The 56,883-nt window shown below is 73.5% G+C and carries 47 protein-coding genes, 3 tRNA genes and 1 pseudogene (1 of these 51 cut by a window edge); 23 read left to right on the forward strand and 28 right to left on the reverse strand.

Features of this window, described 5'->3' with window-relative positions:
• The 3 genes from ACIA8Q_RS10255 to ACIA8Q_RS10265 all read left to right on the forward strand — a co-directional run.
• Window positions 1-745, forward strand: partial view of a benzoate/H(+) symporter BenE family transporter gene (locus tag ACIA8Q_RS10255; protein WP_360205924.1) — the 3' portion only. Its footprint begins 479 nt before the window's first position; the window shows 745 of its 1,224 coding nt (coding positions 480-1,224); its start codon lies beyond the left edge, outside the window; the stop codon is at window positions 743-745.
• Between the two features lie 225 nt (window positions 746-970).
• Complete coding sequence (locus ACIA8Q_RS10260; RefSeq protein WP_360205921.1) at window positions 971-2,203, forward strand: M64 family metallopeptidase; 1,233 nt, start codon at window positions 971-973, stop codon at window positions 2,201-2,203.
• A gap of 97 nt (window positions 2,204-2,300) precedes the next feature.
• Window positions 2,301-3,671 carry a nitrate/nitrite transporter gene (locus tag ACIA8Q_RS10265; RefSeq protein WP_396316982.1) on the forward strand — a complete coding sequence of 457 codons (1,371 nt, stop codon included), beginning with the start codon at window positions 2,301-2,303 and terminating at the stop codon, window positions 3,669-3,671.
• A gap of 38 nt (window positions 3,672-3,709) precedes the next feature.
• Here ACIA8Q_RS10265 and ACIA8Q_RS10270 read toward each other — a convergent pair whose 3' ends face one another.
• Window positions 3,710-4,564 (reverse strand): Bro-N domain-containing protein, encoded by an 855-nt coding sequence (locus tag ACIA8Q_RS10270; RefSeq protein ID WP_396316983.1) that lies wholly within the window; start codon window positions 4,562-4,564, stop codon window positions 3,710-3,712.
• Between the two features lie 155 nt (window positions 4,565-4,719).
• Window positions 4,720-5,541, reverse strand: coding sequence for a maleylpyruvate isomerase family mycothiol-dependent enzyme (locus ACIA8Q_RS10275; protein WP_360205912.1), 822 nt, complete (start codon window positions 5,539-5,541; stop codon window positions 4,720-4,722).
• A gap of 173 nt (window positions 5,542-5,714) precedes the next feature.
• On the opposite strand from ACIA8Q_RS10275, the gene ACIA8Q_RS10280 reads away from it, so the two are divergent.
• From ACIA8Q_RS10280 to ACIA8Q_RS10290, 3 genes are all read left to right on the forward strand, one after another.
• Window positions 5,715-6,512 carry a carbon-nitrogen family hydrolase gene (locus tag ACIA8Q_RS10280; protein WP_360205909.1) on the forward strand — a complete coding sequence of 266 codons (798 nt, stop codon included), beginning with the start codon at window positions 5,715-5,717 and terminating at the stop codon, window positions 6,510-6,512.
• A 238-nt stretch (window positions 6,513-6,750) separates the two neighbouring features.
• Window positions 6,751-7,749, forward strand: coding sequence for a GntR family transcriptional regulator (locus ACIA8Q_RS10285; RefSeq protein WP_360205906.1), 999 nt, complete (start codon window positions 6,751-6,753; stop codon window positions 7,747-7,749).
• A 115-nt stretch (window positions 7,750-7,864) separates the two neighbouring features.
• Complete coding sequence (locus tag ACIA8Q_RS10290; RefSeq protein ID WP_360205903.1) at window positions 7,865-8,512, forward strand: hypothetical protein; 648 nt, start codon at window positions 7,865-7,867, stop codon at window positions 8,510-8,512.
• A 110-nt stretch (window positions 8,513-8,622) separates the two neighbouring features.
• On the opposite strand, the gene ACIA8Q_RS10295 is transcribed toward ACIA8Q_RS10290, so the two are convergent.
• Window positions 8,623-9,408 (reverse strand): SLATT domain-containing protein, encoded by a 786-nt coding sequence (locus ACIA8Q_RS10295; RefSeq protein WP_360205900.1) that lies wholly within the window; start codon window positions 9,406-9,408, stop codon window positions 8,623-8,625.
• A gap of 367 nt (window positions 9,409-9,775) precedes the next feature.
• On the opposite strand from ACIA8Q_RS10295, the gene purD reads away from it, so the two are divergent.
• The 4 genes from purD to ACIA8Q_RS10315 all read left to right on the forward strand — a co-directional run bounded on the left by purD (window position 9,776) and on the right by ACIA8Q_RS10315 (window position 15,953).
• Window positions 9,776-11,053 (forward strand): phosphoribosylamine--glycine ligase, encoded by a 1,278-nt coding sequence (gene purD, locus ACIA8Q_RS10300; protein WP_360205897.1) that lies wholly within the window; start codon window positions 9,776-9,778, stop codon window positions 11,051-11,053.
• 554 nt (window positions 11,054-11,607) lie between these two features.
• Entirely contained in the window at window positions 11,608-13,191 is a 1,584-nt protein-coding gene (locus tag ACIA8Q_RS10305; RefSeq protein WP_360205894.1) for a hypothetical protein, read from the forward strand.
• Window positions 13,192-13,424: 233 nt separating this feature from the next.
• Window positions 13,425-15,047 (forward strand): N,N-dimethylformamidase beta subunit family domain-containing protein, encoded by a 1,623-nt coding sequence (locus ACIA8Q_RS10310; RefSeq protein ID WP_360205892.1) that lies wholly within the window; start codon window positions 13,425-13,427, stop codon window positions 15,045-15,047.
• A 6-nt stretch (window positions 15,048-15,053) separates the two neighbouring features.
• Window positions 15,054-15,953 (forward strand): phosphoribosylaminoimidazolesuccinocarboxamide synthase, encoded by a 900-nt coding sequence (locus ACIA8Q_RS10315; protein ID WP_360205889.1) that lies wholly within the window; start codon window positions 15,054-15,056, stop codon window positions 15,951-15,953.
• A 29-nt stretch (window positions 15,954-15,982) separates the two neighbouring features.
• Here ACIA8Q_RS10315 and ACIA8Q_RS10320 read toward each other — a convergent pair whose 3' ends face one another.
• The 7 genes from ACIA8Q_RS10320 to ACIA8Q_RS10350 form a co-directional block, all read right to left on the reverse strand.
• Window positions 15,983-16,603: a response regulator transcription factor gene (locus ACIA8Q_RS10320; protein WP_360205886.1), complete on the reverse strand. Its 621-nt coding sequence runs from the start codon at window positions 16,601-16,603 to the stop codon at window positions 15,983-15,985.
• Between the two features lie 25 nt (window positions 16,604-16,628).
• On the reverse strand, window positions 16,629-17,882 hold the full coding sequence (locus tag ACIA8Q_RS10325) for a sensor histidine kinase (RefSeq protein ID WP_396316984.1): 1,254 nt from the start codon (window positions 17,880-17,882) through the stop codon (window positions 16,629-16,631).
• Between the two features lie 78 nt (window positions 17,883-17,960).
• Entirely contained in the window at window positions 17,961-18,800 is an 840-nt protein-coding gene (locus ACIA8Q_RS10330; protein WP_360205881.1) for an ABC transporter permease, read from the reverse strand.
• Window positions 18,797-19,801 (reverse strand): ABC transporter ATP-binding protein, encoded by a 1,005-nt coding sequence (locus ACIA8Q_RS10335; protein ID WP_396316985.1) that lies wholly within the window; start codon window positions 19,799-19,801, stop codon window positions 18,797-18,799. The genes ACIA8Q_RS10330 and ACIA8Q_RS10335 overlap by 4 nt, the downstream gene beginning before the upstream one ends.
• A gap of 157 nt (window positions 19,802-19,958) precedes the next feature.
• Window positions 19,959-20,031, reverse strand: a tRNA-Gly gene (locus tag ACIA8Q_RS10340).
• A 39-nt stretch (window positions 20,032-20,070) separates the two neighbouring features.
• Window positions 20,071-20,143 (reverse strand) — tRNA-Gly (locus ACIA8Q_RS10345).
• 141 nt (window positions 20,144-20,284) lie between these two features.
• The gene (locus ACIA8Q_RS10350; protein WP_030056585.1) at window positions 20,285-20,602 is read right to left on the reverse strand and encodes an Lsr2 family protein; all 318 of its coding nucleotides are present in this window, start codon (window positions 20,600-20,602) and stop codon (window positions 20,285-20,287) included.
• 466 nt (window positions 20,603-21,068) lie between these two features.
• On the opposite strand from ACIA8Q_RS10350, the gene purS reads away from it, so the two are divergent.
• The 4 genes from purS (at window position 21,069) to ACIA8Q_RS10370 (ending at window position 25,149) form a co-directional block, all read left to right on the forward strand.
• Window positions 21,069-21,323 carry a phosphoribosylformylglycinamidine synthase subunit PurS gene (gene purS / locus ACIA8Q_RS10355; RefSeq protein ID WP_350606827.1) on the forward strand — a complete coding sequence of 85 codons (255 nt, stop codon included), beginning with the start codon at window positions 21,069-21,071 and terminating at the stop codon, window positions 21,321-21,323.
• Window positions 21,320-21,997 (forward strand): phosphoribosylformylglycinamidine synthase subunit PurQ, encoded by a 678-nt coding sequence (gene purQ / locus ACIA8Q_RS10360; RefSeq protein WP_360205874.1) that lies wholly within the window; start codon window positions 21,320-21,322, stop codon window positions 21,995-21,997. Before purS ends, purQ begins: the two co-directional genes overlap by 4 nt.
• Window positions 21,997-24,252, forward strand: coding sequence for a phosphoribosylformylglycinamidine synthase subunit PurL (gene purL / locus ACIA8Q_RS10365; protein WP_360205871.1), 2,256 nt, complete (start codon window positions 21,997-21,999; stop codon window positions 24,250-24,252). Before purQ ends, purL begins: the two co-directional genes overlap by 1 nt.
• Window positions 24,253-24,324: 72 nt before the next feature.
• Window positions 24,325-25,149, forward strand: coding sequence for a sterol carrier family protein (locus tag ACIA8Q_RS10370; RefSeq protein ID WP_360205868.1), 825 nt, complete (start codon window positions 24,325-24,327; stop codon window positions 25,147-25,149).
• A gap of 69 nt (window positions 25,150-25,218) precedes the next feature.
• Here the strand turns inward: ACIA8Q_RS10370 and ACIA8Q_RS10375 are convergent, their stop codons facing one another.
• Window positions 25,219-26,106, reverse strand: a complete 888-nt coding sequence (locus ACIA8Q_RS10375; RefSeq protein ID WP_387900572.1) for a DUF3152 domain-containing protein — start codon at window positions 26,104-26,106, stop codon at window positions 25,219-25,221.
• 122 nt (window positions 26,107-26,228) lie between these two features.
• Here ACIA8Q_RS10375 and ACIA8Q_RS10380 point away from each other — a divergent pair, with 122 nt between their 5' ends.
• A complete protein-coding gene (locus tag ACIA8Q_RS10380; protein ID WP_360205862.1) occupies window positions 26,229-26,648 on the forward strand; it encodes a DUF3151 domain-containing protein in 420 nt (139 codons plus the stop codon).
• 96 nt (window positions 26,649-26,744) lie between these two features.
• Here the strand turns inward: ACIA8Q_RS10380 and fbaA are convergent, their stop codons facing one another.
• Window positions 26,745-27,767, reverse strand: a complete 1,023-nt coding sequence (gene fbaA / locus ACIA8Q_RS10385) for a class II fructose-bisphosphate aldolase (RefSeq protein ID WP_360205859.1) — start codon at window positions 27,765-27,767, stop codon at window positions 26,745-26,747.
• 353 nt (window positions 27,768-28,120) lie between these two features.
• On the opposite strand from fbaA, the gene ACIA8Q_RS10390 reads away from it, so the two are divergent.
• Window positions 28,121-28,840: a VTT domain-containing protein gene (locus tag ACIA8Q_RS10390; protein ID WP_360205856.1), complete on the forward strand. Its 720-nt coding sequence runs from the start codon at window positions 28,121-28,123 to the stop codon at window positions 28,838-28,840.
• A gap of 126 nt (window positions 28,841-28,966) precedes the next feature.
• Here ACIA8Q_RS10390 and pyrE read toward each other — a convergent pair whose 3' ends face one another.
• The 8 genes from pyrE to ACIA8Q_RS10430 form a co-directional block, all read right to left on the reverse strand.
• Window positions 28,967-29,503: an orotate phosphoribosyltransferase gene (gene pyrE / locus ACIA8Q_RS10395; protein ID WP_360205853.1), complete on the reverse strand. Its 537-nt coding sequence runs from the start codon at window positions 29,501-29,503 to the stop codon at window positions 28,967-28,969.
• Between the two features lie 44 nt (window positions 29,504-29,547).
• Window positions 29,548-30,609, reverse strand: a complete 1,062-nt coding sequence (locus tag ACIA8Q_RS10400) for an SRPBCC family protein (protein WP_360205850.1) — start codon at window positions 30,607-30,609, stop codon at window positions 29,548-29,550.
• A gap of 159 nt (window positions 30,610-30,768) precedes the next feature.
• Entirely contained in the window at window positions 30,769-32,412 is a 1,644-nt protein-coding gene (locus tag ACIA8Q_RS10405) for a polyamine aminopropyltransferase (protein ID WP_387900576.1), read from the reverse strand.
• A 139-nt stretch (window positions 32,413-32,551) separates the two neighbouring features.
• Entirely contained in the window at window positions 32,552-33,082 is a 531-nt protein-coding gene (locus tag ACIA8Q_RS10410; protein WP_387900577.1) for a DUF2617 family protein, read from the reverse strand.
• A gap of 590 nt (window positions 33,083-33,672) precedes the next feature.
• Window positions 33,673-34,833, reverse strand: a complete 1,161-nt coding sequence (locus ACIA8Q_RS10415) for a pyridoxal phosphate-dependent aminotransferase (RefSeq protein ID WP_360205841.1) — start codon at window positions 34,831-34,833, stop codon at window positions 33,673-33,675.
• A 123-nt stretch (window positions 34,834-34,956) separates the two neighbouring features.
• On the reverse strand, window positions 34,957-35,517 hold the full coding sequence (locus ACIA8Q_RS10420) for a YbjN domain-containing protein (protein ID WP_396316986.1): 561 nt from the start codon (window positions 35,515-35,517) through the stop codon (window positions 34,957-34,959).
• Between the two features lie 297 nt (window positions 35,518-35,814).
• Window positions 35,815-38,436 carry an ATP-dependent chaperone ClpB gene (clpB, locus tag ACIA8Q_RS10425; RefSeq protein ID WP_360205836.1) on the reverse strand — a complete coding sequence of 874 codons (2,622 nt, stop codon included), beginning with the start codon at window positions 38,434-38,436 and terminating at the stop codon, window positions 35,815-35,817.
• A 72-nt stretch (window positions 38,437-38,508) separates the two neighbouring features.
• Window positions 38,509-39,549, reverse strand: coding sequence for a LysR family transcriptional regulator (locus tag ACIA8Q_RS10430; RefSeq protein ID WP_396316987.1), 1,041 nt, complete (start codon window positions 39,547-39,549; stop codon window positions 38,509-38,511).
• Window positions 39,550-39,619: 70 nt separating this feature from the next.
• Between ACIA8Q_RS10430 and ACIA8Q_RS10435 the strand changes: the two genes are divergently transcribed.
• On the forward strand, window positions 39,620-40,765 hold the full coding sequence (locus tag ACIA8Q_RS10435; RefSeq protein ID WP_360205830.1) for a TDT family transporter: 1,146 nt from the start codon (window positions 39,620-39,622) through the stop codon (window positions 40,763-40,765).
• A gap of 657 nt (window positions 40,766-41,422) precedes the next feature.
• Window positions 41,423-42,412 (forward strand): LuxR C-terminal-related transcriptional regulator, encoded by a 990-nt coding sequence (locus ACIA8Q_RS10440; protein ID WP_360205827.1) that lies wholly within the window; start codon window positions 41,423-41,425, stop codon window positions 42,410-42,412.
• A 105-nt stretch (window positions 42,413-42,517) separates the two neighbouring features.
• Here the strand turns inward: ACIA8Q_RS10440 and ACIA8Q_RS10445 are convergent, their stop codons facing one another.
• The 6 genes from ACIA8Q_RS10445 to dnaK all read right to left on the reverse strand — a co-directional run bounded on the left by ACIA8Q_RS10445 (window position 42,518) and on the right by dnaK (window position 49,330).
• Entirely contained in the window at window positions 42,518-43,135 is a 618-nt protein-coding gene (locus ACIA8Q_RS10445; protein WP_360205824.1) for a hypothetical protein, read from the reverse strand.
• 586 nt (window positions 43,136-43,721) lie between these two features.
• Window positions 43,722-44,750, reverse strand: a complete 1,029-nt coding sequence (locus ACIA8Q_RS10450; RefSeq protein ID WP_360205821.1) for a helix-turn-helix domain-containing protein — start codon at window positions 44,748-44,750, stop codon at window positions 43,722-43,724.
• A 204-nt stretch (window positions 44,751-44,954) separates the two neighbouring features.
• On the reverse strand, window positions 44,955-45,470 hold the full coding sequence (locus ACIA8Q_RS10455; RefSeq protein WP_360205818.1) for a heat shock protein transcriptional repressor HspR: 516 nt from the start codon (window positions 45,468-45,470) through the stop codon (window positions 44,955-44,957).
• A 7-nt stretch (window positions 45,471-45,477) separates the two neighbouring features.
• Window positions 45,478-46,632: a molecular chaperone DnaJ gene (gene dnaJ, locus ACIA8Q_RS10460; protein ID WP_360205815.1), complete on the reverse strand. Its 1,155-nt coding sequence runs from the start codon at window positions 46,630-46,632 to the stop codon at window positions 45,478-45,480.
• A gap of 230 nt (window positions 46,633-46,862) precedes the next feature.
• Complete coding sequence (gene grpE, locus ACIA8Q_RS10465; RefSeq protein ID WP_360205812.1) at window positions 46,863-47,489, reverse strand: nucleotide exchange factor GrpE; 627 nt, start codon at window positions 47,487-47,489, stop codon at window positions 46,863-46,865.
• The gene (gene dnaK / locus ACIA8Q_RS10470) at window positions 47,486-49,330 is read right to left on the reverse strand and encodes a molecular chaperone DnaK (RefSeq protein WP_360205809.1); all 1,845 of its coding nucleotides are present in this window, start codon (window positions 49,328-49,330) and stop codon (window positions 47,486-47,488) included. Before dnaK ends, grpE begins: the two co-directional genes overlap by 4 nt.
• A gap of 301 nt (window positions 49,331-49,631) precedes the next feature.
• Here dnaK and ACIA8Q_RS10475 point away from each other — a divergent pair, with 301 nt between their 5' ends.
• The 4 genes and pseudogenes from ACIA8Q_RS10475 (at window position 49,632) to ACIA8Q_RS10490 (ending at window position 55,552) form a co-directional block, all read left to right on the forward strand.
• Entirely contained in the window at window positions 49,632-51,854 is a 2,223-nt protein-coding gene (locus ACIA8Q_RS10475; protein ID WP_360205806.1) for a heterodisulfide reductase-related iron-sulfur binding cluster, read from the forward strand.
• 308 nt (window positions 51,855-52,162) lie between these two features.
• Window positions 52,163-53,236: pseudogene (locus ACIA8Q_RS10480) on the forward strand (sugar phosphate nucleotidyltransferase); the annotation flags it as partial.
• Between the two features lie 225 nt (window positions 53,237-53,461).
• Window positions 53,462-54,493 (forward strand): Yip1 family protein, encoded by a 1,032-nt coding sequence (locus ACIA8Q_RS10485; RefSeq protein ID WP_360205804.1) that lies wholly within the window; start codon window positions 53,462-53,464, stop codon window positions 54,491-54,493.
• Window positions 54,494-54,661: 168 nt separating this feature from the next.
• A complete protein-coding gene (locus tag ACIA8Q_RS10490; protein WP_360205801.1) occupies window positions 54,662-55,552 on the forward strand; it encodes a metal-dependent hydrolase in 891 nt (296 codons plus the stop codon).
• Between the two features lie 98 nt (window positions 55,553-55,650).
• Here the strand turns inward: ACIA8Q_RS10490 and dcd are convergent, their stop codons facing one another.
• Together dcd and ACIA8Q_RS10500 are read right to left on the reverse strand one after the other, a co-directional pair.
• Entirely contained in the window at window positions 55,651-56,226 is a 576-nt protein-coding gene (gene dcd / locus ACIA8Q_RS10495) for a dCTP deaminase (protein ID WP_360205798.1), read from the reverse strand.
• Between the two features lie 72 nt (window positions 56,227-56,298).
• Complete coding sequence (locus ACIA8Q_RS10500; protein ID WP_360205795.1) at window positions 56,299-56,520, reverse strand: hypothetical protein; 222 nt, start codon at window positions 56,518-56,520, stop codon at window positions 56,299-56,301.
• A gap of 278 nt (window positions 56,521-56,798) precedes the next feature.
• On the opposite strand from ACIA8Q_RS10500, the gene ACIA8Q_RS10505 reads away from it, so the two are divergent.
• A tRNA-Gly gene (locus tag ACIA8Q_RS10505) sits at window positions 56,799-56,872 on the forward strand.
• Window positions 56,873-56,883: the final 11 nt, after the last annotated feature.

Raw genomic sequence — 56,883 nt, forward strand, 5'->3', positions numbered from 1 at the left:
CTTCGGCGCCGTGCACGGCGCCCCGGTGCTGGTGGTGGGCAGCTTCGCGGCCTTCCTGCTGGCCAAGCGGCTGGCCCCGCGGTACGCCGTCCCGGTGGCGCTGGTGGTGGGCGGGGTGCTGGCGGCGCTGACCGTCGGACTGCCGCTGCACCCGGGCTCGGGCGGGCCGACCCGGCCGGTGCTCACCGTGCCGGAGTTCTCCTGGTCGGCCGTGGTGGGGGTGGCGCTGCCGCTCACGATCGTGGCGCTGGCCTCGCAGAACGCGCCCGGCCTCGGCGTGCTGCGGGCCTTCGGCTACCGTCCGGACGACCGGCTGCTGATCGGGTCGACCGGAGCGGTCTCGCTGCTGCTGGCGCCGTTCGGCTCGCCGGGGGTCAACCTGGCGGCGATCACGGCGGCGATCTGCGCCGGCCCGGAGAGCCACCCGGATCCGCGCCGCCGTTACGTCGCGGGGATGTCCGCGGGCGTGCTGTACGTCCTGGTGGGCAGCTTCGGCGGGGTGCTGGTGAGCCTGTTCACCGGTCTGCCGAAGGAGCTGGTCGCGGTGGTCGCCGGGGTCGCCCTGCTGGCCTCGCTGCAGGGCAGTCTGGCGGCGGCGGTGGCGGACGAGCGGGGGCGGGACGCCGCGGTGGTGACCTTCCTGGCGAGCGCCTCGGGGATGAGCCTGTTCGGGATCGGCTCGGCCTTCTGGGGGCTGCTGTTCGGGCTCGGCACCCACGTGGTGCTGGACCTCCGCAGGGACTGACCGCAGGGACTGACCGGGAGGCGGTTCGGGAGGGGTGCTGAGGGGGCGCGGTAGGACCGTGGCGTGAAGGGATCCGATTCATTGGAATGACTGGCCTGGTGTGGGTCATTCGGCCAGGTCGGTGACTTTTTCGTCACCCGGTAGGGGCGACACGCCGGTGCGGGTACGTCTCCGCTCCACCACCCGGGCGACGCCGGGTGACCGGAGCCCTGAGGACGCACCCGTATGCCGCCTGGCAACCCTGGCCGTCTCGTCCGGAGTCTGGCCGCGCTCGTGCTGGTGTCCACCGCCGTACTCCCGGCCGCCCTGGAGCTGGTCGGCCCCTCGCCGTTCGGCGTGATCGGACCGGGTGCCCCCGCCGACCGGGCGGTGCCGCCGCACACCGCCCAGCACGCCGACCACCGGACCGTCACGGCCGCACCCACCGTCGACGTGCGCCGCACCGGGGAGCCGGCCAACCGGATCACCCTGGTGCTGCTCGGCGACGGCTACACCGCCACCGAACAGGAGCTGTTCCGCCAGCAGGCCGACCGGGCCTGGCACGCGCTGATGGACATCGAACCGTTCCGCACCTACCAGGGGTTCTTCAACATACGGCGGGTCGAGGTGGTCTCCCCGGTCTCCGGGATAGCCGAGAGCGAGAGCCGCGGCCGCAACCCCGCCACCCCGCTCGGCATGCACTTCTGGTGCGAGGGCACCGCCCGGCTGCTCTGCGCCGACGAGGCCGCCACCGCCCGGTACGCGGGGGACGACGCCGGGCCGCAGTACCTGATCGCGCTCGCCAACTCCACCGAGTACGGCGGCGCCGGCGGCACCGGAGTGACCACGCTGGCCGGCGGCAGCCCGGACGCCGGCCGGATCATCCAGCACGAGATCGGCCACACCGTGGGGGACCTCGGCGACGAGTACGACAGCGCCCCCGACGACGCCGAGTACCCGAACCTCTCCACCCTCAACGCCGACGACATGCGGCGCAGGCAGACCAAGTGGTGGCGCTGGCTGGGCGCGGAGTCCCCCGACGGCGCCGGGACGGTCGGCGCGTACCGCAGCGCCAACGGCCTCTACCGGCCCACCCCCGACTCGGTGATGCGCACCCTGGGCAGCGCCTACAACCTGCCGTCGCGCGAGGCGATCATCGAGGAGCTCTACCGCCGGGTCCGGCCCACCGACAACCCGGTGCCGCCGCCCGGCGAGGTGGCCGGGCGCCCCCGGCTGGACGTCCGGGCGCTGCCGCTGAACGGCCCGCGCCAGCTCCGGGTGGAGTGGCGGGTGGACGGCGTCCCGGTGACCCCGCAGCCCGCGGACGGCGGCGCGCTGGACACCGCGCGGCTCGACCTGGCGCCGGGCCGGACGGCCACCGTCACCGCGACCGTCCGGGACACCACCGACTGGGTGCGCGACGAGGCGTTCCGGGACCGCTACATGACCCGCTCGGTGTCCTGGACGGTCACCGGCTGAGGCCGGGCGCACGCACCCGCCGTCGTGCGCGTTCGTGGGCGACCGACCGCCCCCCGCACTGGGCCTCCCATCATGGGATGACTACGCTGTTCGCACTATGACCGTGGAGCCCGCCAGTTCAGCCGCGCCCAGATCCGTCCCCGCTCCCCGAACCACCGCCGAGCCCCCGGCCGCCCCCGCGCCGTCCCCGCCCGGCGGGCGCGCGGCCTGGCTCGCCTGGTCCGTCGGCGTCAGCGTCTACGTGCTCGCGGTGATCCACCGCACCAGCCTCGGCGTGGCCGGACTGGACGCCGCCGACCGCTTCGGCATCGGCGCCTCCGCGCTCTCCACCTTCTCGATCCTCCAGGTACTGGTCTACGCGGCCATGCAGATACCCGTCGGCCTGCTGGTCGACCGGTTCGGGCCGCGGCGGGTGCTGCTGCTCGGGGTCGTCCTGCTCAGCGCCGGGCAGCTGGCCTTCGCGTTCAGCTCCGCCTTCGCCCCCGCACTGGCCTCCCGGGCGGTGCTCGGCTGCGGCGACGCGATGACCTTCATCAGCGTGCTGCGGATCGCCGCCAGGTGGTTCCCGGCCGCCCGCAACCCGTTCGTGGCCCAGCTGACCGGCCTCGCCGGCATGGGCGGCAACCTGATCACCACCGTGGTGCTCGCGCAGGCCCTGCACCGCGAGGGCTGGACGCCGACCTTCACCGCGATCTCGCTGCTCGGCGTCGCGGTGTTCGCGCTCGTCGCGCTGCTGTTGAGGGAAGCGCCCGACTCCGGGGCCGGACGGCCCGCCGACCGGCCCGCCGGAGACCGGGACCGGGACCGGGACCGGGACCGGCCGAAGGTCGGCCGCCAGGTCCTCGCCTGCTGGCGCGAGCCCGGCACCCGCCTCGGCCTCTGGGTGCACTTCACCACCCAGTTCCCCGGCAACGCCTTCGGCCTGCTCTGGGGCCTGCCCTACCTGGTGGAGGCACAGGGCCTGACCCGGGCCGAGGCCGGCGGGCTGCTGACCCTGCTGGTGCTCAGCAACATGACCTTCGGCTTCCTGTTCGGCCGCCTGCTCTCCGCCACGGCCCGGGCCCGGATGCCGATCGTCCTCACCGTCGTCGCGACCACCGGACTCGGCTGGGCCCTGGTGCTGGCCTGGCCCGGCGGCCACCCGCCGCTCTGGCTGCTGGCCGGGATCATCGTGGTGATGGGCAGCAACGGCCCGGCCTCCCTGGTCGGCCTGGACTACGCCCGCGCCCGCAACCCGGTGGAGCGCCTCGGCACCGCCTCCGGGATCGTCAACATGGGCGGCTTCATCGGCACGATGATCACCCTGTTCGGCATCGGCGTCCTGCTCGACGCCCTCTCCCCGGACGGCGCCGGCGGCTACTCCGCCGACGCCTTCCGCTGGGCCTTCTGCTGGCAGTACGTCCCGCTGGCGGTGGGCCTGGTGATGATCCTCCGGCTCCGGCGCAAGGTCGGCGCGGCCGAGGCGTAGGCAATCCGGCCGCTGGCCGGCGGTCTCTCCCCCCGCCGTTACAGCCCGATGCCCCGGAGGACCTCCGTGACCTCCGACGGCCGTCCGTAGATCCTGGCCCGGTCGATCAGGCAGAGCACGGTGCCCTCCGGCGGCATGACCGGTGCGGGTGCGGGATGCGCGGCCGCGGCCCGCGCAGGCTGCCCCACCGCACCGTCCCGCAGGCGGATCAGGTCCACCAGCTTCAGCTTCGGACAGCCCGGGACGACCCGGCTGCCCCGGATGCCGACCCGCTCCCCGCCCGGGCACGCGAAGTACGCCCCGTACGGCGGCCCGCCGTCCTCCTCCCGGCCCGGGAGATGGAGGGTCATCTCCCCGTGCCGGCAGTGCACCGTCCCGTCGGAGCGGACGGTCAGGCCGGGCCAGTCCTCGTGCTCGATCTCCGCGACGATCTGCACCTGCTGCCCGATCGCCTCGGTCAGGGTCTCCGCCATCCGCCGCTGCTGGGCGGGGGCGTCGGTGTCGCCGCGGCGGACGGAGGGGAGGAGGTCGCGGGTGACCCACTCCTGGAAGGGCCGGGCCGTGGGTTTCCTCGACCTCATGACGAGGCGGTAGAGCCCCGCCTCACTGACGAGGCTCAGCAACGGGTTTCCCCGGACGGATCCATTCCCACCTGCGGAAACGTCGTTCGGGTGAGTTGAAGTTACCCATACCGAGCGCATGTCGACGGTCCGCTTGTCGTCGGGGCCGACGATCCTGGCGGCCTGGCCCGGACTGCCCCGGTCCAGTACGGCGCACACGTCCTTGAGCGCGAACCACGGCTCCCCGTCGATCATCACGACGCGGATCGGCTGCCCCGTGCCGGGGAAGCTCGACCGCACCAGTTCCATCCGTTCCTGCTGTTCGTCGTCCATGGGGACGCCCCTCCTTCTTCCGGGTGATGGCTGGAGTGCCCGGAACAACGAGGCCGAACAGGTGAGGTGCTGGCGTCAGGTTGACGGATGGACGCACGAGTGGTGCCCACCCGGCGCGCGCTCGTTCGTGCACGCCGGGTGGTGTGCGCAGGTGGTCAGGGGGTCACGGCGAAGGTGGCCAGGACCCGGTCGGCCAGCTCCTTGTCCCCCTCGACGCCCACCGGGCCGGGGCGACCGCGGCCGCAGGCGAGCCGGACGAACGTCTCCCAGCCCATGGTGAGCTGGACGTCCGGAGCCAGGCTGATCGACTCGTCCACGGTGCCGCGGCCGGCCGCGTCGACCCGGACGGTGCGCAGGAACTCCACCGGGCCGGTGACGTCCACCACCACGGTCGTCCCGGCCGGGGCGCCGGCCTGGTGGGCGACGGCCTTGGGCAGCAGGCCGAGCAGGACGTCCCGGGTGATCAGGGCGGCCGGGGAGTCCAGGTTGCCGGGGGTGCCCAGCGCCCGGCGCAGGTCCTGCTCGTGCACCCAGACGTCGAAGGCCCGCAGCCGCAGCAGCTCGTGGTACGGCACGTCGTGGCTGAGCGGTCCGGCCGGCCGGCGGACCGGTTCCTCGGGCGTCTGCTTGGCGTTGCGCAGTGCCCGGGAGCGGCGGATGACCGTGTACTCCAGCTCGCTGGTCATCTCCAGCGCGGTGTGGCAGCGGCGCTTGTCCACCGGCAGCTCGACGTAGCGGGCGAACTCGGTGGTCACGTGGCGGAGGTCACGCGGCAGCGAGTGGATCGGGCGGGGGTCGCCGAGGAGCTCGGACTCGACCGCGATGATGTGCGAGACGACGTCCCGGACCGACCAGCCGGGGCACTCGGTGGCCCGGTTCCAGGAGCCCTCGGGGAGGGGGGCGACCAGCTCCGATATGGACTCGATGCTCTGCGTCCAGGCGTCCGTGTAAGCCTGCACGGTCTGGTTGTCCGTCACGGGAATCTCCGGCCCTCCGTCAGCTTCCTTGCCGCCCGCGCCCGCCCTCCCCGGTCGGCCGGGATGGTCCGGCTTCCGGGCGCACACGCTAACCGCACGTTACGCTGCCGGGAGACAGCTGGGCAGCGCTTTCGGGTGACGATCGTAGGTCTCTTGCCGTGGACGGTGGTACTGTGCGCGCTTCATTGATCCAACTCGCGGTCTCCGACGAGGAGCCGCCCGCCGAACGGCGTGCCAGGGCCGCCGCCCTGGTCCGTGCTCAACAGGGCGCCGACCTGGTGGTCCTGCCCGAGTTGTGGGCGCTCGGCGGCTTCGCCTACGACCTCTGGTCGGACGGCGCGGAGACGCTGGACGGGCCGACCTCGGACGTGATGGCGGCGGCGGCCCGGGCGGCCGGGGTCTGGCTGCACGCGGGTTCGATCGTGGAGCGCGACCCCGACGGGCCGATCTACAACACCTCGCTGCTGTTCGCCCCGGACGGCGAGCTGGTGCACACCTACCGCAAGATCCACCGCTTCGGCTTCGACAGCGGCGAGGCGGTGGTGATGGGTGCCGGCCAGGAGATCGTCACCGCGCCGACCGACTTCGCGACGCTGGGCCTGGCCACCTGTTACGACCTGCGCTTCCCGGAGCTGTTCCGGGCCCTGCTGGACGCCGGCGCCCAGCTGCTGGTCGTCCCGGCGGCCTGGCCGGCCCGGCGCCGCGAGCACTGGACGCTGCTGGCGCGGGCCCGGGCGGTGGAGGAGCAGGCGTACGTGCTGGCCTGCAACACCGCGGGGACGCACGGCGGGGTCGAGCAGGCCGGGCACAGCATCGTGGTGGACCCGTGGGGCCGGGTGCTGGCCGAGGCGGGGGCGGACGAGGAGGTGCTGACCGTCGAGTTCGACCCGGCGGAGGTGGCCAAGGCCCGCGCGGAGTTCCCGGTGCTGCGCGACCGTCTGCTCGGGATCCCGGCGCCGGTCCAGCGCTGACCCCCGGCCCGGGGCGGCCGGGGCGGGCCGTGCACCTCGGCCCGGCCCGCCCTGCCCCGCCCTGCCCGGTCCGGCTGGCCGCCCGGCCCGGGAGAGGGGGCGATCCGGCTCGTCCGGGGGGTGGGTCAGCGCCTGCTCGGGGCGGGTTTGAGAAGATGAGCACTCGTCGTGTTCCCCGCCGTCCCCGGCCGGTCCGCCGAGGGCCCACCCGGCCGGCCAGCCCGAGGAGGTCGCGCGCATGTCCGGCAACGGCGCCGGCGACACCCGCCCCGTCATCCACCGCAACAGCCTGCGCGAACAGATCGCCGGGGCGTTGCGCGAGGAGATGATGGCCGGTCGGCTGGCGGCCGGCCGCAACTTCACCGTCAAGGAGATCGCCGAGCTGTACGGGGTCTCGGCCACGCCGGCCCGCGAGGCCCTGGTCGACCTCGGTGCCCAGGGGCTGCTGCGGGCCGAGCACCACCGCGGATTCACCGTGCCCGAGCTCGGCTGGGACGACTTCCTGGAGATCTTCGAGTCCAGGGTGCTGCTCACCGACAGCTTCTACCGCCAGTTCTCCACCCGCCGGGCGCTGCCGGACCTCAGCCGGCTGCCCTCGCTGCGCCGCCGGGCCGACGCGGCGGTCCGTGCCGCCCGGGCCGGGAACCTGGACGTGATCGTCGGCTGCGACCGCCGTTTCTGGCAGGAGGTCGCCGCCCTGGCCGGCAACCGCCGGATCAGCGGCTACCTGGACTGGCTGCGGGTGCAGTCCTGGATGTTCGCCGCGCCCTACCTGCGGGAGATGCCGGTCCTCGCGGGGGTCTGCTGGGACCGCCACCTCGAACTGGTCGACGCCGTCGAGGCCCGGGACCTGACCGGCGCGCACCGGATCATCTGCGAGTACAACCTGTTCACCGCCCGGCTGCTGGCCGAGCTGGCCGGGCGGCCGCTGGAGTCCGTGACCGTGCTCGGACTGCTCACCGGGCCCCTGGACGGCGAAACGGCGCCGCCCCCGCCCGCCGCTCCGGCCGAGGCCGCCGCACCGCCGCCGCCCGCCGGGCCCGCCGAGCGGACCGGGCCGGGGCGCCGCCGGCCGGGCGAGGAGGTCGCCCGGGAGCTGGGGCGGGAGCTCGGGCTGGGCCTCGGTCTGGTGCCGCAGCCGCGCTCGGTGCACGGACGGTTCGCCCGGCGGCTGCCGGAGGCGCCGCCCGAGGCGCCGCAGGGCCGGCCCGACCCGTACCCGGCCCCGGGCCGGTAGGGTGGGCGGTCGTCGAACCGGGCGCCCCGTACCGCGGCCGCCCGGGTAACGACACCGCCCCCGTCGTCGCCCCGCCCCGCGGGCGATCCCGCCGCCCGGAGAGGAACTGCCGGCCATGGCCTGCGACCTCTGGCTCGTCCCGCTCGTGGACGTGCTGAGCCACAGCCCCGACAACCCCTTCCGGGACGACCTCGCGCTCTACAACTCGGTGTTGGCCTCGCGCGGGCTGCCCGAGGTGCCGGTCTACCAGTACGTGCCGGGGATCAGCGGCGCCGTCGAGCCGATAGCGGCCTTCGACTACGACTCGCTGCACTTCCTGCGCCGCGCCTACCTGCTGGGCCTCACCGGTCTGGACATCACGCCGGTGGACTCGCTCGGCGGGGACTACGAGCAGCTGCTGGAGATGTTCGAGAGCAGCGCCGAACAGTCGCACCTGGTCTGGCACTTCGACCACGCCGGCGCCTACGTGCCGATCGAGTTCGCGACGCCGCTGGTGGACGAGGCGCTGCTCGCCTCCGGCGGTCCGCTCGGCTCCAGCCACGGGCTGCTGCGCGAGCTGCAGGCCGTGGCCCCGGCGCTGGGCATCGACCCGTTCAACCCCCCCGGCCCGACCAGGCCGCTCGGCCCGACCGGCCTGGAGCAGCCCTTCGGGCCGCCGCTGGACGACCTGCACCCCTTCGCCCGGGAGCGGCACGCCTGGGCCGGTCTGTACGCGGCGGCGACCCGCAGCCTCACCCAGGGATCGATGGTCGTCTTCGCCTGAGCCCCGGGCTCCGCGTCCCCGGGCCCCGGGCTCCGAGTCCCCGGCCCGGTCCGGCTCGGTGCCCGGCTCCGGGCCCGGCCCCGCGCCGCCGCGGGCGCCCCGCCGCAGGCCTACCGCAGCGGCCCCTCCGGCGGCCGCTGGCGCGGCATGGTGGGCCGGGTGCCCGGCGGCGGCAGCACCCGCACCTGGGCGCCCACGCCGGTCTCGCTGCGCCCGCCCCACGTCCCCGGGGACTGGGTGGGCAGCTGGGTCATCGAGGCGCGGAACTCCAGCATCCACTCCGAGGTCTCGGTGCGGACCATGTCCGAGACGTCCTCGCAGAACCGGCGCAGCACGCCGAGGCAGCGCTCGGCGGCCTCGCCCGCGGTGCCCTCGGTCGGGCCGAGCACCTCGCGCACGCACTCCGAGGCCCAGTCGAACTGGAAGGCCTCCAGGCGCCGTTGCAGCGCCTGCGCGGTGCTGACGTCCCGCATCCAGCCGGAGGTGAGGCCGAACACCCGGTCCGTGCCGTAGCAGGCGGCGGAGAGCGCCAGGCCGACGTAGCCCCAGCTGGTGCCGTGCGCGACCGTGCCGGTCAGGTCGACCAGCGGGGCGGTCACCCCGCCCACGGCGAAGCCGGCCGAGCCGAACCGCAGCAGGCGCGCCCAGCGGCGCTTCCAGACGCGGTCCCGGCGGTACCAGTCGATGGCCTCGACGGCCCGCTCCTCGGACCAGCGGTACAGCTCCTCGAGCCGTTCGGCGGGCTCGCCCCAGTCCCCGAGGGGGAACTGGCGGGCGCTCAGATCGGTCCGGCGGCGGGTGGAGGCCCGGCGGGCGACGATCGCGGCGGGCTGGTCCTCCTCGCCGATCTCCTTGCCCCAGGCACTCTCCTCGGGCTGCATTTCCGGCTGGCTCACCTGTGAGGCTCCCTGTGGCGGGCGGGCTGGTGGTTCTGGCGGCTCATCGGCTGACGCGGCGTCTGCCGGTGGTTGTCCAACAGCACTTCTTACCGCCAAATGGCTGACCGTGGGTCGCTTCCCGGATGATCGTTACCGGATTCGGCCACCGGAACCCGAGGTGGGAGGGATGCGGGGGTCGGCGAGATTTCACCCGTCCGAGCGAGGCTCCGGTGACCCGCCGTCCTGACCCGGACACCCGGCGCGCATCCGGCCCGGCCCGGTTCGGAGGTTCCTCCAGCATCGTGGGCGTACGGAGCTCCCTTCCTGGAGGATCCGACGGGACCGGGGAACGGCCCGAACCGGCCACCGGCTACCCTTGCCAAGCGTGAAGGTCCTCGTCATCGGCGGCGGCGCCCGCGAACACGCCCTGTGCCGCTCTCTGTCCCAAGATCCCGCCGTGACCGAGCTGCACTGCGCCCCGGGCAACGCCGGGATCGCGCAGGTGGCGACGGTCCACCCGGTCGACCAGCTCGACGGCGCGCAGGTCGCCGACCTGGCCGTGCGGCTCGGTGCCGCCCTGGTCGTCGTCGGCCCGGAGGCCCCGCTGGTCGCGGGCGTCGCCGACGCCGTGCGCGCGGCCGGCGTCCCGGTGTTCGGCCCGTCCGCGGCGGCGGCCCAGCTCGAGGGCTCGAAGGCCTTCGCCAAGGACGTGATGGCGGGCGCCGGCGTGCCCACCGCCCGCTCCTACGTCTGCACCACCGCCGAGGAGGCCGCGGAGGCGCTGGACGCCTTCGGCGCGCCGTACGTGGTGAAGGACGACGGCCTGGCCGCCGGCAAGGGCGTGGTGGTCACCTCCGACCGCGCCGAGGCGCTGGCGCACGCCGCGTCCTGCATGGTGGAGTCGCCCGGCCGTCAGGGCCGGGGGAGCGTGGTCATCGAGGAGTACCTGGACGGCCCCGAGGTCTCGCTGTTCGCGATCACCGACGGGACCACCGTCGTCCCGCTGCAGCCCGCACAGGACTTCAAGCGCGCCCTGGACGGCGACGAGGGCCCCAACACCGGCGGCATGGGCGCCTACTCGCCGCTGCCGTGGGCGCCCGCCGGCCTGGTCGAGGAGGTCCTGGAGACCGTCCTGCAGCCGACCGTCGACGAGCTGCGCCGCCGTGGCACCGAGTTCTCCGGCCTGCTCTACGCGGGTCTGGCGCTCACCTCGCGCGGCACCCGGGTGATCGAGTTCAACGCCCGCTTCGGCGACCCGGAGACCCAGGTCGTGCTGGCCCGGCTGCGCACCCCGCTGGCCGCCGTCCTGCTGGCCGCCGGCACCGGGACCCTGGACCAGCTGGAGCCGCTGCGCTGGGACGAGGACGCGGCCGTCACCGTGGTCGTCGCCTCCGAGGGCTACCCGGCGGCGCCGCGCACCGGAGACCCGATCGAGGGCCTGGCCGAGGCCGAGGCCGACGGCACCGCGTTCGTCCTGCACGCCGGCACCAGGTACGGGGCGGACGGCGCGGTGCTGAGCGCCGGCGGCCGCGTGCTGTCGGTCACCGCGACCGGCGCCGACCTGGGCGAGGCGCGCGACCGCGCGTACGCCGCCGTGGACCGGATCACCCTCAAGGGTGGTCAGCACCGCACCGACATCGCGCTGAAGGCGGCCACCGCCTAGGACCTGTCCGGCGGCCGCCGCGCAGCCGCCGCCACGCGCCCGCGGGGCGCTGCGTGCCGTGGGTTTTCCCCCCATGGACGCAGCGCCCCGCGGCGTTTCCCGGGCCGGAGCGGCCGACGGCGCCGACGCACCGTTCGGCGGCCGGAATCCAGCCCATCGGGTGACAGCACCCGCATCCGGCTGACGTAACCGGGCGGACGGCCTTATGGTGCGCTGGATCGCAGTGCGGCGCGGACGCGCGCCGGGGTCGCCGCCGGGTAGCGGTGCTTCGGCGGGGGGATGCTGGACGGCGTCCGGCCGGGCGGTCGCCCGGGTGCTTCGCACCGGACCGGTCGCGGTCGTCCGGAATCCGGGCGGCGTCACCGGGACGAGTGGAAACCGGGGCGATCCGGAACACCCACCCGCGCCGGGGCGTCGAAAATGGCAGAAGCGCCACGCAGCACGCACTGCCCGGGATCGGACGCCTCCGTTTCCCGGTCGTAACTGATCGTTTCGAGTCGGCTCAGGGGCCCGTCACCGGGTGCCCGGGGGCTCCGAAGGGGGTGCCGCACCGTATGGCCGCAGTCGACACCGCGCGCGCTCACGCCCAGGCGGTCCTGCGGGTCCGAGGTCTCGCCCTGGCCGCCGCCGCCATGCCCGCCGCCGTCGCGGTGGTCCTGCTCGCGGGCCGGTTCACCGGGCGGATCGGCGCTCCCGGCTCCGCCGACGCCGCCGGGTGGGACACCGCCCGCTGGGTGGTCGGCGCGGTGGCCGCGCTGGCCCTCCTGGTGGCCGGCCTGACCGCCCGCGCCTACCGGCGGGCCGTCCCGCCGCAGACCCCGGCCGTCCCGCTGGCGCGCGCCGAGGCCCCCGAGCTGTACCGGCTGATCGGCGAGCTCGCCGACCGGCTGGACGTTCCCGCGCCCTCGGTCCTCGCCCTCACCCCGGACTGCGACAGCTGGCTGGAGGACCTCCCGCCGGTGCGGTCGGCCCGCCCGTTCCGGCCGCACGCCGAGCCGCCCGGCCCGATGCTGGTGATCGGTTCGCCGTTCCTGTGGTGGATGCGGGCCGACGAGCTGCGCGCCCTGCTCGCCCCGGTGGTGGCCGGCGCCGCCGCCTCCGCCGACCCGGAGATCGCCGCCGCCCGCCGCTTCCTGCGCAGCCTGGACGCCAGCCTGGACCCGGGCCAGGGCGCCGCCCCCGGCCTCGGCGGCGGCAACCTGGCGGGCCCGCCACGGCCGGCCCGCCGCGGCCCGGCCGCGCTCGCCGACCGGGTCACCGGCGGGATCACCCGCCGCCTGCTCGGCGCCTGCCGCGGCCACGCCGCGGAGCTGGAGCGCGCCGTCGCGGCCCGGGCCTCCGAGCAGGCCCGGACGGTCGACTACGGCCTGCGGATCGCCGCCCAGGAGCAGGTCGGGCTGGCCTACGCGGGCTGGGACCGCCTGCTCACCCGGGTCGCGCTGCCCGCCTGGCGGCTCGGCCGCCACCCGGCGCACCTCAACGCCGGGGTGGTCGCCGCCCTCACCGAGCTCTCCCGGCGGGACCGCCTGGCCGACGGCTACGGCAACCGGCTCGGCGACCGCCCGGCCTGCGACCTGTTGGAGGAGCCCGGCAGCGTCGACCGGGCGGTCTCCCGGCTCGCCGCCGAACTGTTCTTCGGGCGTCCGGAGGCGGGCGCCTGGCACGAGCTGGAGTGGTCCGACTACCCGGCCGAGGTGGTGGACGCCGGCTGGCGGGCCGGGGCCGCGGCCCTGCAGGCCGCCCTGGACCGGCTCGCCCCGCAGGCCCGCCCGGGCTCCCCGACCCTCACCCGGCTGCTGGTCCGGCTCGCCGACGGGGAGGGCGAGCCGTTGGCCGCCGCGCTCACCGCCCAGCTGGCCCGCACCACCGCCCCGGCCCCGCTGCTGGAGCCCGACCGCACCGGCCGCGACCTGCTGGTGGACCACGTCACCGCGATGGTCTGCTGCGCGGCCGTGGACACCGCGGGCGGCAGGCCCGGCCTGGACTGGCTGGACGGCCCGGTGCTGCTGCTCGGCGGGGTGCGCCGCACCGATCTCGCCGGTCCGGTCGCCCAGGCCGTCGAGCAGGGCCAGGACGGCCCGCTGCGGGCCTGGCTGGACGCCGCCGACGTCCGGCTGGAGAAGCCCGTGCGGCTCTGAGGCCCCGGCCCGGGGGCGGCCCGGCGGCGCTCGGGCCGCCGGTGCGCGCCCCCGGAAGCCGGGCGGAACGATCGTCTCCGCAGGCCGGGGGCCCGGTCCGGGCCGGTGGCGAGATTCCCGGCACCAATTGCCACCACTGGGTGACGCAGTGACAGCACTCTGTGGTGTATTAGTCCGCACGCACATCCGGGGGGCACGTGCCAACCGGGCGGGAGTGCACCTGGGAGGGGCGCGTGGGGACGGAACTCAACCGCCGGTGGGAGTCCGGTACGCACGCGTACAGCGTCTCCGACCCCTTCGGCCAGGGGCCGCTGCCCTGGCTGCGCAGCCCGGACCAGTACCTGGCCGGTGCGGAGGGCGCCGTCCCCTGGTACGTCTCGGTGGACGCCCCCGGCCAGCGTCCGCTGGCGTCCGGGGCCCGGCCCAAGCCGCCGGTCGGCACGCCGCAGAGCGCCAACGACGTGGACCAGCAGATCAAGGGGTTCGCCTCGGCCGGGGTGATCCGCCCCGGCGGCTCGGTGGACTTCCGGGTGACGGTCAACCCGCCCCGCGAGTTCACCGTGGACGTCTACCGGATCGGCCACTACGGCGGTGACGGCGCCCGCCACATGACGTCCAGTCCGCTGATCGCCGGGCTGGCCCAGCCCGCCCCGCTGGTGGTCGAGCGGACGGTCTCCTGCCACCACTGGTGGCACTCCTGGCGGCTGCAGGTCCCGACGCACTGGAAGCCCGGCGCGTACGTCGCCGTGCTGACCACCGCGGACATGCTGCACCGCAGCCACATCCCGTTCACCGTACGGGACTTCGAGGACCAGGAGCACGCGGCCGAGCTGCTGCTGGTGGTCCCCGACGTCACGTGGCAGGCCTACAACCTGTTCCCCGAGGACGGCCGCAGCGGCGCCAGCCTGTACCACGCCTGGGACGACCGGGGCGGTCTGGCGGGGGAGGCCGAGGCGGCCGTCACCGTCTCCTTCGACCGCCCGCACGCCACCGCCGGGCTGCCGCTGCACGTGGGCCACGCGTACGACTTCATCCGCTGGGCCGAGCGCTACGGCTACGACCTCTCCTACGCCACGGCCACCGACCTGCACGCGGGGCTGGTCGATCCGGACCGGCACCGGGCACTGATCTTCCCCGGCCACGACGAGTACTGGTCGGAGCCGATGCGCCGGGTCGTCGAGCGGGCCCGGGACGGCGGCACCTCGCTGGTCTTCCTCTCCGCCAACACCATGTACTGGCGGGTCGAGCTGACCCCGGCCGCCTCCGGAGAGCCCAACCGGCTGCTCAACTGCCGCAAGCGGCAGAAGGTCCGGCCGGGCAGTCCGGCCGCCGGGGTGCCCGGCTCGGCCAGCGCGCTGTGGCGGGACGCGGGCGAGCCGGAGCAGCACCTGCTCGGCCTGCAGTACTCGGGCCGGGTGGCCGCGCCCGTCCCCATGGTCGCCCGGCACACCGCGCACTGGCTGTGGGACGGCACCGGGCTGCGGGAGGGCGACGAGCTGCCGGGCCTGGTCGCCGGGGAGGCCGACCGCTACTACCCGAAGGTCGCGCTGCCCGAGCACACCGAGCGGGTGCTGCTCGCGCACTCGCCGTACCAGGACCTCGCCGGCCGCACCCGCCACCAGGAGACCTCGCTGTACCGGGCGCCCAGCGGCGCCTACGTGTTCGCGGCGGGCACCTTCGCCTGGTCGCCCGCCCTGGGGCGCCCGGGGCTGACCGACGAGCGGATCCAGCGGGCCACCGCCAACCTGCTGGACCGCCTCGGCAAGAACCACGGTTCGGCGGTCATGAAAGACTGCGGGGGCAGTGACCTCCCCTTTCGCGGTGCCCCACGCCCCCGAACGACCCCTGAGGACTGAGACACGTTGAGCGGATTTGTCACCAAGCCCGAGCCGGTCCAGGTGCCCGGCCTGGTCCACCTGCACACCGGCAAGGTGCGCGACCTCTACCGCACCGGGTCGGGTGAGCTGGTCATGGTCGCCAGCGACCGGATGTCCGCGCACGACTGGGTGCTCCCGAACGAGATCCCCGACAAGGGCCGCGTCCTCACCCAGCTGTCGCTGTGGTGGTTCGAGCGGATCGCCGACATCGTGCCCAACCACGTGATCTCCACCGAGGTCCCGGCCGGCGCGCCCGCCGACTGGAAGGGCCGCACGCTGATCTGCAAGAGCCTGGACATGGTCCCGGTCGAGGCGGTCGCCCGCGGCTACCTGGCGGGCTCCGGCCTCAGCGAGTACGAGGCGAGCCGCACGGTCTGCGGCATCGCCCTGCCGGAGGGCCTGGAGAACAGCTCCGAGCTGCCCGCCCCGATCTACACCCCGGCGCTCAAGGCCGAGGTCGGCGAGCACGACGAGAACGTCTCCTACGAGGAGACCGCCCGCAGGATCGGCGCCGAGCTCGCCTCCCAGCTGCGCCGCACCACGCTGGACGTCTACGCGCGCGCCCGGGACATCGCCCGCGACCGCGGCATCATCCTGGCCGACACCAAGTTCGAGTTCGGTCTGCTGGACGGCGAGCTGGTGATCGGCGACGAGGTGCTCACGCCGGACTCCTCCCGCTACTGGCCGGCCGACGAGTGGCGCCCGGGCCGTTCGCAGCCGTCCTTCGACAAGCAGCTGATCCGCGACTGGCTGGTCTCCCCGGCCTCCGGCTGGGACCGCTACAGCGAGCAGCCCCCGCCGGAGCTGCCGGCCGAGCTGGTCGAGCGGACCCGCGCCAAGTACATCGAGGTCTACGAGCGGCTGACCGGCACCGCCTGGGTCTGACGCACCACCGCCCGCGGGCCGGCCGGGTCTCAGATCCAGCCGTGCTCGCGGGCGATCCGCACCGCCGCGTGCCGGTTCTCGGCGCCCAGCTTGGTGGCCGCCGAGGACAGGTAGTTGCGGACGGTGCCCGGGGAGAGCGCCGCCCGCGCGGCGATCTCGGCGATCGTGGTGCCGTCGGCGGCCAGTTCCAGGACGTCCGTCTCGCGCGGGGTCAGCGGGGTCTCCCCGGCGCTGATCGCGTCCGCCGCGAGCTCCGGGTCGACGTAGCGGCCGCCGGCCCGCACGGTCCGGATGATCCCGGCCAGGTCGGCCGCCGAGACGGTCTTCGGCAGGAAGCCGCGCACTCCGACCTCCAGCGCCCGCTTGAGGTAGCCCGGGCGCCCGTGCCCGGTGACGATCATGCAGCGGCAGTCCGGCAGCATCCTGCGCAGCTCGGTGGCCACCTCGATGCCGTCCTTGCCCGGCATCTGCAGGTCCAGGACCGCGACGTCCGGGCGGTGCGCCTGGGCCATCGCCAGCGCCTCCGGTCCGGAGCCGGCCTGGGCGACCACCTCGAGGTCGTCCTCCAGCGAGAGCAGGGCGGCCAGTGCGCCGCGGATCAGGTGCTCGTCGTCGGCGAGCAGGACGCGCACGGGCACGGTCTCGGTCATCGTCGGTCTTCCTCCGGCAGTCGGGTCAGATCGGGACGGAGGCGAGCACCCGGAAGGTGCCCTCCCGGGCGGGCGGAACGGTCAGCTCGCCGTCGTGCGCGGCCAGCCGTTCGCGCAGGCCGGGCAGGCCGGCACCGCCGCCCCGGGAGGGGCGCGGCAGGCCGGGCACCCCGTCGTTCTCCAGCTCCAGCACCGCCCGGCCCTCCTCCAGCCGCAGCCGGATCAGGCAGTGGGCGGCCTCGCTGTGGCGCAGCACGTTGGTGGTGCCCTCGCGGATCACCCAGCCGAGCACCGACTGCACCGCGGTCGGGAGCCGGTCGGCGTCCTCGCCGAGGTCGATCTCGCAGGCGATGTCGGCGGAGCGCAGCACCGCGCTGGCGCCGATCGCCTCGGCGTGCAGGTCGGCGGTGCGGTAGCCGCGGACGACGTCGCGGACCTCGCGCTGCGACTCCTGGGCGATCCGCTGCACCTCGGCCATCTGGTCGGCGGCCTCCGGGCGACCCCGGCGCGCGAACTGGACGGCGAGTTCGCTCTTGAGCGCGATGGTGGTGAGGTTGCGGCCCATCACGTCGTGCAGGTCGCGGGAGAAGCGCAGCCGCTCCTCGGCGACGGCGAGGCGGGACTGCGTCTCGCGGGCGGCGTCCAGCTCCCAGACCACCGAGGTCAGCCAGGCGAAGCTGCGGCAGCTGGCGACGACGAAGGGCATGCCCACCGCGTCGCCGACCAGCAGGCCGACGGCGAAGCCGGGTGTCACTCCGGCCAGCAGCATCGCGGGGGCGACCAGCAGGATCTGGCCGAGCGCCACGGGGAAGGCCCAGCGCAGCGGCAGGCCGACGGCGAGCGGCCCGAAGCCGCCGCTCAGCAGGATGGTCGCGATCGCGGCGGTGAACGGCTGCCCCGCCGGGCCGCCCGGGGCGTCGGGGACGGGGTGGGCCAGCAGGACGGCCCAGCAGCCGGCCACCGTGAAGGCTCCGCTGGCGAGGAGCCAGCGCCGGTGGTCGGTGGGCCGGTTCAGGTAGTGGTCGAGCGAGGTGCCGCAGGCCCGGAGGTCCAGCAGGACGGCGGCCAGCGTCACGACCAGGGCGACCCGGGTGGCCGCCGGAGGGTGCGGCTGGTCGGCGCGGGAGTTGGTGATCAGGAACGCGATGGGCAGCATGACGAGCGGCATCAGGTAGATCGACCAGCGCAGGTAGAGCTCGGAGCGCTTGGGCTTGCCGAAGCCCCGCCAGGCGCGCATCGGCGACCGGATCTCCATCTGCCCGTCCCCCTGTTCGATCATGATCGTGCTGTTGCCTTCATATCAGAGGGCGAACCGGGGGGTCCTCCTCGGATTCGTGCCGCGCGCCGCCGGGGTGCGTCAGCGGCGCGACTCCCAGCGGAAGTAGCGGACCGCGCCCCAGAGCGCGAGGCCCAGCCAGACCGCGCCGGTGACCAGGTGCGGGAGGGCGGTCGCCCACGTGCCGCCGAAACCGGTGGCGGCGGCCGAGCCGTCGCTGCCGGTCCAGCCGAGGCGGATCAGCTGGAAGCCCGGGGTGGTGGGCAGCAGGCGGCAGACGTCGGCGATCCGGTCGGACATGGTCTCCAGCGGGATGAGCAGGCCGGAGCCGAACTGGGAGACCAGCAGGACGGGCAGGGTCGTGATGCCGGCGGTCTCCACGGTCTTGGTGAAGGCGCTGGTGAGGGCGGCCAGCGCGATCATGGTGCCGATGCTCAGCAGGACCCCGGCGGCCAGCAGCAGCGGGTTCACCGGGGCACCGAGCTTCAGCACGGCGACACCGCCGGCGGCGACGACGCCGCTCATCAGCAGGGCCAGGCTCACCGAGGGCACCGCGGTGCCGGCCAGGATCTCCACGTCGGTGGCCTCGCCGGTCCGCAGCCGCTTGAGCACCAGCTCGTTGCGCCGGCCGACGTACGCGGCGGTCAGGTTGTAGTAGACGACGAACGCCAGGATCCCGCCGATGGTGCCGGTGATCAGCAGCGAGTCGACGTCCAGCCCGGGGTGGGAGTCGGCCTGCTGCTTCAGCATGCCGTGCCGCCCGCCGATGAGCATGAGGGGCAGCAGCAGCGCGGTGAACAGCGCCGAGCGGTTGCGCAGCAGCAGGGTGGCCTCGGCGCGGCCGAGGGCGAGCAGCCGGCGGGCGACGGTGCTCCGCGGCCCGGTGGCGGCGGCGGTGGCGGTGGGGGCGGCGGTGGTCATCGGGCGGATCCGATCAGGCGGCGGCGGGCGGTGGGGGCGGGCGGGGTGGGGGCGGGCGGCTGGTGTGCGGCCTCGGAGGCGATGGCGAGGAAGGCCTCCTCCAGCGAGGCGCTGCGGGCGTCCAGCGCGCCGAGCGCGATCCCGTGCCGGCGGGCCCAGGCGAGCAGGTCGTGCAGGGTGTCCTGGAGGCCGGCGGTCTGCACGGTGACCTTGTGGCCGTCGACGGTGACCTCGGCGCCCGCCAGCGGCGGCAGCGCGGTGCCGGTGAACGCGGGCAGCTCGAAGCTGATCCGGGACGGCCGGCCGGCGATCACCTCGGCGACCGTGCCGGTGGTCACGACCTGGCCGCCGTGCATGATGGCCAGCCGGTCGGCGAGCTCCTCGGCCTCCTCCAGGTAGTGCGTGGTGAGCAGCACGGTGGTGCCCTGGGCGCGCAGTTCGCGGACCAGCCGCCAGACGGCGGCGCGGGCCTCCGGGTCGAGGCCGGTGCTGGGTTCGTCCAGGAAGAGCACCTCGGGGCGGCCGAGCAGGGCCATCGCGAGGTCGAGCCGGCGCCGTTCGCCGCCGGACAACTGCTTGACCCGGACGTCGCGGCGGTGGGTCAGGCCGACGAGTTCGAGCGCCTCGTCCACCGGGCGGGCCCCGGTGGTCAGCCCGGACCAGGCGCGGCCGGTCTCGCCGACGGTGAGCTCGCCGGGGAAGCCGCCCTCCTGGAGCATGATGCCGATCCGCGGGCGGACGGCGACGCGCTCCCGGTGGGGGTCGTGGCCGAGCACCCGGACGGTGCCGCCGCTGGGGGCGGCCAGTCCCTCGATGAGCTCCATGGCGGAGGTCTTGCCGGCCCCGTTGGTGCCGAGCAGGGCGAACAGTTCGCCGCGGCCGACGGTCAGGTCGACGCCGCGGACGGCGTGGTAGCCGGTGGCACCGGTGCCGTAGTGGCGGTGCAGTCCGGTGACCTCGATCACGCTGTCGCCGGGGCGGGAGGGCTGGCTCGTTTCCATGCCTCCAGCGTTCCGCGGCCCGGGGCGCGCGGGCAGTGCGCGCCGTCACCGGACGGCGGTGGGGATCCACGGGTCGGCGATGACAAATGTCACCGGCCCGGGGCATTCCCGGGGAATGCCGAAGGGCCCCCTCGATCGAGGGGGCCCTTCGTTTCGGAGCGGACGACGAGATTCGAACTCGCGACCCTCACCTTGGCAAGGTGATGCTCTACCAACTGAGCCACGTCCGCAGGTCAAGATATTCTGTTGTGCTGTGCTCGCGCACTGCGAGCGGACGACGAGATTCGAACTCGCGACCCTCACCTTGGCAAGGTGATGCTCTACCAACTGAGCCACGTCCGCACGGTGCCTGGTGGGGCACCGTCCGCCGGTCCGGATCTCTCCGTTGCGGCGACGAGGATTACTCTACAGCATCGTTCGGGGTGGTCGCCCCACCCTTTCGGTCCAGGCGGGCGGGGCGACCGGGGCGCGGCCCCGACGCGGTCAGTTCGCCTCGGCGAACGCCTCGTACACGTGCTTGGGGATGCGGCCGCGGGCCGGGAGCTCCATGCCGCGGGACAGGGCCCAGGCGCGGACGGCGGCCGGGTCCGGGGTGAGCGCGGTGCGGCGGAAGGACTTTCCGGTGCGGCTCTGGCGGCGGCCGGCCGCGACGAACGGAGCGAGGGCCTCCCGCAGCTTTTCCGCGTTGTCCACGGACAGGTCGATCTCGTACGACTTCCCGTCGACGCCGAAGTGGACGGTTTCCGCCGCGGCGCCGCCGTCCAGGTCGTCGGAGAGCGTGACAACTACACGCTGAGCCATGGGTGTCAATCCTCTCGGGCAATTCGGCCGCCGGTCCGCGGGGTGCGTCGGGGGCCTGATGTGCACCACTCGCGCAAGCGCATACGGGCAGGCCGGGTGGCCCGCCGGATACGCAGCACTTGCCGCGACAGGTGGCCCTATTCTGCACCCGAAGGGGGTCGAAATCGAAGAGTCCGGCATTCTTTTCCGGATATTCACGTGTCTTCGCCGGAGTGCCGGATACCGAAGCGCGGGACGGGGCGATCTGTCCCGGAGTGCCGTATTCGGGTGTTCTTCGGCTGTTCTCGTTCCGGGGGTCGAATCTCCGGAAACCGGGTGGGCCCGGTGGAGCCCGGTGGGCCCGGATCCCTTGTGGCGTAAGGGTCTCGGGTCTACGCGCGTCGCCCTCCCCGGCCAGCAATCCCGCCCGAAACGGCCGGTAGTCTGGAGTTCCCCCGCCTCACCGAAGACACCACCGGGAGTGCCAGTGGCACGCGTCGTAGTCGACGTCATGCTCAAGCCGGAGATCCTCGACCCCCAGGGACAGGCGGTGCAGCGTGCACTGCCCCGTCTCGGATTCACCGGGATCGCCGACGTCCGCCAGGGCAAGCGTTTCGAGCTGGAAGTGGAGGGCCCGGTCGACGACGCCGCGCTCGCCCGTATCCGCGAAGCCGCCGAGACCTTTCTCGCCAACACCGTGATCGAGGACTTCACCGTCCGGGTCGAGGAGGAGGCGAAGTGACCACCCGCGTAGGCGTCGTCACTTTCCCCGGCTCGCTCGACGACCGCGACGCCCAGCGCGCGGTCCGCCTCGCCGGCGCGGAGCCGGTCGCCCTCTGGCACCGTGACAAGGATCTCCACCAGGTCGACGCCGTCGTCCTGCCGGGCGGATTCAGTTACGGCGACTATCTGCGCTGCGGCGCCATCTCGCGGTTCTCGCCGGTCATGGAGACCGTCATCGAGCAGGCGAAGCTCGGAATGCCGGTCCTCGGTATCTGCAACGGCTTCCAGGTGCTCTGCGAATCCCACCTGCTCCCCGGCGCGCTCACCCGCAACGACTCGCTGCACTTCGCCTGCCGCGACCAGAAGCTGCGCATCGAGAACGCCGGCACCGCGTGGACCCGGGATTACTCCGCGGGCCAGGAAATCGTCGTTCCGCTGAAGAACGGCGAGGGCCGCTTCGTCGCCGCCGAGCGCGTCCTGGACGAGCTGGAGGCCGAGGGCCGGGTGGTGGCCCGTTACCTGGAGGTCAACCCGAACGGTTCGTACCGCGACATCGCCGGCATCACCAACGCCGCCGGCAATGTCGTCGGTCTGATGCCGCACCCGGAGCACGCGGTGGAGCCGCTCACCGGTCCGACCACCGAGGGCCTGGGCTTCTTCACTTCCGTCCTGAAGCAGCTGGTGAACGCCTGATGAGCCTCGACACCGTCAAGAACGCCGAGCAGACCCCGGACGCCGCGCAGCCCTGGGCCGAACTCGGCCTCAAGCAGGACGAGTACGCGCGCATCCGGGAGATTCTCGGCCGCCGCCCCACCGGTGCGGAACTCGCGATGTACTCGGTCATGTGGTCCGAGCACTGTTCGTACAAGAGCAGCAAGGTCCACCTGAAGCAGTTCAGCGAGAAGAAGCCGCAGAGCGACGCGATGCTCGTCGGCATCGGCGAGAACGCCGGTGTCGTCGACGTCGGCCAGGGCTACGCGGTCACCTTCAAGGTCGAGTCGCACAACCACCCGTCGTACATCGAGCCCTACCAGGGCGCGGCCACCGGCATCGGCGGCATCGTGCGCGACATCCTGGCGATGGGCGCCCGCCCGGTCGCCGTGATGGACCCGCTGCGGTTCGGTGCGGCCGACCACCCGGACACCCGGCGCGTGCTGCCCGGGATCGTCGCGGGCATCGGCGGCTACGGCAACTGCCTGGGCCTGCCGAACATCGGCGGCGAGGTCGTCTTCGACTCCTGCTACCAGGGCAACCCGCTGGTCAACGCCCTCTGCGTGGGCGTCATGAAGCACGAGGACATCCACCTCGCGCAGGCCTCCGGCGCCGGCAACAAGGTCATCCTGTACGGAGCCCGCACCGGTGGCGACGGCATCGGCGGCGTCTCGGTGCTGGCCTCCGAGACCTTCGACGACACCAAGCCGGCCAAGCGCCCGGCGGTCCAGGTCGGTGACCCGTTCCAGGAGAAGCTCCTGATCGAGTGCACCCTGGAGATCTTCGGCGAGAAGCTCGTCAAGGGCATCCAGGACCTCGGCGGCGCCGGTCTGTCCTGCGCCACCAGCGAGTTGGCCTCGGCCGGCTCCGGCGGCATGCGGATCGACCTCGACACCGTGCACCTGCGCGACACCACGCTCTCGCCCGAGGAGATCCTCATGAGCGAGTCGCAGGAGCGCATGTGCGCGATCGTCGAGCCCGGCAAGGTCGCCCGCTTCCTGGAGATCTGCGAGAAGTGGGACGTCATCGCCAACGTCATCGGTGAGGTCACCGACGGCGAGCGCCTGGAGATCTTCTGGCACGGCGAGCTCGTCGTCGACGTCCCGCCGCGGACCGTCGCCCACGAGGGCCCGACCTACCAGCGCCCGTTCGCCCGCCCGAGCTGGCAGGACGCGCTGCAGGCCGACGCCCCCACGGCCGAGCGGCTGGCCCGCCCGACCACCGGCGAGGGCCTCAAGGCCGACCTGCTGAAGGTCGCCGGCTCGCCGAACCAGGCCTCCAAGTCCTGGATCACCGACCAGTACGACCGCTACGTGCTCGGCAACACCGTGCTCTCGGTCGGCGAGGACTCGGGCATGATCCGGATCGACGAGGAGACCAACCTCGGCGTCTCGGTCGCCACCGACGGCAACGGCCGCTACACCAAGCTGGACCCGTACACCGGAGCCCAGCTGGCCCTGGCCGAGGCGTACCGCAACGTCGCGGCCGGCGGTGCCAAGCCGCTCGCGATCTCCGACTGCCTCAACTTCGGCTCCCCCGAGGACCCGGACGTCATGTGGCAGTTCGCCGAGGCCACCCGCGGTCTGGCCGACGCCTGCCTGGCGCTCGGCACCCCCGTCACCGGCGGCAACGTCTCGCTGTACAACCAGACCGGCGAGGTCGCCATCCACCCGACCCCGGTGGTCGCGGTGCTCGGCGTCATCGACGACGTCACCCGGCGCACCCCGGTCGCCTTCGCCGAGGAGGGGCAGCTGCTCTACCTGCTCGGCGACACCGCGGACGAGTTCGGCGGCTCGGCCTGGTCCGAGGTCGTCCACGGCCACCTCGGCGGCCTGCCGCCCAAGGTCGACCTGGAGCGCGAGCGCCTGCTCGGCGAGATCCTGATCGCCGCCTCGCGCGACGGCATGATCGACGCCGCGCACGACCTCTCCGACGGCGGTCTCGGCCAGGCGCTCGTGGAGAGCTGCCTCAAGGGCGGCCACGGCGCGCGGATCATCGTGCCCGAGGGCGCGGACCCGTTCGTCCTGCTGTTCTCGGAGTCGGCCGGCCGCGCCGTCGTGGCGGTGCCGCGCAGCGAGGAGCTCCGGTTCAACGACATGTGCACCGCGCGCGGCCTCCCGGCCACCCGCATCGGTGTCGTGGACGGCGACTCCCTGGACGTCCAGGGCCAGTTCACCGTCTCGCTGGCCGAGCTGAAGGACGCCCACACCGGCGTCATCGAGGCCCTGTTCATCTGATCCGGGCACTCGGCTGACCGAGGGGCGGACGGTTCCTGGTGGACCGTCCGCCCCTCGCCGTATGTTGGCGGCATGCCTGCCAAGTCCCGTACGTACCAGCCGCAGAAGGTGCGCGCCGCGCTGGCCGCCCAGACCGGGGCGCTGCGCGCCGCCGTGCGGGCCCTCACCGCGGAGCAGCTCGACCGGCCCACCGGGCTGGGGGAGTGGCGGGTGCGCGAGCTGCTCGCCCACCTGGCCGTCCAGCTCGAGTTCGTCCCCGCGCACCTCGACGACCCGCTGGAGGGCCGGGCGCCGCTGGACCTGCTCGGCTGGGTGGCCGCCGTCGGGACGGTCGCGCCGCTGCTCGACGAGCAGGCGAGGACGCGGGCCGCCGAGGAGTTCGCGGGCGGTCCGGACGCGGCGGCGGAGGCCTTCGACCGCGCCGCCGAGGCGCTGACCGCCCTGCTGGAGCGCCCCGAAGCCGCCGACCCGGCCCGGCGGTTCGAGATCCGGCTGGGCTCGATGCTGCTCTCCGACATGCTGGTGACCCGGCTGGTGGAGACGGTGGTGCACGCCGAGGACCTGGCCGACGCGCTCGGCCCGGAGGCCTTCCCGGGCGGCTTCCCGCACGACCGCCAGGCCGTCGCCGCCGTCACCCGGCTGCTGGCGGACGCCTTCGCGGACCGCGCCCCCGGCGGCGCGGTCGAGCTGCGGATCCCGCCGTACGCCGTGGTCCAGGCCGTGGAGGGCCCCCGGCACACCCGGGGGACCCCGCCGAACGTGGTCGAGACGGACCCGCTGACCTGGATCCGGCTGGCCACCGGACGGGCCGACTGGGCGCGGGCGGTGGACACCGCCGCGGTCTCCGCCTCGGGGGAGCGCAGCGACCTGCGGGGGCACCTGCCGGTGCTGGCGTAGGGGCTGCCCGACGGGGCGTCACGGGACGGCGGGTGTCACCGGGCTGCGGGTGTCACGGCAGGGCGGGTGTCACGGCACGGCGGGGCCGCTCAGGTAGCCGCCCTCCGCCGAGTACGGCCAGGCGTTCGCGGTGCAGCCCTTGAGGCCGTAGATCTGCTGCATCATCGCGGGCGCCGGCTTGCCGGGGCCCGGGCAGGTCTCGTGCCCGTGCCCGATCCGGTGGCCGACCTCGTGATTGATGATCAGTGCCCGGTACTCCTCCAGCGGCCCGCTGAACTGGGGTGAACCGGTGTTCCAGCGCTTGGAGTTGACGATCACCTGGTCGCCGACGTTGCAGTTCACCTCGCCGTGGGTGTCCAGGCCGGAGGCGCCGCAGATCCGGTCCACGGTGGCCGGCGAGGCGATCTTCACGGTGAAGTCGTAGGAGCCGCCGGCGACCAGCTGGAAGCCGTTCTTGCGGTCGTTGGTCCAACCGCGCTTGTCGCCGAGGATGTCGTGGATCCGGGCGGCGGCGGCCGTGGCCTCGATGCCGATGCCGTCCTCGACCTCCACCCGGTAGCGGCGCACCTTGCCGCGTCCGACCGGCTGGGCGTTGGCGGGGGCGATGGTGAAGGTGCCCGCGCCCTTGGCGGGTCCCGGGTCCGGCGCGGTGGGGGTGGGCGTCGGGGCCGGCGGGGTCGGCGTGTCGGCCGCGGTGGGCGTCGGCGTGGCCGCGGGGGCCGGTGCCGGGCCGGTGGGTGCGGCGGACGGTTCGGCCGGCTGGGCGATCCGCGCCTGGGCGCTCGGCCCGGCCGGCGTCCCGGCGGAACGATTCAGCATGACCGCCGTGCCGCCCAGCACCGCGACCGCCGCGAACAGGGCCGCGAGCGTGCCGGGCCCGAGTCTCCGGCTCGGTCGGCGGCGTCGGCGACCACCGCGGGCGCGGCTGCGCGGGGCGGCGGATCGTGCTGCGGGCATGATCAACACCTTGGCATGGCGAACGGGTGAATGTCCACATACCGCGTATGCACGAATCCGGCACGGCGCGGCCGATCCCCGGCGGCGGTTGACCCCAGCGCCTCGGGTGGCAGACTGCGTGCATGGCGATTCACCGGAATCTTCTCGACGGCCCCGACCCGACCCTCCTGCCGGAGGACGAGCAGCCCTACCGCATGCTGGCGGAGGAGTCGGCCTCACCGACCCAGGTGGCCGCCGACTTCCCGACCTTCTGCCTGGCCTGGGCCATGCTCGCGGACGACGCCTACGCGGCCGGCCGCTACGTGGAGTCCTACGCCTACGCCCGCACCGGCTACCACCGCGGCCTGGACGCCCTGCGCCGCAACGGCTGGAAGGGCCACGGGCCGGTGCCGTGGGAGCACCGCGGCAACCGCGGCTTCCTGCGCTGCCTGGCGGCGCTCGCCCGCGCGGCCGGCGCGATCAAGGAGACCGAGGAGGAGGCGCGCTGCTGGCAGTTCCTGAAGGACAGCAGCGCCGAGGCGTACGGGGAGCTCAAGCCGTAGGGTCCGACCGACCCGGAACGCACGGTGCCCCCGGTGGAAGTCCACCGGGGGCACCGTGCGTTCAGGCGGTCACCGGGCGGGGCCCGGCCGCCGGGGTCACTTCAGGCGGTTGCCGGCCGAGCGCAGCTGCTGCGCGGCCTCGACCACGCGGGAGGCCATGCCCGCCTCGGCGAGCTTGCCCCAGGTGCGCGGGTCGTAGGTGTTCTTCTTGCCGACCTCGCCGTCGACCTTCAGCACACCGTCGTAGTTCGCGAACATGTGGCCCGCCACCGGGCGGGTGAACGCGTACTGGGTGTCGGTGTCGAGGTTCATCTTCACGACGCCGTTCTCCAGCGCGGTGGCGATCTCCTCGGCGCTCGAGCCCGAGCCGCCGTGGAAGACGAAGTCGAACGGGTCGTTCTTGCCGTACTGCTTGCCGATCGCGTCCTGCAGCTCGCGCAGCAGCTCGGGCTTCAGCACCACGTTGCCCGGCTTGTAGACGCCGTGCACGTTGCCGAACGAGGCGGCCAGCAGGTAACGGCCCTGCTCGCCCAGGCCCAGCGCCTCGGCGGTGCGCACCGCGTCGTTGACGGTGGTGTACAGCTCGTCGTTGATCTCGTGGGTGACGCCGTCCTCCTCGCCACCGGTCGGGGTGATCTCGACCTCGAGGATGATCTTGGCGGCGACGGCCTGGGCCAGCAGCTCCCGGGCGATGGCCAGGTTGTCGGCGAGGGTCTCGGCCGAGCCGTCCCACATGTGCGACTGGAACAGCGGGTTGCGGCCCTGGGCCACGCGCTCGGCGGAGATCGCCAGCAGCGGGCGGACGTAGCCGTCCAGCTTGTCCTTCGGGCAGTGGTCGGTGTGCAGCGCGACGGTGATGTCGTACTTGGCGGCGACGATGTGCGCGAACTCGGCCAGCGCGACGGCGCCGGTCACCATGTCCTTGTTGTGCTGGCCGCCCAGGAACTCCGCGCCACCGGTCGAGATCTGGATGATCCCGTCGCTCTCGGCCTCGGCGAAACCACGCAGCGCGGCGTGCAGGGTCTGCGACGAGGTGACGTTGATGGCCGGGTAGGCGAACTTGCCCGCCTTGGCCCGGTCCAGCATCTCGTTGTAGACCTCGGGAGTTGCGATGGGCATGCGATCCGCTCCTGTCGGGTTGCGGCGTACGGACGGTGCTGTCCGACGCTGTGTACGCCTTCGGTACGACTCCGTGCCGGCCGCCGACGCGCGGCGCTGCGGTGTGGCTCTCCGGCACCAAGGTTCGGGGCGACGTCCGCGGAACGGCAATGAGGGTGGTGTACCGCCGCGGTCCGGACGCCCGTGCCATCTTCCCAGACTCGTGCCCGCAGGTCAGCAGGAGCCCGCCAGTCGGAACGGGGCCGACGGCGGCGCGGGCGGCCGCCGGGTGCGCCGGGCCGCGCCCCCGGGGCGGGGCCGGATCGGCCCGCCGCCCCAAGCCTCCGTACAGACGGGCCCGCTATCCTGCGCCCGTGGACTACAACCAGCTGGCCGTCAATCTGCTCGACGCCAAATCCCTGATCTCGTCCCTCGGCGCCATCGGGCTGATCGCGATCATCTTCGCGGAGACCGGCCTGCTGGTCGGCTTCTTCTTCCCGGGCGACTCGCTGCTGATCATCGCGGGCGTCGCCGCCTCGAACGCCGCCTCCTCGGTGCTCGGCGACGGCGCCAAGCTGCCGATCGCCGCCCTGCTCGTCGGCGCGCCGCTGGCCGCGATCGCCGGCGCCCAGCTCGGGCACCTGATCGGGGTCAAGGTCGGGCCGAAGATGTTCGACAAGCCCGAGTCGAAGATCTTCCGGCGCGAGTACGTGATGAAGGCGGAGGAGTACTTCAACAAGTTCGGGCCCGGCAAGGCGGTCGTGCTGGCCCGCTTCATGCCGATCGTCCGCACCTTCCTCAACCCGGTCGCCGGCACGCTGGAGATGCCCGCCCGGACGTTCTTCCTGTGGAACGTCATCGGCGGTGTGCTGTGGACCGAGTCCATGCTGCTGATCGGCTACTTCTTCGGTGACGCGCTCGCCCCGGTGATCGACAAGTACCTGATCCCGGCGGTGCTGCTGATCGTCCTGCTGTCGGTCTCGCCGATCCTGATCGAGGTCCTGCGGGAGCGCCGGAAGAAGAAGGCGGGCGGCGCGGAGAGCGCCGAGGCCGAGAGCGTGCAGGCCGGCGGCGGCCGGCACCGACGGGGCTGAGCGGCCCGGAGGGCGAACGGAAGGGGCCGGGTCCCGTCTCACGTTTCACGTGAAACAGGACCCGGCCCCGCTGCGTGTCCGGTCCCGCCCGTCCGGCCCCGTCGTCGTCCGGCCGGGCCGTCGGCCTCAGAGGCCGAGGTCCTCCAGGTCGTACGCGGTCACGTACGGCAGGCCCTGCGCCTCGACGGCGGCCGCGCCGCCGCGCTCCACGATCACCGCGACGCCGACCACCTCGGCGCCCGCCTCGCGCAGCGCCTCGACGGCGGTCAGCACCGAGCCGCCGGTGGTGGAGGTGTCCTCGACCGCCAGCACCCGGCGGCCCTTGACCTCGGGGCCCTCGATCCGGCGCTGCAGGCCGTGCGCCTTGCCCGCCTTGCGGACCACGAAGGCGTCCAGCTCGCGCCCGCGGGCGGCGGCGGCGTGCAGCATCGCGGCGGCCACCGGGTCGGCGCCCAGGGTCAGGCCGCCGACGGCGTCGTACTCCAGGTGCGAGGTCGCGTCCAGCATCACCCGACCGACCAGCGGGGCGGCCTGGCCGTCCAGCGTGATCCGGCGCAGGTCGACGTAGTAGTCGGCCTCCTTGCCGGAGGAGAGGGTGACCTTGCCGTGCACGACGGCCTTGTCCTTGATCTGTGCCAGCAGGGCGTCGCGGTCGTTGCTCATGAGCGTTCAGTCTAGGCCCTGGCCGCCCGCCCGGCGCCCGGACCCTAGCGGCGGCGCAGCGCCCTGACCAGCACCACGGCGCCGCCCAGCAGGGCCACCGAGCCGCCGATCACCCACGGCACCGCGCTGCGGCCACCGGTGCCCGGGACCACGATCCCGCCCGCCTCGCCGCCCCAGCGGGACGCCGCCCGGGCCCGGGCGCTGCGGGCCGGCAGCGCCGGGGCGTACCGGCCGCGCGGCGGGGCGTGGTCGACCTCCTCGGCCGACCGGCCGACGATGCTGCGGCGGACCGGTCCGCCGGCCGGCTCGTCGTCGTACTCGAAGAGCGGCTCGGCGGGGAGCTCCTCGGCCACGCCGTCCTCGTGCGCGTCCTCGTCGGCGCCGCCGGTGGGCAGGCCGAAGCGCTCGGCGTCGGCGTCGGAGAAGGCGATCAGGTCGGAGAGGTCGTCGTCGAGGTCGTCCCCGGGCTGGTCCTGGTGCTCCTCGATGAACACCACGCTGGCCCCGGTGCCCTCGTCGTCCGCGCCCTCGTCGTCCGCGGGCCGGTCGTCCCCGTCGTCGTCCGCGTCGTCCGCGTCGGCCGGGCCGGCCGGGCCGGTCCCGGCGCCCGCGGCGTCCTCGGTGTCGGGCTCGTCGCCGTCGGTCTCCGTCTCCGGTGCGGCGTCCGGGGACACCAGCGCGGTGGCGAAGCGCTCCAGCAGCCGGCGGCCGGCGGCGTCGAGGGCCTCCGAGTCGAACTCGGTGAGCCGGCCGGTGGCGCTGAGGTCGCCGGTGAAGCGGACCACGGCGGTGCCGTCCTCGGGGCCGTCCGCGACGCTCACCCGGACGGTGGCGGTCGCCTCGCCGCTGCCGCGGGCCTCCTGGCCCTCGGCGAACACGGTCAGCACGCCCTCGCGGCCCTCGATCAGGGAGAGCACGCCCTTGTAGGTGATGGTGGAGCCGCCGATCCGCAGCTTCAGCCGGCCACCGATCTCCTCGGCCGGACCGCTGCCGACCGCGGCCGGTTCGGTGCTGAGCCCCGGCACGCTACGGGCCAGCAGAGCCGGATCCTGCAGGGCCTGCCGCACCAGCTCGGCGGGCATCGGGACGACAACCTCATGCTCCATGCCACGGAGCCTACCGACCGAACCCCGCCCGGTCCCCACCCAGCACGGCCCGAGTTCCCCCGGGCCCCACCGCCCACCCCGGCCCCGGGACCCGGCCCGGGTTCCGGCCCCGCCCCGGCCGCCGGGCAACCGGACGGTGGCACACCCCCGGCCGCCGGCTCAGTGCGGCCCGAGCAGGGTGAGGGCGGCCGGGGGGCGGGCCGGGCGGAGCGGGGTGAGGCCGGTGGCGGAGGTGCGGAGGGCGTCGGCGGTGAGTGCCCGGGGCGGCGGGGCGTCCGGGGCGAGCGCCAGCGGGGGCTGTGCGGCGGCCGCCAGCAGGAAGAGCTGGGCGGCGTCCGGCGGGTCGGGCCGGCAGCCGGCGGTGGCGCTGCCCGGGAGGCCGTACGGGACGGTCTGCAGCCCGGCCGCCCGCAGGCCGGACTCGGTCCGCCAGAGCCCGTCCCGGTCTCCGCCGGCCCGGACGGCGAGGCGGCCGCCGGGGGAGAGCAGCCGGGTGGCGAGACCGTAGAACTCCTGGGAGTGGAACGTGACCGGTCCGCCGTCGGAGGGGGCGGGCAGGTCGGCGAGGACCACGTCGTACGGTCCGTCCTGGGCGGCCGCGTCGCCGCGCAGCCAGACCAGCGGGTCGGCGGCGGTGGCGCGCACCCGGGGGTCGTCCAGCGAGTGGCCGGTGAGGGCGGCGAGTCCGGGGTCGGTGCGGGCGAGCCGGGGGAGGGCCGGGTCCGTGTCGACCAGCCGGACGGCGCGCACGCCGCGGTGCCGCAGCACCTCCCGCAGGGCGAGGCCGTCGCCGCCGCCGAGGAGCAGGACGCGGGCGTCCGGCCCGGCGCCCATGGCGGGGTGCACGAGGGCCTCGCTGCCGCGGTACTCGTCCGGCCCGCAGACGGCGAGGCGCCCGTCGAGGTACAGCCGGAGGGGGCCCTCGGCGGGGCCGGTGAGCACGATCTCCTGGGTCCGGCTCCGGCCGGCGTAGCGGATCTGGTCCCCGTAGAGGGCGTGCCGGGCGGCGCGTTCGACGGCGTCGGTGCCGGCGGCGGCCGCGGCGAGGAGGGCGAGGACGAGGGCGCAGCCGCCCCAGAGCAGGCGCCGTGTCCGGGGGGTGGGTTCCTCGCGGAAGAGCCAGAGCACCACGGCGGCGCCGGCGACGGCGTTGACGGCGCCGGTGACGAGGGCGCCGGTGCCGGGGCCGAGGCCGGGGAGGATCAGGAACGGGAAGGCGAGGCCCCCGATGAGGGCCCCCACGTAGTCGGCGGCGAAGAGGTCGGCGGCGGTGCGCCCGGCGTCCTCGCGCCGGATCCGTTGGACGAGGGTCATCAGCAGGGGGATCTCGGCGCCGATCAGGATGCCGATGAGGCAGGTGAGGCCGACCACGGCGGCCTGGCAGCGGCCGATCCAGGCCCAGCAGGAGTAGAGGGCGAGGACGGAGAGCCCGCCGGTGAGCGCGAGTGCGCATTCGACGAGGGCGAAGGCGGTGGCGGGCCGGCGGGTGAGGCGCTTGGCGAGGAGCGAGCCGAGCCCCATCGCGAAGACCATGACGGACAGCACGACGGAGGTCTGGGTGACGGCGTCCCCGAGCAGGGAGTCGCCGAGTGCGACGAGTTCGAGCTCGTAGACGAGTCCGCAGGCCGCGCAGACGAACGCGGCCAGCAGGACGGCCAGGCGGGCGAGCCGGGGGCGGGAGCGCAGCCGGCACCGACGGCGGGCGGGCAGCGGGGCGAGGCTGCGCCCGGTCCGGGGCGGGTCGCCGTCGTCGTCGAGGTCCACTCGCGGGTGGGCGGGCGGACCGGCCGGATGGTTGATCACGAACAAACGCTAGGGGACGTTCGGGACGGACGGCTGCGCCCATTCGACGGACAGTGCGAGAGCTCGGATTGACGAATCGTTCCTGCGTGCGATTCATCGGTCGCGGTCCCGCTGGCGCCCCGGGGCGGCCGGTCGGCGGTCATGCCCCGGACACCACCAGCGAGGAGCGGGTGCAGACCAGCTGCCCCTCCTGCGGGTAGGCGTGCCAGGTGCGCCAGAGCAGCCGGTCCGTGCCGCCCTGGGTGACCAGGGCGGTGAAGGCGCTCGGGTCGCCGGGGAAGATCCCGGCCAGGCCCCGCGGGTGCCCCTCGACCAGCGCCAGCAGCTCCTGGGCGCGGGCCGCGAAGTCGTGCGGGGGCAGCGCCTCGATCCGGGCCGCGAACTCGTACTCCCAGCCGCCGACCTGCTTGGCGACCCGGGCCGGCAGCGGCGTCCGGCGGCCCGGCAGGCAGGCGACGGTCTCCAGGCACTCGCCCGGGCCCGCCGCGATCACCACCTGGTGCGACGCGCCCAGCAGCCGCAGCTGGAGGGTGCCGGACGTCCCGGGGTGCCCGCCCCCGGTGAGTCTCAGGTCGCGGACCGCGAGAGCGGGCAGCGGTTCGCCGCCCAGGCACCAGGCCAGGTCACCGGCGCGGGTGTCCGTGTAGGAGGTCTGCAGTGTGGTGAGCATGCTCGGCTCCGCGTTTCAGCTCCGTGCGCGCCCGCCGAGCAGCATCGAGTAGGCCTAGGCGATGGCGAGGCTGTTCGTGGCTGTGCGGCCCTGGGCGCGGCCGACCGTGGAAGGAAGGATTCCGGCTGGAGATTCAGCAGCAGAGAAGCATGAATACGCCGGGTCCGTCGGTGATTTACCCAACTTTGTCAAGCATTCACCGTTTCGGGCACACCTGCTTCCCGGCTCTGATCGACCCGGTGTGCGACTCTGCACCGCGCGCGCCCCTCTCACCGGGTCACGCGCCGTGCGCGCTGGTCGTGCGCCGTTCGTGCGCCTCACGCGCCGCCGCCCCGCACGCGCCGGGGGTGCGGGGCGTGCGGGGCGGCGGCGGGGTGTGCCGGAGAGGCCTCCCGGTGTGCCTCACGAGCATCGTCCGGATCCCGACCGGGCTTCCGGAGCCGGGGAGTTGACGGTTGCTCAGTCGCGTCGCGGGGCCATCATTGTTCCCCCGGCGTCGGCTGACCCGGCGGTCGGGGCGTCGGAACCGGGGTGCCGGAGCCGGGGCGTCAGAACCGGGATGTCAGCGCCACGGTGTCAGAGCCACGGTGTCAGAGCCGCTGCAGGCGGGCGACCGCCTCCTCCAGCACCGCGTCCTGCTTGCAGAAGGTGAACCGGACCAGGCTGCGGCCGGCCTCGGCGTCGTCGTAGAAGACGGCGTTCGGGATCGCGACCACGCCGCAGCGCTCCGGCAGGGCCCGGCAGAACTCGACGCCGTCCTTCACCCCGAGCGGGGTGATGTCGGTGGTGACGAAGTACGTGCCCTGGGGGTTGAACGCCCGGAAGCCCGCCGAGGTGAGCCCGCCGACCAGCAGGTCGCGCTTGCGCAGCAGGTCGGCCCGGAAGCCCTCGAAGTACGCGTCGGGAAGCTGCAGCGCCTCGGCGACGGCGTACTGGAAGGGCCCGGCGCTGACGTAGGTCAGGTACTGCTTGGCGGTGCGCACGGCCGCGACCAGGGCCGGTGCGGCGGTGACCCAGCCGACCTTCCAGCCGGTGAACGAGAAGGTCTTGCCGGCCGAGGAGATGGCGACGGTGCGCTCGCGCATGCCGGGCAGCGCGGCGACCGGGTGGTGGGTGGCGCCGAAGACCAGGTGCTCGTAGACCTCGTCGGTGACGACCAGCAGGTCGTGCTCGACGGCGAGGGCGGCGATCGCGGCCGTCTCCTCGGCGGTCAGCACGGTGCCGGTGGGGTTGTGCGGGGTGTTCACCAGCAGCAGCCGGGTGCGCGGGGTGATCAGGCCGCGCAGCTCGTCCAGGTCGGGCCGGAAGTCGGGGGCCCGCAGGGTGAGCGGGACGCGCACGGCGCCGGCCATCGCGATGCAGGCGGCGTACGAGTCGTAGAAGGGCTCGAAGGCGATGACCTCGTCCCCGGGTTCGAGCAGGGCGAGCAGGGTGGCGGCGATGGCCTCGGTGGCGCCGGCGGTGACCAGCACCTCGGTGTCCGGGTCGTAGCACAGGCCGTGGAAGCGCTGCTGGTGCCCGGCGATCGCCTCGCGCAGCTCGGGGACGCCGGGGCCCGGCGGGTACTGGTTGCCGCGGCCGTCGCGCAGCGCCCGGACGGCCGCCTCGCGGACCTCCTCGGGCCCGTCGGTGTCGGGGAAGCCCTGGCCGAGGTTGATCGAGCCGGTGGCCGTGGCCAGGGCCGACATCTCGGCGAAGATCGTCGTGCCCATGCCGTCCAGCCTGCGGTTCAGCAGCGGCCTGTCACCCATCGATGGCTCCTCACGCGCGTCGTCGTCGGGCCCCATCCTGGGGTCGGCCGGGGGCCGGGGACAAGGACGGCCCGGCCACCTGGTCCCAGGTGGTCGGGCCGCTGCTCTCCGGGCGGGGTGAGGTCAGGCCTCGTCGGTGCCCTGGGGGGCCTCGCCCTCGCCGTCCTCGCCCTCGATCTCGTTCTGCAGGCCGAGGCGCTCGACGATCCACTGCTCGAAGCCGACGGACGCCTGGGTCCAGTTGGCGGTGGTGGTGACGAAGTAGTCCAGGTTGACGCCGGTGCCGACGATCATCTGGGCCTCACCGATCAGACGGACGACGCCGTCCTCGTGGGTGTGGGTGTAGACCTTCGGCCAGAGGGTCTCGCGGTTCCACTCGTCGATCAGGTCGAGGATCTCGTGCTTCTTCTCCAGCGGGTACGCGCGGTCGTAGAAGGCGCGCACCGCGAAGAGCTCCTTCTGCTCGCCGCGGAACATGTAGTAGACGCGGAAGCCCTCCCAGGGGGCGGTGAGGTCGCCCTCCTCGTCCACGACGTGCTTGAGCTGCATCTGGTCCAGCAGCTGGGCCACCAGCCCCTGGTCCGGGACGACGATCGGCGGGGGACCGGCCGGTCCGCCCTGGCCACCGGGCTGGCCGCCCTGCGGTACGCCGAAGGACGGGATGGACGACGGGTCGATGCTCATGGGGGTCCTCTTCCTCAGTGCACGTGGTGGCCGGCAATGAGAGGCCGCCCTTTCCACCTCCATCCTGCCTCATTCGGGGCCCTCCTCACAGGGGCACCCGGACACGCGTCGATCTTCGACGGAGGCCTTCCGACGGGGGGCTGAGCAGGCGGTGGTGACGGTGGGTGTCCGGCCGTACGGGGGTGCGGACGCGGAGCGCAGCGGCCGTCCGGCGGCCCCGGAGAGGGGAACTCGCGGCGGCGCGGGCGGTGCGCCCGGGCCGCCCGCCCGACGGCGGGGCGGCCCGGGCACGCTGCGCTACTTCTCCAGCGGTCCGCGGCTGCGGACGGTGAGGCGGTCGCCCTCCTCGTCCCGCTCGACGAGGACGGTGTCCCCGTCGTGCACCCGGCCGGAGAGGATCGCCCGGGCCAGCTGGTCGCCGATCGCCGACTGGACCAGACGGCGCAGCGGGCGGGCGCCGTACGCCGGGTCGTACCCGGTCAGGGCCAGCCAGTCGCGCGCCGCCTCGGAGACCACCAGGCTGAGCCGCCGCTCGCGCAGCCGCTCGCCCAGCCGGGCCACCTGGATGTCGACGATCCGGCTGAGCTCGGCGGTGCCCAGCGGGTCGAAGACCACGATGTCGTCCAGCCGGTTGAGGAACTCGGGCTTGAACGCCGCCCGGACGGACTCCAGCACCAGCGCCTTCTTGCGCTCCTCCGGGATGGCCGGGTCCACCAGGAACTGCGACCCGAGATTCGAGGTGAGGATCAGGATGGCGTTGCGGAAGTCCACCGTCCGGCCCTGGCCGTCGGTGAGCCGGCCGTCGTCCAGCACCTGCAGCAGGACGTCGAAGACCTCGGGGTGGGCCTTCTCCACCTCGTCCAGCAGCACCACGCTGTACGGGCGGCGGCGCACCGCCTCGGTGAGCTGGCCGCCCTCCTCGTAGCCGACGTAGCCGGGCGGGGCGCCGACCAGACGGGAGACCGAGTGCTTCTCGCCGTACTCGCTCATGTCGATCCGGACCATCGCCCGCTCGTCGTCGAAGAGGAAGTCGGCCAGGGCCTTGGCGAGTTCGGTCTTGCCGACGCCCGTCGGGCCGAGGAAGAGGAACGATCCGGTCGGGCGGTCCGGGTCGGCGATGCCGGAGCGGGTGCGGCGCACCGCGTCCGAGACGGCCTGCACGGCCTCCGCCTGGCCGATCAGGCGCCTGCCCAACTCCTCCTCCATGCGCAGGAGTTTGGCGCTCTCACCCTCGAGCAGGCGGCCGGCCGGGATGCCCGTCCAGGAGGACACCACGTCGGCCACGTCGTCCGGGCCGACCTCCTCCTTCACCATCGGGGCGGAGGCGGACCCGGACTCCGTGTCCGCGGTGGCGGCCCGCTCCTGGGCCTCGGCGAGCTCCCGCTCGGCGGCCGGGATCTCCGCGTACATCAGCTTCGACGCGCGCTCGAAGTCGCCGTCGCGCTGAGCCCGTTCGAGCGCGCCGTGCAGGTCGTCCAGCCGCTCCTTGAGCTCGCCGACCCGGTTGAGGCTGCGCTTCTCCTGCTCCCAGCGCGCCGTCAGGGCGCTCAACTGCTCGTTGCGGTCGGCGAGGTCGCGCCGCAGCCGGGCCAGCCGGTCGATCGAGGCCGGGTCCGACTCCTTCTCCAGGGCCAGCTCCTCCATGCGCAACCGGTCCACGGAGCGCTGGAGTTCGTCGATCTCGACCGGGGAGGAGTCGATCTCCATCCGCAGCCGGGAGGCCGCCTCGTCGACCAGGTCGATCGCCTTGTCCGGCAGGAAGCGGGAGGTGATGTAGCGGTTGGACAGGGTGGCCGCGGCGACCAGCGCCGCGTCCGCGATCTGCACCTTGTGGTGCGCCTCGTAGCGGCCCTTGAGTCCGCGCAGGATGGCGATCGAGTCCTCGACGCTGGGCTCGCCGACCAGCACCTGCTGGAAGCGGCGCTCCAGGGCCGGGTCCTTCTCGATCCGTTCGCGGTACTCGTCCAGCGTCGTGGCGCCGACCATCCGCAGCTCGCCGCGGGCCAGCATCGGCTTGAGCATGTTGCCGGCGTCCATCGCGGAGTCGCCGCCCGCGCCCGCGCCGACCATGGTGTGCAGCTCGTCGATGAAGGTGACGACCTGGCCGTCGCTCTGCTTGATGTCGTTCAGGACGGCCTTCAGCCGCTCCTCGAACTCGCCGCGGTACTTGGCGCCGGCGACCATCGCGCTGAGGTCCAGTGCGACCAGCCGCTTGCCGCGCAGCGACTCCGGCACGTCCCCGGCGACGATGCGCTGGGCCAGGCCCTCGACCACCGCGGTCTTGCCGACGCCGGGCTCGCCGATCAGCACCGGGTTGTTCTTCGTCCGGCGGGAGAGCACCTGGACGACCCGGCGGATCTCCTGGTCCCGGCCGATCACCGGGTCGAGCTTGCCGTCCCGCGCGGCCTGGGTGAGGTCGGTGCCGTACTTCTCCAGCGCCTTGTAGGTGCCCTCCGGGTCCGGCGAGGTGACCCGGCCGCTGCCGCGCACGTCCTTGAACGCGGCGAGCAGCGCCTTCGGCGTCGCGCCCTGCTGCACCAGCAGCTCGGCGACCGGCCCGCCCTCGGCGGCCAGGCCGACCATCAGGTGCTCGGTGGAGACGTACTGGTCGTCCAGGTCGTCGGCGCGCGCTCCGGCCTCGGTGAGCACCGCCAGGGTGTCCCGGGCGAGCTGCGGCGCGGCGACGGTCGAGCCCATCGCGCTGGGCAGCGCGGCCAGCTGGCGGCGCGCCTCGGCGTCGATCCGGGCGGCGTCCGCGCCGACCGCCTCCAGCAGCGGCCGTGCGATGCCCTCGGGCTGCTCCAGCAGGGCGGTCAGGATGTGCACCGGCTTGACGTCCGGGTTCCCGGCCGCGCCCGCCTGCCGGATCGCGGCGGACAGGGCGTCCTGCGTCTTGGTGGTGAACTTGCTGGCGTCCACTGCTGGGGGGTCCTCCCGTGTCGTCCTTCAGGTCTGCTGACTACAGCATGCACTAAGTTGAGTCTATTCCGCTCAACTTTCCGGGGTCCGGGTGGTTCGGGTCCCGGCACCCGGGGCCCGCGCAGTCCGGCTCCCCGCCGCCCGCCCGCCAGCGGCCCCCCGCCCGGCGGCCCCCCGCCCGGCGCCCGCCGGCCCCCGGGCCGCCGGCGCCGCCCGGCGGGTCAGCACCAGCAGCTCCCGGGCCGGCCCGCCCGGACGCTGTCCGGCGGGCCACACCGCGCGCAGCGGCCGCCGCAGGTCCAGCCCGTCCTCCAGCGGCACCTCCACCAGCCGCCGGCTCGCCAGCTCCTCCGTCACGGCCAGCTCGCTCAGGCAGACCGGCCCGGCGCCGGTCATCGCCGCCGCCTTCAGCGCGGTGGACGAGGCCAGCTCCAGCCGGGGCCGGGTCGCGCCCCCGAACGGCGCCAGCGCCATCTCCAGCACCTCCCGGGTGCCCGAGCCGGGCTCGCGCAGCACCAGCGGAGTGGCCGCCAGCTCGGCTCCGGTCAGCGGCGTGCGGCGGCGCGCCCACGGGTGCCCGGGCGCCACCACGACCACCAGCCGGTCGGCCGCCACCACCGCGCCGGCCAGCCCGGGCGGCGGGGACGGGCCCTCCACGAAGCCCAGGTCGGCGTCCCCGGCCAGGACGTGCCCGGCGACCTCGGCCGAGTTCGCCGTCCGCAGCGTCACCGCCGTCCCGGGGCTGGCCTCGGAGAGCGCCAGCAGCCAGCCCGGCATCAGGTACTCGGCGACGGTCAGACTGGCCACCACCGTGAGCTTGGCGTCCCGGCGCTCGCGCAGGGCGTCGATCCCGGCGTCCAGCGCCTTCGCCGCCTCCACCACGTGCCGGGCCCACTCGACGACCAGCCGGCCCGCCCCGGTGGGCCGGCTGCCGCGCGGCGAGCGTTCCAGCAGCGGGACGCCGATCTGCCGCTCCATGCCCTTGATCCGGGCGCTCGCGGTCGGCTGGCTGACGCCCAGCTCGGCGGCCGCCTGTCCGACGCTGCCCAGCCGGTCCACCGCGAGCAGCAGTTCCAGGGCGCCGAGTTCGGGGACGCGGGGGGAGAGGGCCATAGGTTCAGGCTATGCCCTCATAGGATCCGCGGCGCTACCGGCGGCCGGGCCCGGCGGGCACGGTGGAACCATGTCCACCCTGGCCGATGTCCGCCCGTTCCCCCGCTCCCCACGGCTCTCCCGCCCCGGCCGCCCGGCCGGTGCCGGCCGGCTCCCCCGGTTCGACCTCGCCCAGCTCGGCCCGAACTGGTACGCCGTGGTGATGGGCACCGCGATCCTGGGCAACGGCGCGGCCGTCCTCCCCGTCCGGCTGCCCGGACTGGTCGGGTTCGGTGAGGTGATGTGGGCGCTCGGACTCGCCGTCCTGCTGGTGCTGCTCGCGGCCCGGCTGGTCCACCTGACCCGGCACCGCGAGGCCGCCCGCACCCAGCTGCTGGACACCCCCGCCACCGCCGTCTTCTACGGCTGCCCGCCGATGGCCCTGCTCTCGGTCGGCCTCGGCACCCTGCTGCTCGGTTCCCGGGTGATCGGCACCGGCCCGGCGGTCGCCCTCGACGCCGTGCTGTGGGGCGCCGGCACCCTGTACGCGCTGGCCGTCGCCGCCGGCATCCCGTACCTGATGATCACCCGGCACCCGGTCTCCGCGCTGGAGGCCAATCCGACCTGGCTGCTGCCGGTGGTCGCCCCGCTGGTCGCCTCCGCCACCGGCCCGGCGCTCGTCCCGCACCTGCCGGCCGGCGGCCCCCAGCAGACCATGCTGTACGCCTGCTGGGCCCTGTTCGGGGTCGGTCTGCTGGCCACCCTGGTGCTGCTGCCGGTGGTGTTCACCGGGCTGTTCCACAGCAAGCTGCCGGCCCTGGCGCTCACCCCCTCGCTGTTCCTGGTGCTCGGCCCGCTCGGCCAGTCCGTCACCGCCGTCCACCAACTCGCCGACGCCGCACGCCCGGTGCTGCCCTCGCTGGCCCCCGCCATGCTCCCCTTCGCCGAGCTGTACGGCGTCGCGGTGATCGGCGTCGCGATGCTCTGGCTGCTCGTCGCGCTGACCGCCAACCTGCGCGCCCGCCGGGCCGGCATGCCCTTCGCGATGACCTGGTGGGCCTTCACCTTCCCGGTCGGCACCTGCGTCACCGGCGCCTCCGCCCTCGCCCGGCACACCGGGTTCGGCGGCTTCACCGCCCTGGCCACCGGCCTCTTCGTGCTGCTGGCCGGCGCCTGGGTGCTGGCCGCCGCCGGTACGGCCGCCGGGCTCGCCCGCGGACGGCTGCTGGCGCGCTGACCGCCAACCTGCGCGCCCGCCGGGCCGGTCGTGCACCCGCCGGCGCTGCAGGAACCCGCAGACCGGACCGCCCCGCAGGGGCCGGCCGGGCCTACCGGCGGGCGGCCGCCGCGCACCCCCGCCGGCCTCGCCCTCCACCGGAACCCGACCCACCGCCCGGGCCCGCCGGGCCTCGGCAGCCGTGCAGGTAGCTGCAATTGCGCGAACCTGCACTCGGGCGGCACTTGTCCACCGGCCGTCACACTGTGAGGGTGGAGCCACGCCAGGTCGTCCGGGCACCGCAGCCCGTCGGTGGCGACCGGCTCTTCGGAACTGCCCCGGGTGCAACGTCCCGCACCCGTGGAACGGGGGAAGAGCACCGGCCGGGGCCATGTGTGGTGATGGCACCCCGGACCGGATCCGTCGAGGCGTTGCTGCTCCGCCTCGACGGAGGCGTCCAGGCACTGGCGTGCCGACGGCGGCCCCCGGGCGCCACGGAGTGCGACGGCACCCGGCCCGGGGCCCGCCGTCCGACCGGCTCCGTGACCGCCGGCCCGGTGATCCCGCCGCGGCGGCGCCCGGTACCGTGATCACGCCCGGCGCACCGGCGGCGAGAACCGCGCCGCCCGCAGCGGGGGGCGGCCACCAGGGAGAAGCGTCCGGCAGGGAGTGTGCGACGTGACGGCGGAACCGGCGGTCGCGCCGCACCACGGACAGCCCGCGGGCGAGGAGCCCGACGAGGCCGCCCGGCAGCTGTACCTGGCGGTCCTCGCCGAGGGCGGCCGGATCCCCTACTCCGGGATCCGGGAGGCCGACCGGGAGCCGCTCCGACAGCTCATCGCCATCGGCCTGCTGCTGGCCAACCCGATGGACCACTGCTACACCGCCGTCAGCCCGCGTTCCGTCAGCGACCGCCTCGGCGCCGAACTCCGCAGCGAGGCCACCCGGCTGCTGGTGCGCGCCGAGAGCCTCCCGGGCTCCCTCGACGGCCTGACCCGCGCCTACGACGCGATGCCCCGCCCCTCCGGCCCGGCCGGCGGCGCCGTCCACGTCGAGGGCCACGTCCACATCCGGCAGCGGATCTCCCAACTGGTCTCCGACTGCCGGTCCGAGGTGCTCACCGCCCAGCCCGGCCACCGGCCCGCCGAGACCCTGCAGATCGCCCTGCGCCAGGACGTCCAGCTCCTGCAGCGCGGCTGCTCCCTGCGCACCGTCTACCAGCCCGTCGCCCTCGCCGACCGGCCCGCCCGCGCCTACGCCGAGGAGGTCACCCGGCACGGCTCCCGGATCCGGGTCCTGGACGAACCGTTCCAGCGGCTGATCGTCTTCGACCGCACCGTCGCGGTGATCTCCGCCAGCGACGACCACAGCACCGCGGCCTTCATCACCGACCCGGCCGCCATCACCTTCCTGGTCGGCGCCTTCGAACGGGACTGGGCCCGGGCGGACCCGGCCGGGTTCGCCGCCGGCGGCGGGCCCGCGCGCAGCGTCCCGGACCGCGTCGGCCGGCTCCTCGCCCGGGGGCTCACCCAGCGCGCCGTCGCCACCCGCCTGGGCCTGAGCGAGCGCACCGTCGCCGCCCACATCTCCCGCCTGCGCGACCGCCACGGCGCCCAGACCCTCTTCCAGCTGGGCTGGCTGATGCGGGGCGCCCGCGACGACCGGTGAGCCCTCCCCGGCCGGGCGCGGCCGCGCGGGGGGGCTCACGCGGCGGGCGACCGGGGCCAGGGGGTGACCGGTCGTCGGGACGAGCCCGGCCGGGCCCGGTGTGGCTCAGCCGGTGGCCGCGCCGGTGGGCCAGTAGCCGGTGACGGGGGGCTGCTGCCGGGGGACGTTGAACTGCTCGCCGGGGGCGGTCCAGAAGCCCTCGCGCAGGGACAGCGCCATGCCGGCCCAGTCCAGGGCGGTCTCCACGGTGTGGTTGAGCGCCTCCTGCGACCAGGTGTCGTCGAAGACCAGCGGCAGGACGGGGGCGACCTGCTCGATGGTGGCGATCAGCGGGTTGTGGGTGATCGCCTCGTCGACGAGGAGGACGATCGGCTTCCGCAGCGCCGAGGCCCATCCGAGTTCCAGGCTCACTCCGGCCGACAGCGGCGCGCCGACGTAGGCGAACACCAGGTCCGCGGACTGCAGCGCGCGGAAGTCGGACGGCACCCGGGGCTCGGGGGCCCGGCCGGCGACGGTCCAGGCGTCGCTGTGGTGCGCGCTGTAGACGGCGGCACCGCTGCGCAGCAGCGTGGTGCGCAGGGTCGTCAGCCGCGTCCGGCTGGCGAGCGTCACCACGCTGTCCGCGGGCCCGGTCAGCCGCATCAGCGGCGCGGCCAGGAACACTCGTGCACGCCGGCCTTCGGTGGCCTGGCTGTCGTGCTGACGCAGGTAGGGCTCGGTCATGTCGACTCCGGGGGAAGGCGTTGGCACTCGGCTGCTCGCCGCCGACGCTTGGTGTGGAGATTGGGACAGGGGGAAATCGTGCGGGTTTATCACTATTTCGATGCCTGTCATACGCGGCGTTCGGGAGGGAGGATCCCGGTGCTGCGGCGTGAGGACGCCAGTTGATCGTCCATCGGGCACGGGGTGCCAGTCCACTGATGCACGGTGTCATCCCTCTGCATGGCAGAGAGATGACACCCTCTTCGGGCTGGGCGCGACCGTGACAGCCAGATACGGCATGTGGCACGATCTGAGCGTTTGATTGTCTGTCGCCTGTTCATTCGACTGACAGGCCACTGAAGAGGATTGGGGTGTGCGCGTGTCTCGTCTGCGTAGGGCTGCCAAGGCGGCCGTGATGGCGATATCTGCGGGCGTCCTTACCGTGCTTGGCTTCGGACTGCTTGCCACCGGCCATGATGCCGATGGATCTGCCCATGTCAATCGCGCGGGGTTCGGGGTCGATGTTAGTACGACTTCGAATCAGGCAATGGGCACGGCTTTGGACGGCGAACACCAGTGGACATGACAGAATGAGGCTGACGAATCGTTATGCGCTGCCGGAAGCGGCGGGGAGGCATGGCGATTCGTCGGTCTCTTGTGACGAACGGGCCAGCGCCCAACCGAGTTGGAACAGCGATTCGACGTTGTAGTCCTCCCGCATCTCGGCCAGATGGCGGGCGAGGGTCCGTTCGCTGATGCCGAGCCGGCGGGCGATGACCCGGTGGTTGGTGCCCTCGAGCAGCAGGTCGATGATGGTCTGGCGCATCCGTGACACCACCTGTTGCGGCACGGTGCGTCCGCCGGTGAAGTCGAGACCGCGGTTCCAGTTGCGTTCGAACACCTCGTGCACGAGGAAGTGGATGACGGCGGGGTCGTGGATGAAGGCGGCCAGGTTGAGGTCCTCGGCGACCGGGATGGCGGCCAGCTGCCGGTCCACGATGATCAGCCTGGTGTACGGCTCGTCGAGGGTGCGGAACCGGCCGCCGGCCTCGGTGATCTTCGCGACGTAGTCCCGGGTGGGCGCGTGGTACCGCGTGCTCGGGTGGTAGATCGTGCGGACGGCGATCCCGCGCTTGAGATCGGCCAGGTCGTCGTCGAGCACCCGGGACAGGACGTCCGGCGGGCGCGGACCTCCCGGCTGGGCCGCGAGGATCTCCTCTTTCGCCGTGGTCACGGCGTGGTTGATCCGCTGGCTGATCAGCGCCTTGCCGCGGACGTACTCAATTGTTCCGCCGGAGGACTCCGGGCGGTGAAACGCGTCCGCGAGGCTCTGGAGGTCGCTCGGGACGGCTATCGCGCGCGACAGCAGTGCCAGTGCCTGACGCTGCCAGACCGCGCTCAGACCGGTGGCGAGCTGTTGCGGGTCGACCGCGACCAGAATCTGCGGATCATCCAGGTCGGGAGTCAGGAGACCGATGTCCAACAGCTCGCTGAGGTGGCTGTAGTCGTGCTCCGCGATTTCATTGCGGGCCGTCCGACCGCGCGTCCGGATAATCGCGAGGTAGAGATCATGCGCTCCGGCGGACAGGGTGCCCGTCGCACTGACCCCCGGAATGGCGTCGTTCCTCCCGTTCATTCACGGCTCCTTCTCGACGACCGAACCTGCCCTATGGCTGCACCCGAGCCCCATCGGTGATCCTAGATCCCGGAGTGGGATCTGGAAGTGGGCATTGTTCCACCATTGCGGAGTAGCGCTTCGATTGGCACCCTCTCACCACGACCAAACCGCCGGCACCCCCCAGGCGGAGGGAACCGGCGGCTGTCGGTGTTTCGGGCCCGGTCAGCGCTTGGGGCGCCAGACCACCAGGGCGCTGGAGTGCGGGGTGGGGGGCTGGTACGGGACGAGGTCGCGCCGGTAGGAGGCGTGCACGGCGGCCTCGCGCTGCTGGAGCGCGGTCGCGGCGCCCTCGAGGGAGTCGACCAGTTCGCTGATCCGCGACTGCAGGGCGGTGACCTGGTTCTCCAGCTCGATGATCCGCTTGATGCCGGCCAGGTTGATGCCCTCGTCCTGGGAGAGCCGCTGGACCTCGCGCAGCTGCTGGATGTCGCGGGCCGAGTAGCGGCGGCCGCGGCCCGCGGTGCGGTCGGGGCAGACCAGGCCGAGGCGGTCGTACTGGCGGAGGGTCTGCGGGTGCAGGCCGGAGAGCTCGGCGGCGACGGAGATGACGTACACCGGGGTGTCCTCGGTGAGCACGTACTGCGGCGGGGCCGCGGCGCGCCGGGGGCGGCGGTTGTCGCCGGGGAGGCCCTCGCCGATGCCGGGGCCGATCGGGCTGTCGGGGATCATCGGGGACATCTGGTCGTCACGCTCCCTTCGCCGCCCGGAACAGGGCGGCTCGCGGGTCGTCGGAGGCGGTGGCCTCGCGGTACTGCTCCAGGGCGTTCAGCGCGTCGCCGGTGACGTGCTGCGGCACCACGACCTCGACGGTGACGAGGAGGTCGCCGCGGGTGCCGTCCTTGCGGGTGGCGCCCTTGCCGCGGGCGCGCATGGTGAGGCCGTTGGCGCTGCCCGGGGGCAGCTTGAGCTTCACGGCGGGGCCGTTGAGGGTGGGCACCTCGATGGTGCCGCCGAGGGCGGCCTCGGGGAAGGTCACGGGGACGGTGACGGTGAGGTTGTCCCCCTTGCGGCCGAAGACCGCGTGCGGGTCGACGTGCACGGTGACGTAGAGGTCGCCGGGCTGGCCGCCGCGCTCGCCCTGCGCGCCCTTGCCCTTGAGCCGGATCCGCTGGGCGTCCTGGACGCCGGCGGGGATGCGGACCTGCATGGTGTGGGCCGAGCTGGCCCGTCCGCTGCCGTGGCAGTCGTTGCACGGGTCGTCGACGATCATGCCGCGGCCGCGGCAGTCCTTGCACGGCTCGGAGAGCGCGAACGCGCCCTGGCCGCGGCTGACGGTGCCGGCGCCGACGCAGGTCGGGCAGACCCGCGGGGTGGTGCCGGTCCGGGCGCCGGTGCCGTTGCAGGAGCGGCAGGGGGCCTGGCTGGTCATCCGGAGGGGGACGGTCGCGCCGTCGACGGCCTCCTCGAAGGCCAGGGTGACCTCGGTCTCGACGTCGGCGCCGCGCCGCGGCTGGGCCTGCCGGCCGCCGCGGTTGAACAGGCCGCCGAAGACGTCGCCGAGCCCGCCGGTGTTGGCGCTCTGGCTGCCGCTGAAGAGGTCGCCGAAGTCGAAGCTGTAGTTGCCGGCGCCCGCGCCGGGGCCGCCGGCCCGGAAGCCGCCGTTGGCGAAGAGGCTGCGCGCCTCGTCGTACTCCTTGCGGCGCTTCTCGTCGGAGAGGACGTCGTAGGCCTCGGAGATGTCCTTGAAGCGGTCCTCGGCCTTGCTGTCGCCCTTGTTGGCGTCCGGGTGGAACTCGCGGGCGAGCTTGCGGTAGGTCTTCTTGATCTCGGCGGCGGTGGCGTCCTTGGGCACGCCGAGGACCTTGTAGTAGTCCTTCTCCACGTAGTCCTTGCCGCTCATGCGTCCACCTCGCTCCGCCCGGCAGCCGCTGCGCGCCACGCGCACCTCTGAACGGTCCGCCCGCTGCGCTCGCTCACGGCTCCCGCCACCTCCCGATGTCCATCGTCGCTGTGCTGTCGACGGGCCGTCCGCCGGCCGCCGTCGACAGCGCGCTGCGGAGCCGGCCGCCGTCATGGCCGGCGTACGACTCCGCAGCGCACTGGTTGTCAGCTGTCACAGGTTGTCAGCTGTCAGCTGTCCGAGCCACCGTCGGACGCGTCCTCGTCACCGGACTTGGCGTCGCCGTCCGGACCGGCCGTCGTCTGGGTGCCCGGCTGGGGCTCCGCGACGGCGACCATGGCGGGGCGGATGATCCGCTCGCCGATCCGGTAGCCGGGCTGGAGGATCTGCACGCAGGTGTCCTCGGTGACGTCCGAGGAGTAGCTGTGCATCAGGGCCTCGTGCATGGTCGGGTCGAAGGGCTCGCCCTCCTTGCCGAACTGCTGCAGGCCCAGCTTGGCGACGACCGTCTCCAGGGACTCGGCGACGGACTTGAAGCCGCCGGTGACCTCGCCGTGCTCGCGGGCGCGGCCGATGTCGTCCAGGACCGGGATCAGGGACTCCAGGATGTTGGAGACCGCGATCTCGCGGACCGTCAGCCGGTCGCGCTCGACCCGCTTGCGGTAGTTCTGGTACTCGGCCTGCAGGCGCTGCAGGTCGGCGGTGCGCTCGCCGGCCTCGCGCTTCGCGGCGGCCAGGTCGTCGGCACCGTCGGCGTCGGAGGAACCGCCCGCGGCGGCCTCCTCGGCCGCCTTGATCACGGCCTCCTCGGCGGCGGAGTCGTCGCCGGGCTTGCCGCCCTGCGGCTTGTCCGTCATGCCGACGCACCGCCCTTGGGCTTCTCGTCGTCCACGATCTCGGCGTCGACGACGTCGTCCTCGGCCTTGGCCTGGGCGGAGTCGCCGGCCGGGGCCGCACCGGCGGCGTCGGCGTTGGCGTACAGTGCCTGGCCGAGCTTCTGCGCGGTGGTGGACACCTTCTCGGAGGCCTCGCGGATCTTCGCGATGTCCTCGCCCTTCAGGGCCTCCTTGAGCTCGCCGACGGCGGTCTCGACCTCGGTCTTGACGTCGGCCGGGAGCTTGTCGGCGTTGTCGGCGATGAACTTCTCGGTCGAGTAGACGAGCTGCTCGGCGGAGTTGCGGGTCTCGACGGACTCGCGGCGCTTGTGGTCCTCCTCCGCGTACTGCTCGGCCTCGCGCATCATGCGCTCGATGTCGTCCTTCGGCAGCGCGGAGCCGCCGGTGACGGTCATCTTCTGCTCCTTGCCGGTGCCGAGGTCCTTGGCACCGACGTGCATGATGCCGTTGGCGTCGATGTCGAAGGTGACCTCGATCTGCGGCAGGCCGCGCGGCGCCGGCGGGAGGCCGGTCAGCTCGAACATGCCGAGCTTCTTGTTGTACGCGGCGATCTCGCGCTCGCCCTGGTAGACCTGGATCTGCACGGACGGCTGGTTGTCCTCGGCCGTGGTGAAGATCTCGGAGCGCTTGGTCGGGATCGTGGTGTTGCGCTCGATCAGCTTGGTCATGATGCCGCCCTTGGTCTCGATGCCGAGGGACAGCGGGGTGACGTCGAGCAGCAGGACGTCCTTGACCTCGCCCTTGAGGACACCGGCCTGGAGCGAGGCGCCGATGGCGACGACCTCGTCCGGGTTGACGCCCTTGTTGGCCTCCTTGCCGCCGGTCAGCTCGCGGACGAGCTCGGCGACGGCGGGCATGCGGGTCGAGCCGCCGACCAGGACCACGTGGTCGATCTCGGAGAGCGCGATGCCGGCGTCCTTGATCACGTTGTGGAACGGGATCTTGCAGCGCTCCAGCAGGTCGGAGCTGAGCTGCTGGAACTGGGCGCGGGTGAGCTTCTCGTCCAGGTGCAGCGGGCCCTCGGCCGAGGCCGTGATGTAGGGCAGGTTGATCGAGGTCTCGGAGGACGAGGACAGCTCGATCTTGGCCTTCTCGGCGGCCTCGCGCAGACGCTGCAGGGCCATCTTGTCCTTGGACAGGTCGACGCCGTGGCCGGCCTGGAAGACCTTGACCAGGTGGTCGACGACCTTCTGGTCCCAGTCGTCGCCGCCGAGGTGGTTGTCACCGTTGGTGGCCTTCACCTCGACGACCCCGTCGCCGATCTCCAGCAGGGAGACGTCGAAGGTGCCGCCGCCGAGGTCGAAGACCAGGATGGTCTGGTCGTCCTTGTCGAGGCCGTAGGCCAGGGCGGCCGCGGTCGGCTCGTTGACGATGCGCAGGACGTTGAGGCCCGCGATCTCACCGGCCTCCTTGGTGGCCTGGCGCTCGGAGTCCGAGAAGTACGCCGGGACGGTGATGACGGCGTCGGTGACGGTCTCGCCCAGGTAGGCCTCCGCGTCCCGCTTCAGCTTCTGCAGGATGAAGGCGCTGATCTGCTGGGGGTTGAAGTCCTTGCCGTCCAGGTTGATCTTCCACCCGGTGCCCATGTGGCGCTTGACCGAGCGGATGGTGCGGTCCACGTTGGTGACCGCCTGGCGCTTGGCCACCTCGCCGACCAGGACCTCGCCGTTCTTCGCGAAGGCCACGACGGACGGAGTGGTCCGCGCGCCCTCGGCGTTCGTGATGACGGTGGGCTCGCCACCCTCCAGAACGCTGACGACCGAGTTCGTCGTACCGAGGTCGATGCCGACCGCGCGTGCCATCGTAGATACCTCCACGGAAGAGTTGAGCTTTACGGGCTCAAGGATGCATGACCCGACGGGTCGCGTCAACAGGTATGAGTCCGGGTGGCTCAACTTTGCTGAGCCCTGTCCTGCGGTGCGGCCGGCGGGCGGATGTGGCGGGCGTGGGGTTACGTGACTGCCGCCATAGCTTGAGAACCTTCTGGAGGACTGTGGGTGGGCGGTATTGTCCGGGCCGTCGGCCCGGCAAGTTACCGACGAGTACACTTACTTCAGAACCACAGAGACTGCTCAACAGCAAGCCGCAGGAGACGGAGAGCCGATGCAGCTAGCAGCGATCGTCATCTCGCTGGTCACGTTCGTGATCGGCACCGCGCTCGCCGCCCGTGCGGCGTTGTACATCTTCAAGGTGGTGCGGACCGGTCAGGCGGACTCCACCCGCTTCGGGCAGCCCGCCCAGCGGGCGAAGACCGTCGCCGTCGAGTTCGTCGGCCACACCAGGATGAACCGCTGGGGGATCGTCGGCATCGCCCACTGGTTCGTGGCGGTCGGCTTCTTCAGCCTCGTCCTCACCGTGGTCAACGCCTTCGGCCAGCTCTTCGACGCCGAGTTCGCGCTCCCGATCATCGGCCACTGGCTGCCGTGGGAGATCTTCGTCGAGCTGGTCGGCACCCTGACCACCCTGGGCATCGCCACCCTGATCGTGATCCGGCTGCTCAGCCTGCCCTCCCGGGCCGGCCGCAAGTCGCGCTTCGCCGGCTCCATCGCCTGGCAGGCCTTCTACGTCGAGTACACGATCCTCGGCATCGGCATCTGCATCCTGATGCTGCGCGGCCTGGAGGGCGCCCTGGCCGGCGTCGACTCCTACGACCCGGCGTACCTGGTCTCGTACCCGATCGCCGCCGCCTTCGACGGCGTCGCCCACGGCACGCTGGCCAACCTGGTCTACCTCTTCGCGATGCTGAAGATCTGCATCTCCTTCGCGTGGGCGACCACCATCGGCCTCAACCCCTCGATGGGCGTGGCCTGGCACCGCTTCCTCGCCTTCTTCAACATCTACTTCAAGCGCGAGGAGGACGGCGGCACCGCGCTCGGCGCCCTGCGCCCGATGACCAGCGGCGGCCAGCCGATCGACTTCGAGGACCCGGCCGACGACGCCGTCTTCGGCGTCTCCCAGGTCGAGCACTTCTCCTGGAAGGGCATCCTCGACTTCTCGACCTGCACCGAGTGCGGCCGCTGCCAGTCGCAGTGCCCCGCCTGGAACACCGGCAAGCCGCTCTCGCCCAAGCTGCTGATCATGAGCCTGCGCGAGCACGCCTTCGGCAAGGCCCCCTACCTGCTCGCCGGCGGCGGCAAGGACATGGAGGGCGAGGAGAAGGCCACCCCCGAGCAGCTCGCCGACGTCCCCGCGGCGGCCCTGGCCGAGGCCGAGCGCCCGCTGATCGGCACCGCCGAGGAGAACGGCGTCATCGACCCGGACGTCCTCTGGTCCTGCACCACCTGCGGCGCCTGCGTCGAGCAGTGCCCGGTGGACATCGAGCACATCGACCACATCGTCGACATGCGCCGCTACCAGGTGATGATCGAGTCCTCGTTCCCGACCGAGGCCGGGACGATGCTCAAGAACCTGGAGAACAAGGGCAACCCGTGGGGCATGGCCACCAAGGCCCGCCTGGACTGGGTGAAGGAGCTCAAGAAGGAGACCGGCATCGAGGTGCCGGTGATCGGCGAGGACATCGACCCCGCCGAGGTCGAGTACCTCTACTGGGTCGGCTGCGCCGGCGCCCTGGAGGACCGCGCCAAGAAGACCACCAAGGCCTTCGCCGAACTGCTGCACACCGCGGGCGTGAAGTTCGCCATCCTCGGCAAGGAGGAGTCCTGCACCGGTGACTCCGCCCGCCGCCTGGGCAACGAGTTCCTCTTCCAGATGCTCGGCGCCCAGAACGTCGAGACGCTGAACGCGGCCCTGGAGGACGCCCCGGTCAAGCGGATCGTCGCCACCTGCCCGCACTGCTTCAACACCATCGCCAACGAGTACCCGCAGCTGGGCGGCCACTTCGAGGTCATCCACCACACCCAGCTGCTGCAGCACCTGATCGACGAGGGCAAGCTCGTCCCGGTCAACCCGGTCGAGGGCCTGATCACCTACCACGACCCCTGCTACCTGGGCCGCCACAACAAGGTCTACAGCCCGCCGCGCGAGATCATGGACAAGGTCCCCGGTCTGCGCCAGCAGGAGATGCACCGCCACAAGGAGCGCGGCTTCTGCTGCGGCGCCGGCGGCGCCCGGATGTGGATGGAGGAGCGCATCGGCAAGCGGATCAACACCGAGCGCGTGGACGAGGCGCTGTCGCTCAACCCCGACATCGTCTCCACCGCCTGCCCGTTCTGCCTGGTGATGCTCTCCGACTCGGTCAACGGCAAGAAGAACGAGGGCGCGGCCAAGGAGCACCTGAAGGTGGTCGACGTCGCCCAGCTGTTGCTCGACTCGGTGAAGGCCACCCCGCCGACCGAGGCCGAGGAGCCCGCGACGGTGGACGCGTAGCGTCCCCTGTTCGACAGTTCTGCAACAACTGCCCGGCCCGGGGGGCGTCGCGAGAGCGCCCGCCGGGCCGGGCTTTTGGCGCCGATCGGGGGTGCGCGGCGGAGCGCGCGGAGGGCAGGACTCGTAGGGGAGTGGTGCCAATCGCACGGCCGCCTGACTGCGTCCCCGTTGGAAGGAAATACAGTAGGCGCCAGACCGGCCCCGTGCCGGTCGACCCGTTCCGGACCGCCGGACGGGTCCAGACCACCGACGGAGGTATCGGCCCGCCGGGCCGGGCCGCGGAGAGCACAAGGGGAACAGCGCAGACCATGACCGAGGCGATCATGCTGGTCGGTGGTAAGGGCACGCGACTGCGTCCGCTGACCACCCACACCCCCAAGCCCATGCTGCCGGTGGCGGGCGTCCCCTTCATCGCGCACCAGCTGGCCCGCGCGGCCGCCGCCGGCGTCACCCGCGTCGTGCTGGCCACCTCCTACCTGGCCGAGGTCTTCGAGGACCACTTCCAGGACGGCACGCCGTACGGCATCGAGCTGGTCTACCTGACCGAGCGCGAGCCGCTGGGCACCGGCGGCGCCATCCGCAACGCCGCCTCCGGGCTGACCTGCGGCCCCGACGAGCCCGTCCTGGTCTTCAACGGCGACATCCTCTCCGGCGTCGACATCGCCGCCCTGCGCGACGGCCACGTGGCCGCCGGGGCCGACGTCACCCTGCACCTCACCCGGGTCGAGGACCCGCGCGCCTTCGGCCTGGTGCCGACCGACGCGAACGGGCGGGTGCTGGAGTTCCTGGAGAAGCCGGAGACGCCGGAGCAGATCGTCACCGACCAGATCAACGCCGGCTGCTACGTCTTCACCCGGTCCGTCATCGACCGCATCCCGGCCGGCCGGGAGGTCTCCGTGGAACGCGAGACCTTCCCGGAGCTGCTGGCCACCGGCGCGCTGCTGCGCGGCGTCGTCGACACCTCCTACTGGCTGGACCTCGGCACCCCGGCCGCGTTCGTCCGCGGCTCCGCCGACCTGGTGCTCGGCAAGGTCGACTCCCCGGCCGTCCCCGGGCCGACCGGCGACGCCCTGCTGCTGCCCGGCGCCACCGTCCACCCGGGCGCGGTGCTCAGCGGCGGCACCGTCGTCTCCGAGGACGCCGTGGTCGAGCCCGGCGCGATCGTCGAGGGCAGCGTGATCCTCCCGGGCGCGGTGATCGGCCCGGACACCCTGGTCAAGGACTCCATCGTGGGCGCCTTCGCCACCGTCGGCGCCCGCTCGGCGCTGGACGGCGCGGTGATCGGCGACGGCGCGATCGTCGAGTCCGACAACGAGCTGCCGAACGGCATCCGGATCGCCTGCGGCACCCTGCTGCCGGTCGGCGCGGTCCGCACCTCGGCCGGCCCGGGCGGCTGCCCGGCCGGCACCGCGGCCGCCGCCGCCGTGCACGGCCCGTCGGTCACCGCACAGCGGTAGGACCCGGACCGGACCCGGCACCCGCGGCGTGCAGCCCGGGCGCCCGGGTGCGGCCGGCATTCCCGACCCGTTCGTCTCAGACTCGCTGCAAACCGGCCCCGGCTGCGAACCGGGCGTACGCGGACCGGGCCGGACGGGTACCGTCGGACCGTGGCTGGTAATCGATACGACAGCGGTCAGGGCGCCGACCCCCACGGCGGGTGGGCGCCCCCTCCGCCGCCGGCGGGGGCACCCGGGGGGCACGGGGGGACGGACGGGCCGGAGTACTTCACGGCCCCGCACCGGGGGGCGGCCGGGGGAGCCGACGGAACACCGGGGGGCTTCGGCGCGCCCGGTCCGCAGGGCGGCGGGTACGACCCGTACGCCGCCGACCGGCCCGGCAGCACCCGGGCCTTCCCGGCCGGTGACCCGTACCCGCAGGAGCCCCACCAGGGGTACTACGACCAGGGCGGGTACCCCGGGCAACCGGGCCCGCCGCAGCAGGGCTACGGCCAGGGCGACCAGGGCTACGACCAGGGCGGCTACCACCCCGGCGGCTACGGCCAGGAGGGCCACGGCGCCGGGCAGCAGCCCCCGTACAACCAGGACAACGTCACCGTCTACCGGGCCGGCGGCCAGTCCGCCCCGCACGTCTCCGGCCCCCGCCCGCACTGGCGCGAGCTGCTCGTCGGCGTCTTCCGCGCCCCGGGCGCGACCTTCGACCGCACCCGCGACCACCAGGTCTGGCTGCCCGCCCTGACGGTGTCGATGCTCTACGGCGCCCTCGCGGTCCTCGGCATCGGCCTGACCCACGACGACATCGTCAACTCGACCTTCACCGTAGCCCTGACCGGCATCCTCGCCGCCGCGATCGGCTTCACTCTGGCCGGCGCGGTCTTCGGCGCGGTCACCTACGCGCTGGCCCGCCAGCTCGGCGGCGACGGCCCCTGGAAGTCCACCGTCGGTCTGGCCGCCCTGATCGGCTGGCTGACCGACGCCCCCCGGCTGCTGCTCGACCTGGTGCTGCCCTCGGGCAGCGTGGTGGTCCAGGTCGCCGGATGGGCCACCTGGGCGCTCTGCGCGTTCCTGCTGAGCAGCATGGTCCGGCGGGTGCACGACCTCCCCTGGGGCAAGGCGGCGGCCGCCGCGGCGGTGCAGCTGCTCGCGCTGCTGGTGCTGATCAAGCTGCCGACGCTGGGCTGAGCCCGCCCGCCCCGGTGCCGGGCCGCCCGGCCCCGCGGCACCGGTCCGGGGCCGGCCCCGGACCGGGGTGCGCGATCATGCCGCCGCGCCCCGGACGGCACAATGGTGGACGGGCCCCGGGTCGTACCGGGCCCGTCCACCCCCGTCGTTCACGTACCGGAGCCAGGAATGACCCTCCCCACCACCCACGTCAGCTTCCCGGCCGGGGCGGTGACCGGCGAGTCCCCGGTGCTCGCGGTGCACCCGCTGGCCGACGGCCGGTACGCCGTGGTCACCGCGGCCACCCCGTTCCACCCGCTCGACCACACCTGGCCCGACCAGCCCGCCGACCTCGGCACCCTCGCCGTGGACGGCACCGAGCTGGCCGTCGTCGACTGCCTCACCGGCGCCGTCGGCCCGGACGGCGGCGCGCCGCTGGTCGGTGCCGACATCCCGGTCCGGCGCGGCGACGAGGAGTGGTCCTGGCTGGTCCTGCACGTCCTCGCGACCGACCCGGGCGACCTCGTCGGACGCACCGCGGTGCTCACCGTCGACGCCGGCCGCCGGGCCGCGCTCAGCGCCTCGCACAGCGGCTGCCACCTGCTCGCCCTCGCCCTCAACGAGGCCCTCGCCCCGCGCTGGCGCAAGGACCCGGGCCGCTCCGACGCCCTCGGCCACCCCGACTTCGACAGCCTCGCGATGGCCACCTCGGTGATGGACACCGAGGCCAGCACCGACACCTACCGGCTCGGCAAGTCGCTCAAGAAGAAGGGCTTCACGGCGGACGCCACCGAGGAGCTGCCCGCCCTCGCCGACGCCCTGCCCGCCCTCACCGAGGCCGTCAACGCCCGGCTCGCCACCTGGGTCGCCGCCGACGCCCCGGTCCGCATCGAGGTCCCCGGCCCCGAGCTCACCGCCCGCCGCCAGTGGCACTGCGAGCTGCCCGAGGGCGGCGCGCAGATCTTCTGCGGCGGCACCCACCTGCACCACCTCGGCGAGCTGGCCGAGCTCCGCACCGAGCTGCGGCTCTCCGAGGACGGCACCGAGCTGGTCGCCGTCACCAGGCCGAAGCGGGCCTGACCGCCACCGGGCCCGGCCCGGGAACGCCGCGGGCGGCCGCCCCTCGTCAGTCGAGGGGCGGCCGCCCGTTGTCGCGCGTGCTGTTCCGGTCGGGCCGGTCAGACCCGGGTGCGGTGGAAGTTCAGGTACGAGCGGGACGGCGTAGGGCCGCGCTGGCCCTGGTAGCGCGAGCCGTAGCGCTCCGAGCCGTACGGGTGCTCCGAGGGCGAGGAGAGCCGGAACAGGCAGAGCTGCCCGATCTTCATGCCCGGGTACAGCTTGATCGGCAGCGTCGCGACGTTGGACAGCTCCAGCGTCACGTGCCCGCTGAAGCCGGGGTCGATGAAGCCGGCCGTGGAGTGCGTCAGCAGGCCCAGCCGGCCCAGGCTCGACTTGCCCTCCAGCCGGGACGCCACGTCCTCGGGCAGCGTGATGACCTCGTAGGTCGAGGCCAGCACGAACTCGCCGGGGTGCAGGATGAACGCCTCGTCGCCCTCGGGCTCGACCAGCCGGGTCAGGTCCGGCTGCTCCTCGGAGGGGTCGATGTGCGGGTAGCGGTGGTTCTCGAACACGCGGAAGAAGCGGTCGAGGCGCACGTCGATGCTCGACGGCTGGATCATCGACGGGTCGAACGGGTCGATGACGACCCGGCCCAGGTCGATTTCGGTCCGGATGTCCTTGTCAGAGAGCAGCACGCTTCGAGGTTACGTGCACGACGGGGCCCCGGACGAATCCGCCCGGGGCCCGTTCCGTCCTCACGCCGACCGTCAGGCCAGGAACTCCGCGGCCTCCAGCCGCAGGGCCTGCGCCAGTTGCGGCGCCGACAGCTCCCGCACGTCGGCCAGCACCGAGCTCCGGAGCCGTCCGCACTGCGGACAGCGGATCAGCCGCCCGGGCCCGAGCCGGCCGGGTCCGAGGTTCTGCATCGGGAACGTGGTGGTGCTGAACAGGTGCCCCTCGGCACAACGAACGACGGCGCGCTGCTCCATCGGTCCCCTTCCCATCCCTAACCCAGTACTCACCCGTACTCATCGCGCCCCGGTGGCCCAAGGCCCCGGGACAGCGTCACATTAGGGGATGTTCCGGACATTCCACACCGTGGCTCGCCGCCCCGACCCCACCCGCCGGAGCACTCCTACGCGGCCCACACAGTACGCCTCCGCGCGCCCCCGGCCGCGCTCCGCCACGTCCCCGGGAGGCCTGTGCGGCGAGGGTCACGGATGGGGTACAGTGATGCTGGATCGAGCGGTCTATGACGGCTCGTCAGGCGGGCGTAGTTTAATGGTAGAACATGAGCTTCCCAAGCTTAGAGCGCGAGTTCGATTCTCGTCGCCCGCTCCATTGAGAAAGCC

This window comes from Kitasatospora sp. NPDC051705 (assembly GCF_044453265.1).
Lineage (GTDB): Bacteria > Actinomycetota > Actinomycetes > Streptomycetales > Streptomycetaceae > Kitasatospora.

Coding starts and splice junctions, on each gene's coding strand:
- ACIA8Q_RS10375 (WP_387900572.1), bottom strand. CDS start 26,106: ATGCCCGCAGCACGATCCGCCGCCCCGCGCAGCCGCGCCCGCGGTGGT.
- ACIA8Q_RS10415 (WP_360205841.1), bottom strand. CDS start 34,833: ATGGGTGACAGGCCGCTGCTGAACCGCAGGCTGGACGGCATGGGCACG.
- fbaA (WP_360205859.1), bottom strand. CDS start 27,767: ATGCCCATCGCAACTCCCGAGGTCTACAACGAGATGCTGGACCGGGCC.
- ACIA8Q_RS10400 (WP_360205850.1), bottom strand. CDS start 30,609: ATGGAGCATGAGGTTGTCGTCCCGATGCCCGCCGAGCTGGTGCGGCAG.
- grpE (WP_360205812.1), bottom strand. CDS start 47,489: ATGACGGACAAGCCGCAGGGCGGCAAGCCCGGCGACGACTCCGCCGCC.
- ACIA8Q_RS10490 (WP_360205801.1), top strand. CDS start 54,662: ATGACCCTCCCCACCACCCACGTCAGCTTCCCGGCCGGGGCGGTGACC.
- ACIA8Q_RS10325 (WP_396316984.1), bottom strand. CDS start 17,882: ATGATCGAACAGGGGGACGGGCAGATGGAGATCCGGTCGCCGATGCGC.
- ACIA8Q_RS10265 (WP_396316982.1), top strand. CDS start 2,301: ATGACCGTGGAGCCCGCCAGTTCAGCCGCGCCCAGATCCGTCCCCGCT.
- ACIA8Q_RS10380 (WP_360205862.1), top strand. CDS start 26,229: ATGGCGATTCACCGGAATCTTCTCGACGGCCCCGACCCGACCCTCCTG.
- ACIA8Q_RS10445 (WP_360205824.1), bottom strand. CDS start 43,135: ATGACCGAGCCCTACCTGCGTCAGCACGACAGCCAGGCCACCGAAGGC.
- ACIA8Q_RS10430 (WP_396316987.1), bottom strand. CDS start 39,549: ATGGCCCTCTCCCCCCGCGTCCCCGAACTCGGCGCCCTGGAACTGCTG.
- ACIA8Q_RS10290 (WP_360205903.1), top strand. CDS start 7,865: ATGGCCTGCGACCTCTGGCTCGTCCCGCTCGTGGACGTGCTGAGCCAC.
- purL (WP_360205871.1), top strand. CDS start 21,997: ATGAGCCTCGACACCGTCAAGAACGCCGAGCAGACCCCGGACGCCGCG.
- ACIA8Q_RS10270 (WP_396316983.1), bottom strand. CDS start 4,564: ATGGACGACGAACAGCAGGAACGGATGGAACTGGTGCGGTCGAGCTTC.
- ACIA8Q_RS10420 (WP_396316986.1), bottom strand. CDS start 35,517: ATGAGCATCGACCCGTCGTCCATCCCGTCCTTCGGCGTACCGCAGGGC.
- ACIA8Q_RS10350 (WP_030056585.1), bottom strand. CDS start 20,602: ATGGCTCAGCGTGTAGTTGTCACGCTCTCCGACGACCTGGACGGCGGC.
- ACIA8Q_RS10475 (WP_360205806.1), top strand. CDS start 49,632: ATGCAGCTAGCAGCGATCGTCATCTCGCTGGTCACGTTCGTGATCGGC.
- ACIA8Q_RS10435 (WP_360205830.1), top strand. CDS start 39,620: ATGTCCACCCTGGCCGATGTCCGCCCGTTCCCCCGCTCCCCACGGCTC.
- ACIA8Q_RS10285 (WP_360205906.1), top strand. CDS start 6,751: ATGTCCGGCAACGGCGCCGGCGACACCCGCCCCGTCATCCACCGCAAC.
- dnaJ (WP_360205815.1), bottom strand. CDS start 46,632: ATGAGCGGCAAGGACTACGTGGAGAAGGACTACTACAAGGTCCTCGGC.
- ACIA8Q_RS10410 (WP_387900577.1), bottom strand. CDS start 33,082: ATGCTCACCACACTGCAGACCTCCTACACGGACACCCGCGCCGGTGAC.
- ACIA8Q_RS10335 (WP_396316985.1), bottom strand. CDS start 19,801: ATGGAAACGAGCCAGCCCTCCCGCCCCGGCGACAGCGTGATCGAGGTC.
- ACIA8Q_RS10260 (WP_360205921.1), top strand. CDS start 971: ATGCCGCCTGGCAACCCTGGCCGTCTCGTCCGGAGTCTGGCCGCGCTC.
- ACIA8Q_RS10330 (WP_360205881.1), bottom strand. CDS start 18,800: ATGACCACCGCCGCCCCCACCGCCACCGCCGCCGCCACCGGGCCGCGG.
- ACIA8Q_RS10320 (WP_360205886.1), bottom strand. CDS start 16,603: ATGACCGAGACCGTGCCCGTGCGCGTCCTGCTCGCCGACGACGAGCAC.
- ACIA8Q_RS10370 (WP_360205868.1), top strand. CDS start 24,325: ATGCCTGCCAAGTCCCGTACGTACCAGCCGCAGAAGGTGCGCGCCGCG.
- ACIA8Q_RS10450 (WP_360205821.1), bottom strand. CDS start 44,750: ATGAACGGGAGGAACGACGCCATTCCGGGGGTCAGTGCGACGGGCACC.
- ACIA8Q_RS10455 (WP_360205818.1), bottom strand. CDS start 45,470: ATGTCCCCGATGATCCCCGACAGCCCGATCGGCCCCGGCATCGGCGAG.
- dnaK (WP_360205809.1), bottom strand. CDS start 49,330: ATGGCACGCGCGGTCGGCATCGACCTCGGTACGACGAACTCGGTCGTC.
- pyrE (WP_360205853.1), bottom strand. CDS start 29,503: ATGAGCAACGACCGCGACGCCCTGCTGGCACAGATCAAGGACAAGGCC.
- ACIA8Q_RS10500 (WP_360205795.1), bottom strand. CDS start 56,520: ATGGAGCAGCGCGCCGTCGTTCGTTGTGCCGAGGGGCACCTGTTCAGC.
- ACIA8Q_RS10305 (WP_360205894.1), top strand. CDS start 11,608: ATGGCCGCAGTCGACACCGCGCGCGCTCACGCCCAGGCGGTCCTGCGG.